Genomic DNA, 57,671 nt, shown 5'->3' on the forward strand with positions numbered 1-57,671 from the left:
ACGAGCGGACCGGGGCCCGCGATCGCCGCGAAATGATGGCCAAACACCACCCAGCGATTCGTGCGCACGTAGTCGTGTCCGTCGGCATGCACCTGCGCCGGCGTCGCGCGCAGCTCATCGATCGTAAGCACCTTCGCCATCAGCCACGCCGAGTGGAAGCGGTAGCTGAGCGCGAACACGCACGCCGCCGCCACGACCATCCAAAGCGCGTTCACCGGCTCGCCGCGCGACCAGGCCAGCACCGCCACCGCGGCTGCGCCCGAAAGCGCCACCACCGCCCAACCCAGGCAGCGCCAGGGCGCGCGCGAGGACGAAGATCGATCAACCGAGGACATAAGAAAGGGGTGTGCGGGCGGGCGACACCGGCTCAGCCGGGCTCACCGCGGGCCGCGGTTGTGGGGTTGGACACTCGATCACAGCTTCCGCCCGGCGCAAGGCCCCTGCGTGTCACCACGCCCCCGGAGACTCGCTCTCACTGTCACGCAATACGTGACACTTGTCCGGGCCATCGCGCGACATGTTTCTGTCGTAAGCTTTTCGCCAGTATATTTTTGCAGAGCGATCTGGTCCGCGGAGCGCCGCGGCGAGTGTCACGTATTGCGTGACACTTTTGGCGGGCGGACTCAGCGCGCCTCGATCACCAGCGGCGACACGCGGGTGCCCTCCTTGACCTTGTCGCCGGGGTAGACGATGAGCCGGTCGCCGGGGTTCAGGCCCGAGAGAATTTCGGTTTCGACGCCATTGGTGCGGCCGATCTGGACCGTGCGCTGGCGCGCCCGCCCGCCGTCGATCACGAACGTCTGCCAGGTGCCGCCGCGCTGGAACAGGGCGCCGGCGGGGGCGTGCAGCGCGTCGGGTTTCTCCCAGGTGACGATCCGGGCCTCGACGCGGTAGCTGTCGCCGAGCGTGGGGCGCTGCGCCACGGGATCAGTGAAGTCGGCGATCACGTACACGCGCTGCTCCTCGACGCCGAGGGCGGAGATCTTGGTGAACGCGGAGGGCTCAACCAGCCGCACACGGGCGTTGAGCGGGGTGTCGCCGCCCCAGCGTTCGAGCAGGACGCGCGCGCCGGGCCGGATGGCGACGCCATCGCGGGAGAGGACCTCGATCCTGACTTCGAGATCGGTCGGATCGCCGATCTCAAGGAGAGGAAAACCGGCGGGCACGACACGCGCGCTCTCCTGAAACACGCGCAGAATGCGGCCATCGACGGGGGACGTGAGCTGCAGCGGCGGCAGCGAGCCGCCGTCAGTCGGCCGGCCGCGCGTGAGCAGCGCGCGCGCCTGCTCCAACTCGTAGGCGGCGACCTTCACAGCGAACTCGCCGGCGCGCGCGTCCTGCGCCGCGGTGTCCGCGCGCATCTGCGCCAGATCAAATTCCTGGGCGGAGGCCACGCGCTGTTCGCGCAGCACCCGGGCGCGCTCAAATTCCGCGGCGGCGAGCTTCGCCGCCGCGGCGGCACGGTCGCGCTGGGCGACGGCGGCATCGCGGGCGGCCTCCGCGCCGCGAATCCGCGCCTCCGCCTGCGCGAGCAGCCGGGCATCGAGAAAATCTGCGCCGCTGGACTCGAGCACCGCGAGCAACGTTTGGCCGGCCACGACGGGCGCGCCTGCTTTCCAGTCGATGCGCTGCAACTGTCCACCCACCGGCGCGGAAACGACGTAGCGGTTGCGCACGCGGGTCATGCCTTCCTCGTCCACGGTTACGATCATGGCGCCGCGCTGGACCACGCCGGACTCGACTGGAATCGCGCGCGGCCAGAGCCCGATCACGATCAGCAGCACGAGGAGAACACCGCCGACCAGCGGCAGCCGTCGACGCCACAGGGGCGCAGATGAGGGAGGCATGGAAAAAGTGAAAGTGAGAGTGAGAGTGAGAGTGACGGCGAGAGGGAGGGTGAACGTGAGGGGCGGAGATGAGGGTGAAGCCTGCGTTAGTCGTTCATGCCTGTCTGGGCACTTTCACTTTCACTCTCACTTTTACTTTTCAATCCACCCCCTTCAAGGCGGTGGCGAGATCGATGTCGGCGAGTTTGCGGGCGGCGAAGAGGGCGGAGGCGGCGGACGCGAGGGCGACGACGAGGACGGCGAAGGCGTAGTTGGCGGCGGTGAGCACGAGCGGGAGCCGGACCGTCTCGGTGTTGACGGTGGCGATGATGACGCGCGCCATGCCGGAGCCAAGGACCAGCCCGAGGGGCAACGCGATGAGGGTGAGAATCACCAGCTCGCCGACGAGCACCGCGCCGACTTCGGCCCGGGTGAAGCCGAGCACGCGCAACGTGGCGAGCTCCCGCGCCCGCTCGGAGAGCGAGATGCGCGCGCTGTTGTAGATGATCCCGAACGCCACGATTGTTGCGAAAACCAGGTAGAGCTTTTGCAGCAAGCCGATGCTTTGCGCGGTGGTCTGGCGGAAGCCCTCGCGTAATGAGTCTTTGATGACGCAGCCGCCGATCCGGGGCGTCTCCTTGACGGCGGCGGTGAAGTCGCGCCAGCGGCCGGCGGCGATGATGAGATGCGCGCCGGTGATCTGGTCGCCCTCGAGCAGGAGCCGGTTGAGCGCGTGGATCTCCATGTAAGCGGCGGTGCCCGCAAAGTCGTCGGCGAGGCCGACCACCGGCACCACGATCTCGCGTTCGCGGCCCTCGAGCACATGGGCCACGACCTCGTCGCCGGGCTTCACGCCGAGGACGTCGGCGAGCTTGGCCGACATCACGATTCCACGCGGCGGCAGCGTGAGCTGTTCCGGCGTGGCGTTGATCACGCGGCTGAGGGTGCCGCGTTCCGGCAGGCCCTGGATGAGGATGCGGCGCTTGATCGGACCGGCGCGGAGCTCGACGGGCACGTAGCGAAACGGTTCGGCGAGCACGACGCCCGGCAGGTGGGCAAAGTCGGCGAGGGCGCGTGCGGGGCCCGGCTCCACCAGCGACAACGTGACGGTCTGCCGCTGGATGACGTCCCACTGGAAATCGATCACGTAGGAGATCCCGTCCCGAAAGGCGTTCGGCACGATCAGAATCCCGGTGGCGAGCGCGAGGGCCACGCAGGTCAATGCGCTCCGGAACGGCCGGCGCTCGATGTTGCGCAGCGCCATGCGGAAGGAGGCGCTGAACCAGCGTGCGGCGCCCAGGCGCTCGAGCAACGCGGGGCGAAAGTGCGCCGGCGCCTCGGGCCGCATCGCTTCCGCCGGCGGCAGCCGGACCGCGCGCCGGACCGCCCCGGCGACGCCGACAAAGGCCGCGAGCGAGCTCACGCCCGCCGCCGCCACGAGCACGCGTGAATCCAGGAGGAACTCGAGCTGTGGAAACCGAAAGAACAGATGGTACATCTCGACGAGCCGGTGCCCCATGAGAATGCCCGTGATCGTCCCGAGGGCGACGCCGACCACGACGATCGCGAGGGAGAACTTGAAGTAGTGCAGGCCGACCTGCGCGTTGCTGAAGCCGCACGCCTTGAGCATGGCGATCTGCTCGCGCTGCAGCGCGATCTGCCGGCTCATGACGGAATTCGTCATGAACGCGGCAACGCTGAGAAACACGACCGGGAAGGCGATCGAGAGCCCCTGCAGAACGCGCAGTTCGTCGTTCACGCGCCGGTTCGACGGATGGTCGCCCCGGCCGTAGGCGCCGCGTGCGCCGTAGGGCATGAGCACGCGGTCCACCGCGGCGATGACCCGGGGTTCCGAGGCGCCGGGCGCGAGCGTGAGCGCCACCGAATCGAACGCGCCGTAGAGTTGAAAGGCCGTGGCGAGCTCCTTGTACGGCATCCAGAACACGCCGTACGTCTTGTTGTCGGGCAACGCCGCGCCGGGCGGCGCCTCGAAGACAAACTCCGGCGACAACACCACGCCCGAGACCGTGAACGTCTGCTTGGCGCCGTTGAGGACCGCCGAAATCTTGTCGCCCGGCCGCAGGCCATGCGCGTCTGCGAACGCCTCGCTCACCGCGATCTCGCGGCGCGTCTCGCCGCCGAGCGGCAGTCGTCCCGTGCGCAGGTACGGCCGGTTCAGCGTGCGCTCGCCGTACTCGGGCAGCGAGTTGATGAGCCCGACCGCGGGTTCGACCAACCCCGGCACGTCCAGCGTGACCTGCCGCGCGATTCCGGTCTCCACGGCGGCGACGCCGGGGATGGCGGCGAGTTCGTCGCGCACGGCGTTCGGGGCGCGCTTCAACTGGGCAAAGACCTGCGCGAAGCGGTGCTCCTCGTAGTAGGCATGGCGCGTCGTCTCCAGCGACAGCATGAGCGACCGCGTCATGATCATCATCGCGAGGCCGCTCGCCATCACGAGCGCCACGGCGAGTGCCTGGGACTTGAGGGCCCGCAGATCGCGCAGGAGTTTGCGGTCGAGCAGGCTCATCGCGCCATCCGTGGCCCCGGCGGGAGGTCAACAGCCCGCCCAACGCCCGGCTTTGACGCGGGCAAGAATGCGGGTTGGGCCGAGCTGGTCACGGGCGGCAAAAGCTGGCCCGGCCCGGGCAAATCGCAAGGTCGCGGCCGTCCGCGCCGCCCGCCCCCGGTCATCGCCGCTGACCGCCAAACCGAGATAACACGCCAAATCTGGCGTGTTATCTCGGACGGCAAACCGCTCACCGGCCGAGGGCGGCAGGCTGAGGGCGGACCCGTGGCGCCCGCCGCGGACGGCGGGCGGTGGTGCTACTCGCCGACGACGAATTTCCGCAGCGTCAGGAGCATCCGGGCGCTGACGGGTTTTCCGTCTTTCAAGGCGGGGCGGAATTTCCAGCCGGTCACCGTCGGGATGCTGTAGCGGGCGAGGTCCTTTTCGGTGGCAGAACGCACCGAGAAGCTGCGCGCCACGCCGTCGCGGCCGACCACGAACTCGAGCTCAATCTGCGGCTTGTTGAGCGTGAGATAGTACGGGACCTTGATCGGCTTGTCGTTGAGCGCCTCGGGCTGGCGGTCGACTTCGCCGGCGGCAAACACCCGGCTGCTGGCGGCGAACTGCGCCTGGAGAGCCAAGGTCCTGCCGGCTTCCACGACGCCGCTCACGGCTGCGGGTTGGTCGAAGTTCGCGTGAGCGATTTCGAACTCGGCGGCACCCGGCGCGACATCGGTCAGCGTCAGCGGAGTGGTGCCGACGGGGACGCCCTTGCGTTTCACGGTCGCGCCCTGCGGCTGGCTGTTGATCGTGACCCGACCGGTCGAGACGACCCAGCTCGTGCGGGAGTTTTCGTTGCGCGTGACCGAGACGCGCTCGGTGTGGGCACTCCAGCCCGGAGACGAGAAGGTGACGGTGTAGTCCCCGGGAGCGACGTCCGGCAGCGCCGCCGGCGTCGTGCCGGTGCGCACCTGCTTCGGGTCGACCATGAGCATCGCGGCCGGCCGCAGCTCGTAGTTCATGCCGGCGGGGGTGGAGGCGATCTCGAGCGTGCCGGTGGAGCGCTGGAGCGGCACGTTCACCGAGGTGGTCTCGTTTTCCTTCACCGCGCCTTCGGTCGTGGCGGTCTCGTGCGTGGGCGACGTCACGACGATCCGGTGGCTGCCGGTCTTGAGGTCGGCGAATGTCGCAGGTGAAGGCCGGGGCGGCAGGTCGCCGACCGCCACCATGGCGCCGGCGGGCTCCGTGGTGACCACGAGGGCGCCCCGGGCGTTGGCGCGGCGGGCTGCAGCCTGGACCTGGGCCTCCTTCTCCGCGGCGGCGCGCGCGGATTCTGCCTGGGCGAGCTTTTGGGCGGCGTCCAACTCGATCTTCTGCCGGGCAAGGGCCTCGCGCTTGGCCCGCTCTTCGGCTTCGCGGGCCCGGGCCTGTTCGGCCTTGAGCTGCGCTTCGGCCTGTTGCTTGGCGGTGGCGGCACGGGTGGCCTGGGCTTGCTGGGAATAGAGGATGAAGCCGCCGGCCACGACGATCACCGCGGCGGCGATGCCGATGAGCAGGGCTTTCGATTGGGATTTGCCCGCGCGGGCGGGGGGGCGCGGTTCGCTGCCGTAGGCGACCGACGTCGCGGCGCGCGCGGGTTCGGCGGGCGCCGGAGCCGGCTTCTTCTCGGCCGGGCGCGGAGCAGGCGTGGGCGCGGGTGTCGGCGGTGGCGTGGCTTTGCGGGAGGGCGCGGCGGCGACGCTGGGAGTGGCTGGAGCTGCGGGAGCCGGCGGAGTGGGAGCCGGCGCTGCGGTGGGGGTGCGGCCGATCGGGTCGACGATCGCGTTGCCCAGCGCAAGGGTGCGCCACGAAGGCAGCCACATGACGGGCGCTGAGGTGGCGGTCGCCTGGGCGTGAATCGCGTGGAGCAACCCAAACCAGGCGGGAGAGATCTTCGATTCAACCACCGAGCTGCCGAACGTGACGTTGGCCTTGGCGCGCCACGCGGGCAGGTCGGGCACGTGTACCTCGAGGCCGAAAATCCTGGCAATCGCGGCGATGAGCCACTGCTGCGGCACGGGCAGGGTGCCGCAGTACAGCGAGAAGGGCTTGGGCTGGTCGCTGACGAGGCGCGCCAAGTCGGCATCGACCGTGTCCGCGAGCCGGTCGGCGATCCTGGCGCCGACGTCGGCGAGGTTGAGATCGGTGTTGAAGAATGTCTGGGCGGCAGCCTCCGTGGATTTGAGCCCGAGTTCCGCCTGGACCGAGGAGAGAATCGTGTCTCGGGTCAGGCCGATGGGGCAGGTGCGCAGGATTCCGGCGGGGGTCACGAGGATGGCGTGCGAGGCGCGGGCGCCGATCTCGAGCATGACGGTGGGACCGGAGACCGAGGCCACGAGGGCGCCGGCGGTCGCGGTGGTGGCGGAGGTGCACCGGGTCGGCTTGCAGTCGAAACCGCTGACGGCTTCGCGCGCGGCCTCAAACGCGGTGGTGGGCGCGCTCACGGTGAGCCACCGGGCGGTTTTGTTCGGGCCGCCGTTGACCGTGTCAACCGCCATGGCGGCGACCGCCGGAGGAAGTTCTCCGCCGGCAACGCGGTAGGCGGCCTCGAGCGACGGTGCGGTGGCGTTGGCGTCCCCGACTTCGATCCGGAGGCCGGCTGGCCGCAGGGCGCAAATCAGCGGGGTGGTGGTGACCGGAAAGACCCGTCGGGCGGCCTCGACGACTGCGGCCGGATTGATGGTGGAAACCTCTTCCACCCGATTGATGCGGAGCGGCAGGTCTCTCGGGTCGCAGCGCGCAAAACGAAGGGCGAAATCGGTCTGTTCGAGGAAGTACAGGGATTCGGAGTTCATTGGGGAGGGGGCCCGATTGCAGGGCGTGCTCCTCACCAACGACCGGGCGCGGCGGTAATGAAAGGCTAAGCGTTACCACTCATGGTTTTGACTATGAGTTAGTTAACACATTGTTAAAACCGGCCCTGCCGCGGCATGCGGACGGCTCCGGAAACCGCCCGGGACTGGTTACCAGGCGAGATCGCTGACGCGCCCGCGTTGCGGGTTCTCGTGGACGCTGACCAGCCGTCCGTCCTGGAGGGTGAACACGCGGTCGGCCATGCCGGCGATGATGGCGTTGTGTGTGATGATCACGACGAGCGTGCCCAGCTCCCGGTTGATGTGCTCGATGGCCTCGAGCACGGTGATGCCGGTGTGGACGTCGAGAGCGCCGGTGGGCTCGTCGCAGAGCAGCACTTCGGGGCGCTTGGCGATGGCGCGGGCGATGGCGACGCGCTGCTGCTCGCCGCCGGAAAGCTGTGCCGGAAAATGATCCATGCGGTCGGAGAGGCCCACCAACGCGAGCGCCTCTTCGGGCGCCATCGGGTCGCGCGCGATCTCGGCGATCAGGGCGACGTTTTCGCGCGCCGTCAGGCTGGGGATGAGGTTGTAGGCCTGGAAGACGAAGCCAACCGCGTGCCGTCGGAAGTCGGTGAGGCCAGCTTCGTCGGCCGCGCCGAGGTTCCAGTCGCGGTACTGCAGTGTGCCGCGGGTGGGGGAGTCGAGTCCGCCGAGTTGGTTGAGCAGGGTGGATTTCCCGCTGCCGGAGGGGCCGAGCAGGACGACGAGTTCGCCGCGGTAGAGATCGAAATCCACGCCGGCGAGCGCGGTCACGGTCGCGGCGTCCTCACCGTAGATGCGCGCCAAGTCCCGCACGTGAAACATGCGCGGACGGGCGGAGCCGGGCGGGGCGGGCGGGACGGTGGACGACACGGGTCGGCATAGAAACGCCGGGAAGGGGGATTCGCAACCCGCCGGTCCTTCGGAGTGAGGGTGAAAGTGGGAGTGGGGGGGGCCGACTGATCGCGGCGTGGGGGAGCCGCGGGCCATCCTACACTTTCTCGTACTCTTTCTCTCGATCCGGGGGCGTGAGATGGCAGCTGCAGCAGTCCTTACTTCAGTTTTCGCGCAGCGAAAACTGCTCAATCCCTCGAGAGAACGAGTAAGAGGAAGAGTAAGAGAAAGAGAGGGGGCCCCCACACCCCTTCTCGGGCCGCCGGCAGGCGGCACGAGGGGTATCGAGTTTATCGATTCACGCTCAGGGTGGGACTCGGGTAGCATGCCGGGCGTGAAATCAAACCTGCCCCGGCGGAATTACCCGCTGCTTCTCGTTGGCCAGTTTCTCGGAGCGTTCGGCGACAACTTCGTGCTCGCGGCCATCCTCGGTCCGCTGACGTTCCAGCTGCTCGCGGGGAAGATCACGGAGCAGCAGGTCAACGCGCAGAACACGCTCTTCAGCGCGGTGTTCTTCGTTCCCTTCATCCTGCTGGCGCCCCTCGCCGGCTTCCTCAACGACCGGCTGCCGAAGACGACCTGGCTGCTCGGTGGCAATGCGCTGAAGCTCGCGGGCACACTGGTTGGCCTCACGGGCGTATGGCTGCACCAGGGCGACTTCCACGCGAGCCGCGTCTGGCAGGTCATCGGGTACACGATCATCGGGCTCGGCGCCTGCGTTTACTCACCGGCCAAGTACGGCGTCCTGCCGGAAATCCTGCCGGCGGACCGGCTGGTGAAGGCGAACGGCACGGTCGAGATGCTCACGTTGATCGCGATTCTTGGCGGACTCTGGGGCGGCGCGTCACTTTACGACCACGGTCGTTCGTTGCCGCTCTGCTACGGCGTGACCGCGGCGCTCTACGCGGTGGCGCTCATCGTCAACGGGCTCATGTCCGCGACGCCCTGCGATCGCGCGACGCAGCTTGGTCACAGCGTCGGCGAGTTTGGACGGCACCTGGCGTCGCTCGCACGGCATCCGCGGCTTGGCCGCGTGCTGCTCGGCTGCGGCCTGTTCTGGTTCACGGGTGCGGTGCTGCGGACGAACCTCCAGGGCTGGGGGCTCGACGCGTTGCGCGCCGCCGGCGTGGCGGAGATCACGAACCAGCGCCTGGCGCTGCTGAAGATCGGCCTGATCATCGGGGTGGTCGCGGGTAGTCTCCTCGCCGGCCAATGGCACCGCACGGGAGACCTGAGCTGGGCGCGACGCTATGGCCTCCTGCTGGCGGGCGCGGTGGCGCTGCTCGGCTGGCTCGGCGGCCACGCCGGTCTCGCGATTGCCGTCGCGGGCCTCGTGGCCGCGGGCCTGGCGGCGGGGCTCCTGCTGATCCCGCTCAACGCCGCGCTCCAGCACGAGTCGGACCCGACGCGTCTCGGCAAGACCATCGCGGTGCAGAACTTCACCGACTACTGGTCGATGCTGCTGGGCGCGGGCTTCATGCAGCTGCTGACGCACTTCGGGCTGCTCGCGAATCCGATCTTCCTCGGCCTGGCGGCCACGGTTGCGGTGCTCGCGTTCTTTCTGCGGATTCCCGCTGCCCCGGCGCCCGGACAGGAGGCCGCCTCCACCTCAAGCGGGCGTTCGTGAAACGCCGCCCCTGAGTCCATCTTTTCCTTCGGTCCCTTCGATCCCATGAAAACGGTTCTCCGTTGGCTGGTGCGGCTTTGGTTTCGGTTCCGGGTGCACGGAGCCGACGTGCTGGGCACGCCGGGCCCGGTGCTGCTGGTCCCGAACCACGTGTCGTGGCTCGACTGGCTCTTCCTGTACGTGGTGCTCGACGACGACTGGAAGTTCGTGGCGGCGACCGTGACGGCGAAGCACAGCTGGGTGCACCGGAAGCTGGTGTTGGGTCGCCGGACCTTTCCGATCGATCCGAGCTCGCCGTACGCGGTGAAGGCGATGGCGGAGTTTCTCGAGCAGGGTGGCCGGCTGGTGCTGTTCGCCGAAGGGCGGATCTCGGCGACGGGCGGGCTGATGAAGCTGTTCGAAGGCACCGGCTTTCTGATCCGGCGTACGCATGCGAAAGTGATTACGTGCTACCTGCGCGGCGCGAACCGCGTGCGGTGGGTCCGGCACGGCGGCTGGCGACGCTGGTTCCCGCGCGTGAGCATGCACTTCAGCCCGGTGCTCACGCCACCGGTCGAGGAGGGCGTGAGCGCGAGCGTGGCGCGGCAGCGGCTCACGCGCTGGCTGCGGGATCGGATGGTGGCGCAGCAGTTCGAGGTCGAGCAGGCGTTTGGGCCGCGGAACGTCCTCGCGGCCATCGCCGAGACGGCCGGCAACTTGCCGGGGCGGGTGGCGCTCGAAGATGCTACGTTTACCACGCTCACGTACCGTCGACTGATGGTCGGGGTGCGGGTGCTGGCGGCCGCGTGGCGGAGGCAACTCCGGCCGGAGTCGGAATCGCCGTGCGTGGGCGTGCTGCTGCCGAATGTGAACGCGACGCCGGTGACCGTGCTGAGCCTGTGGGCGGCCGGGCGCGTGCCGACGATCCTCAACTTCTCGAGCGGCGTCGCGACGATGCTCGGGTGTGCGCGGCTGGCGGGCTTGCGCGAGATCATCACGTCGCGCGCGTTCGTGGAGCGGGCGCGGCTCGACCTGCCGCCCTTCACGCAGGCCGGGCTGAAGGTGATCTATCTTGAGGACGTGCGCGCGACGCTGTCCCGCGGCCGGCAGTTGCTGACGCTGGCGCACGAGTGGCTCGCGCCGGGGGCGAAGCTGCGGCGCGGCAGCCTGGCGGCGGACGCGACGGCGGTGGTGCTGTTCACGAGCGGCTCGGAGAACGTGCCGAAGGGCGTGGAGCTGACGCATGGCAACCTGCTCGCGAACATGCGGCAGGGGCTCGCGGTGATGGACCTCACCGACCAGGACCGCTTCTTCAACGCGCTGCCGCTCTTCCACAGCTTCGGGCTGACGGCCGGCACGCTGCTGCCGCTGGTGCGCGGGTGCTACACGTTCCTGTATCCGACGCCGCTGCACTACCGCATCGTGCCGGCGATGGTGTACGAGCGGAACTGCACCGTGCTGCTCGCGACGAACACCTTCCTCAACGGGTATGCGCGCAAGGCGAATCCCTACGACTTCCGCACGGTGCGGTACCTCATGGCCGGCGCGGAGAAGGTGCAGGCTACGACGCTGGAAACGTGGTCGCGCGTGTTTGGGTTGCGTGTGCTCGAGGGCTATGGCGCCACCGAGTGCAGCCCGATCCTGAGCGTGAACACCTGGCTGGAGCCGCGGGTCGGCTCGGCCGGGCGCCTGCTCCCTGGCATCGAGTACAAGCTGCAGCCCGTCGAGGGCGTGGCGCGCGGCGGCCGGCTCTTCGTCCGCGGGCCGAACGTGATGAAGCGTTATCTCAACCCCGAGGCCGACGCGGCGTTCCAGGCGCTCGGCGGGTGGTACGACACCGGCGACATCGCGGAGGTCGATGCCGAGGGTTACGTGCACCTGCTCGGGCGGCTGAAGCGCTTCGCGAAGGTCAGCGGCGAGATGGTGAGCCTGACCGCGCTGGAGGACGCGCTGGCGGGGGCGTTCCCGCAGTTTGGCGCGCGGTGCGAAGTGGCGATCCTGGCGCGGCCCGATGCGAACAAAGGCGAGCTGCTGATCGCCGTGACGAACGACTCACGGCTCACGCTGGCGGAGGTGCGGGCGACGCTGAGGGCGAAGGGATTTTCAAACCTCGCTGCGCCGAAAGAGCTGCAGGTGGTGCACGCGATCCCAAAGCTCGGCACCGGCAAGGTGAATCACCGCCAGCTGGCGGAGGCGATAGGCGGTAAGCCATGAGCGATAGGCGATAGGCGAGCGGCTCGAGACGGAGGAACGTGGCCGCAAAGATGCGCAAAATGCAGAACCGTATATAACCACGAATGGACCTTAATGGACACGAATGGAATGGGTTTGATATTCGTTCAAATTCGGTGGTTAACCCATATCCGGCTTGGATCAGCGCAATCTGTGGTTAAAAACAAAGTCTGTTGTTTGACCTCAGAATATTCGGATAAATGCAGGGTATTACAAAGATCCGGAGTGCAGTCGTCTTCTCCGGTTCGATCTCGGCGCACTCTGCTACCTCCCGTTCACCCTGCCTTGGTCAGACTCCGTCCTATCCTGCCTTCATTCGAGTCATCTGTGGTTAAATACAGAGTTTGTTGTTTTGACCTCGGATTGCTCATATTCAATGAGTATAGCAGATTGACAGCGGGCCTTTGTGAATTAATTATTATATAATAATCATTTTATGTAATTGTTTTATACGTGACCTGAGTTACCGCGCTTCGCGGCGGCGGGACTCGATCTCCTGCGTGAGCTCGGCGGCGCGGTGCTCGGCGATGGGAATCTGGTCGGGGGTGTTGCGCTGGAGGTAGCTGCGGATCTTGGTGGTGGCGCCGAAATCGGAGCCGTAGTTCTCGGCCACGATGAGCCAGGCCAGCGCCTCGGTGTAATTCTGTGGGGTGCCGCGTCCGTTGGCGTAGAGCGCGCCGACATTGCGGATGGCCGAGCGGGCGCCACCCCGGGCGGCCATCAGCATGTAGGAGAAGGCGCGTTGGTCATCGAGCGCGACGACGCGGCCATGCGTGTAGAGACCGGCGAGCCGAAACGCGGCGTCCACGCTGCCGGCGGCCGCTCCGCGTTCGAGGACGGCGAGGGCGCGATCCGGGTCGGCGGGCACGAGGTCGCCGTTGAGCAAGACCTGGCCCCAGGCGTAGAGCGCGGAGGCGTTCCCGCGGTCGGCCGCACGGCGCAGCGTGTCCACGTCGGGCCATTCGAGATGTTCGCCGTTGATGGTGGCGACGGAGACCGGGGGGCCGACCGGGTTGAGCCGGGAGGAAACCGGCGGAGCCGGCAGGTCGAGGTTCGCCTTGGGCGCGTGCACTGGCGGCAGGTTGGGGCGCCGAGGCAAGCGTTGGGCGGCTCCGCCCATCGGGCGCAGCGGTTGCGCGGGCAGGATCTGGGCGGCGGATTGCGTGGCCAGCTCGGCGGCGAGGCCCTTGGCGCGGGCTTCGCCCCGGGCGATCCAGAGCGGTTGCCGCATGGCGTTGATCTGCTGGCGCACAAGGGCGTCGCCGTCCACGGGCGCATGATTTTCGCGGGCGAGGATCATCCACGCGAGGGCTTCGACGACGTCCCCCTTCACGCCGCGGCCGCTAGCGTAGGCGGCGCCGAGGTTGTAGAACGCCTCGGGCGCGCCGCCGGCGGCGGCCGCGCGGTAGTAGGTGAGCGCCAGGGTCGGGTTGGCCGGCACGCCCTGGCCGGTTTCGAGGAGCTTGCCGAGACGGAAGGCGGCGGAGGATTCACCGGCCCGGGCGGCGCGCTCCAGATAGTCGATGCCGCGATCGATGTTCGTCGGCATGCCCTCACCGGCCACGAGCATCTCGCCGAACGCGGCGCACGCGAGGGCGTCGCCCAGGTTGGCCGCCTTCTCCAGCTCCGCGACGCTGGACCACATCCCCGGGTTGCCGCCGCGGCCGCCGGTGCGGGAGAGCAACTGGGCGGCAGAGTCCTGCGCCGGCAGCGGAGCGGTCATGGCCAGGGCAACGAGAGCGGCGAGGAGGGGAACGGGACCGGACATCGCGGGTGGAAAGCGCTGGCAACCAAGGGCGAGTCGGCGGCGAAGGCAACCGCGGCGGGGAGCGATGGGGCGCGAGCGAGCGGGGGGGCGGGGGCACTCGAACATTCCGGGCGGGACACGGAGGCCACGGAGGTCGGAGGAGGGCACGGAGCGAAGATCTGCCGGTTTTCCTCGGTGTCCTCCTCCGTCCTCTGTGCGCTCTGTGACGAGAACGAGAACGCCTTCGGAGTGAGAGTGAGAGTGAATCCCGTGGGAGCCCGGAGGGCGCGACAACTCGCACCTTGAGCAGGGAGGCGGGGGGACCTAATGCTCGCTGGCTCCGCGCTGCTTCTCCCCACGCATGATCAACATTCATCATCTCGAGCTCTTCTATTACGTCGCCCGCCATGGTGGGATCAGCGCGGCGGCGCGGCACATGCCCTATGGGATTCAGCAGCCGGCGGTGAGCGGCCAGATCCTGCAGTTGGAGGAAAATCTCGGCGTGGCGCTGTTCAAGCGACAGCCGTTCCAGCTCACGCGCGAGGGCGAGGAGCTGCTGGCCTTCATCAAGCCGTTCTTCGACAACGTGGAGAGCGTGGGCGAGCGGCTGCGGCAGAATTTCGCCCCGCAACTGCGCATCGGCGCGGCCGAGGCCGTGCTGCGACACCACCTCCCCAAGGTGGTGCAGCGCGTGAAGGAGACGCACCCGGGATTCCGTCTGGTCCTGCGTTCCGGTTTTCAGAACGAGCTCGAAGGATGGCTGCAGCAGCACGAGCTCGACCTCGCCGTCATCCCGCTGCACCGGAAGCCGCCGCCGCATGCGCGCGTGCTGCCGCTGGTCCGGTTGCCGCTGGTCCTGCTTGCGCCGCGCAAAGCCAAACTGAAGTCCGCCGAGGAACTGCTCACGCGCGGCAAGCTGACGGAGCCGCTGATCGGGCTGCCACCGGCGGAGGCGATCAGCGAGGTGTTCCAGGCTGAGCTTGGCCGCCGGAAGATCACCTGGCCGATATCCATCGAGGCGAGCTCACTCGAACTCATCACGCAGTACGTGGCCGACGGCGCGGGCTACGGGGTCAGCATTTCGATCCCGCAGACGATCACGCACCGCGACGTGCGCGTGCTGCCGCTGGACGGCTTCAAACCCGTGGAGCTCGGCGTGCTGTGGCTCGGTGAGCCAGCGCCGCTGATGCGGCTCACGCTGCAGCACATGCAGGCTTACGCGCAGGAAACCTGGCCGGAGTCCGCGGTCGCGGCGGACGCCGCGACCGGCAAGGCTGAAGGAACGAAGGCGGAAGGCTGAGTTCGGAAGCCAGAAGCCAGAGGCCAGAAGACGGAAGCCAGAGGCCGGAGGACGGAAGACGGATCCGACCGATCCGACCGATCCGTCCGATCCGACTGATCCGACTGATCAGGCCTCAGGCTTCAGGCCTCCGGCCCGCCTCACGGCGCCTCGGTGATCCGGTCCTTGGCGAAGAACTTCAGGCGGGCGACGACGACGGCGATGGCGCCGAGGGCGTAGAAGGCGCCGAACCAGGCGAAGCCGTAACCTAGACCGTGGCCCGCCGGGTAGATCTCGCGGAAACGGCCGAGCAGCCAGGGCGAGAGCGAGCCGACGAGAAACGCGGCCATCACCATCACGGCGACGGCGGACGCGCGGTAGCGCGGCACGATCACGTCGAAGAGCGAGGCGTGGGTGTTGCACTCGTAGAAGCCGCGGCAAAGGCCGAACAGCGCCATGGCGGCGCAGACGGACACGACGCTCGGGGCGAGCCCCATCCAGAGCAGGGCCGGGGCGCCGAGCGCCATCGCCGTGATTTGCAGCTCGAGCCGCGCGGTGGGCCGGCGTTGCGCCCAGCGGTCGGAGAGCCAGCCGCCCACCAGTACGCCGACAAGTGCGGCCAGGTGGTGGAAGAACATCGCGTAACCGGCGGCGAGCGTGAGGGAGAGCCCGCCCTTCTCGCGGAGAAACTCGGGCGCCCAGACGACATAGGCGTTGTTCACGAAGACAATCGCGGTGAAGGCGATCGTGAGCATGACGGCGGTCGGGACGCGGAACAGGACGCCGAGCGCGCGGCCGAGGTCCTGCAGGGGTGAGGTAGCGGCGGTTTCGCCGGCGACGCGGCTTTCCTCAGGGCCGACCCGGGCGGCGCGCAGGCGCAGGATGAAAACGAAGCCCAGGAGAATGCCGCCGCTGCCGAAGGCGAAGAAGGCCGAGCGCCAGCCCCAGTGCTGGGCGATCCAGCCGCCGAGGAAGCCGCTCGTCATCACGCCGGTGTAGAGCGCGGCCTGGTGCACGGACATCGCGATGCTGCGCGTCTCGCGGTGATGCCGCGCCAGGAGGGCGTAAGCGGCGGGCGAGTAGAACGACTCGCCGCCGGCGGTCGCGATGCTGCGCAGCATGATCAGGCTGAAGAGCCCGGTCGCCAGGCCGGTGAACAGCGTGGCGGCGCTCCAGAAGATCAAGCAGGCGGTAATCACGCGGTGCTTGGGCCACTTGTCGCCGGCATAACCGGCGAACGGCATCAGCAGCGCCAGCGCGAGGAACAGCACCGAACCGACCAGGCCGATCTGCGAATCACTCAGGCCGAGGTCGACGCGAACCTGGCTGACGACCACGCCGAAGATGGCGCGGTCGCCCTGATGAAAGAAGAAAGCCAGCGAGAGCAGCAGCAGGAGCTCCCACTTGAACGGGAATTTTGGGGCGGGGGAGGTCATCAGGTTTCGAGGTCGGCGGGGACGAGCTGGCAGGAGCAGCCGCCGTCAACGACCAGGCTGGCGCCAGTAATGCGGGTGGCCTGGTTGGAGGCGAGGAAGAGCACGGCGTCCGCGATGTCGTCCGCCGTCGCCTCGCGGCCGATCGGCAGGTTGGCGCGGCGGCGCGCGGCGAGCTTGGGGTCGAGGACGTCCCAGCGGCCGGTGTAAATGTAGCCGGGCACGACGGTGTTCACGCGGATCCCGAGCGGCCCGAGCTCCACGGCGAGCGCGCGGGCGAGCGCCTCGACGCCGCCCTTGGAGGAGACATAGGCGCAACGCTTGCGAATCGGCCGCGTGGCGGAGTTGGAGCCCATTTGCACGATGACGCCGCGCTTCTGCGGCGCCATGAGCTTCACGGCGTGCTGGGCGCAAAGAAACGCGCCGATCAGGTTCACGCGCACGGTGTATTCGAAAACCGACAACGGCGTGTCGAGGAACGCGTGGCCGATGGCCTGTTGCGCCGCGTTGTTGACGAGAACGTCGAGCCGGCCGGCGTCGGCGCGAATCCGGTCAAAGAGCCGGGCGATGGCCGCGGCATCGGAGAGATCGGCGGGCGCGGCAATGACGCGGCCGGCGGTTTCCTGGGCCGTCTTTTGCGCGGCCGCGGCGGTGGCGGCGGCATCCAGGTCGTGCAGCCAGACAGTGGCGCCTTCCTGGGCAAAACGACGGGCGATGCCGAGGCCGGTGTTGGTGGCGGCGCCGGTAACGAGAACGTGTTGATCCTTGAACCTCATGATTTGTTGGGCTTCGCAGCGGTGAAATAGGAGCGGGCGTCGGCGGGGCGGATCTGGGTCAGCGCGCCGGTGTAGTGCCGCAGGTCACGCGGGTCGTACGGGTGGCTCGGGATCGCGTCCTCGTTGAGCTCGAGGCCGAGGCCGGGGCCGGTCGGGATGAACATCTGGCCCTGCTCGAAGCGTACCTTCTCGGTGGTGATCTCGGAGCGGTACGGCACGTCGCTCGACATGGTCTCGAGCAGGAAGAAGTTGGGGGTGCAGGCCGCGATCTGGAGCGTGGCGGCGTTGGCCACCGGGCCCGATGGGTTGTGCGGGCAGACCGGCAGCTGGTACGCCTCGGCCATGGCGGCGATCTTCCGCAGCTCGCCGATGCCGCCAACGTGGCTGACGTCGGGCTGGATGAAGTCGGAGCAGCGCAGATTGAGGAAGTTGCGGTAGTCGTAGCGGCTGTACATGCGCTCGCCGGCGGCGATGGGCACGCGGACGCGGCGCTTCAACTCGGCGAGGCCCTCGGGATTGTCCGGCGGCAACGGCTCCTCGAACCACGTGATGTCAAACTCCTCCAGCGCGTGACCGATGCGCATCGCGGTCGGCACGTCGAAACGGCCGTGCCCCTCGATGAGGATGTCGACCTCGGGCCCGACCGCGGCGGAGACGGCCTCGACGCAGGCGAGCGCCTGCCGGAGGACGGGCTTCTCGATCTGGCGGTAAGCCTTGCCGAACGGGTCCCACTTCAGGCCGCGGAAGCCCTGGGCGACGGCGGCGCGGGCCTTCTCGGCAAATTCATCGGGCGTGACGGCCGGTGCGAACCAGCCGTTGGCATAGCAGGGGACGCTCTCGCGCACCTTGCCGCCGAGGAGTTGCCAAACGGGGACGCCGAGGGCCTTGCCCTTGATGTCCCACAGCGCCATCTCGACGCCGGCGAGCGCGCTCATGAGGACGGGGCCGCCGCGCCAGTAGGCGTCGCGGTAGGCGTCATGCCAGAAGGCCTCGATGTCGAATGGGTCGCGCCCCACGAGGGTGCGCTCCAACTCGCGGCAGGCCTGGGCGACGGTGAGCTCGCGCATTTCCAGCGTGGCTTCACCGATGCCATCGATGCCGTCGGACGTGCGGACCTTCACGAACACCCAGTTCGTGCGGTACGCGTGGCAGATGAAGGTTTCGATCGCAGTGACTTTCATGGAGAGGGTTGGTGACGGAAAGGGGCTCAGGGCTCCGCGAGCGACGGGGCGGGCGCGGGGGCGGCCGGGCGGCTGGCGCCGTTGCGCAGCTCGTACAGCCGGGAGGCAATCTGCCGCACGGCGCCGACCGTCTCGCGGTACGGGGTGTCGCAGATGTCGACGAGGCCGGTCTGGTAGTTCTCGCCGTCGAAGCGGCCGGTTGTCGGCTGGTCGAAGTACTGGAACCAGTGCGTGCCGATCACGTGGGGGTTGCGCAGCGCGCTCTCGACATAGACGGCGTAGGCGGTGGCGCGGGCGGCCTGGTCGGGCACCGGCACGAGGGCGGGGGCGAGCGGACCGCGGTCGAGCGCACCGAAGTGGAACTCGCCGATCAGGATCGGACGGTCGAGGCCGTCGGGTAGGGCGACGTCGGATACGAGGGTCGCGTAACGGTTGATGCTGATGACGTCGCAGTGGCGCACGGCGATGCCCATGACGAGCGGGTTGGCGCCCTGAGCGAAACGGCAGCCGAGGTAAAGGTGGTGGGGGGACTCGGCTTTCACGGCGGCGCGGCAGCCGCTGAAGTAGGCCTCGAGATACTGGGCCGTGAAGGCCTCGAGGTCGGAACGCACGGCGGCCCGCTTGAGGTCCGGGATATCGGTCGCCGCGAGCCAGCCATCCCAAGTGGCGTGGCGGGTTCCCCAGGCGGTGTTGAGCGCGGCGATGTCGGCGTAGCGGGCCTGCAGGGAAGTGAGGAAGGCGCGCTTGGCGTGCTGCGTGGCGGGGGAGGCGAGCGTGCACTCGGCGACGTAGGTGGAGGTCGACCAGTTCAGCTCGTTGTCGACGAAGAAGCCGAGGCACCACGGATCGTTGAGGGCGGACTTGAGGTCGGCGCGCAGCGTGTCGCGCATGCGCTTGGCCCAGCCGGGATCGAAGGGGTCGGGCAGCTTGCCCCAGTTGCCCTTGGAGCCGGCGAGCCGGAATTGCGCATCGCCCATGGGCGCCGAGTACACGATCGCGGTGTACGGCGTCTGGCGGCGTTCGTACACCGCGGGGTCGGAGGAGTTGGCGATCGTGTTGAGGCCCCAGCTGGCGAGGCGGCGCTGGGCCTCGGTGGCGTAGGCGTTGACCCAGCCGGCGCCGAACTTGCGGGAGAGATTGGCCTCGAGGTGATCGTAAACGGCGTGGTTGGGCCGGCCGACGTAGTACCCGCGGGTGGACTCGGGCTCCGTGCCGAAGAACGCGGCGTAGGGTGAACCGGCCGGCGGCAGCTCGAAGTAGTGTTCGCGGTCGGGCAGCGGGGTGCCGTGGTAAATGCCGCCGACGCGGACGCGCGTGCCAACGCGGACCACGCCGTGTGACCAGAAGAGCCGGCCCTCGGGGTCGATCAGCCACCAGCGGCCGTCGATCTTCTCGGTGCGGAAGAACCCCGTCGCCTCGCGCTGCGGGCCCTTGGCCCAGCCGCCGAAACGGTCCCAGTCGGCGGGGCGGGCATGAGCGGCGAGATCCTGGTTCTCCGCGTCGCGGCGGGCGGTGAAGTCAGCCTCGCGCGTGATCTTCTCGGGCCAGTCGCGATGGCGGTACTGGCCGTAGAGATCGACGAGCGGGAAAATCTTGTCGGGCGTCCAGTTGGCCAGCGGCGCCGGCGTGCCGCGCCCCTCGAGCGGCCCGACGGAAATGGCGGCGCCGGCGGCAACGTCGGGGAGGACCAGCCGCACCTGGCGGACGCGCGCGGCCTCGACGACGCCCCGGCGGACGAATTCGTGCGGCATGACCACGAGGGAGCGGTAGCGATCCGCGGGCGGTGCCTCGTCGGCGGGGCCGGCGAGCGGGACGATGAGCCAGTGCACCTGGTTGCCCGCCGGCAACGCGAGCTCGGCGCGGACGCCGCGGCGCAGCGGGTTGGGCTCGCGGGCGCGGGACTTGTGGTCGTCGACATGCAGGACGACGCGCACAGGGAAGGGACTGAGATTGCGGACCGGGACGGCGAGCTCGGCACAGGCGTCGAGTTTCCAACCGCCGGCGGGAGGAGTGAGCTGCAGCCGCGCTTCCGTCGCGTCCGGGGCGGCGCGCAGCGTGAGCCAGCCCTGGGCCTGGAGCCGGGCCTCGGCGCCGCTGGCCGCGTTCACGGGCAGCGAGGCGCGATCATCCGGCAGCGGACGCGCGAACGGGGCCGACGGAGTCAGCACCAGCGCCGCGGGCACGAGGAGCGGGAGCAGGCGGCGCAGGGCGGGGTGCGAAGTCTTCATGGGGCGGCGGAGGGAGCGTGCGGGCGAACGCGCCACGCGGCGAGTAACCAACTGCGCCACTTCCTTTCGATTTTACGCCAGCGGGCGAACGTGGCCGCGGGCGCGAAGGAAACACTGCCCGCCCGAGCGAAGAACGCCCTGTTCCGGCGCGAGGAAAGACGCGGGCGGCGCCCGAGCGGAGCGCAGCGGGTTGGCAAAAAAAAGTAATCCAGTGTCGCATTTAGCCGCTGGGCTTCGGTGGGCGCGCATGAAAAATCCGCCGGCAACCGGTTACCGGATTCCTTCGGCGACCGGGGACCTTTCTGCCCAGCAAACCTATGCCGCCCCTCCGGAGCCCCGCTCCGGCCGGCGAGTTCTCCGCCATGAAGCTTCCCCAACGCCTTGTCCTCTGCCTCGGCCTTCTTTGCGCCGTCCCTGCGGCCCTGCCCGCGGCGTCGGCTCCGGCCGCCGCTGCCGTCGAGCCCGGTGTGATCACCGGGTACGTCTACAACCCGATCACAAAGGAATACGTCCGCAACGCGGAGGTGGTCGTGGAGGGCACCAGCCTCGCGGCGATCACCGAAGGCGATGGTTCCTACCGCCTCGTCGGTGTGCCGACGGGTCCCGCGGTCTTGCGTGTGCGCTATACCGGCTACGAGGCCGTTACCGCGGCGCTGGTGATGGAGGCCGATGCGGGGCGCACCCAGAATTTTGAGCTCAGCAAGCCGACCGCGGTACGCGCCGGCAAGGATGAGACCATCGTGCTCGAGGGCTTCGTCGTCTCCGCCGAGCGCGAGGGCAACGCCAAGGCCATCATGAGCCAGCGCCGCTCGATGGATATCACCAACAGCGTCGCGTCCGACGTCTTCGGCGACGTCGCCGAGGGCAACATCGCCGAGTTTCTGAAGCACCTCGCGGGCGTCGATCTCGACTCCGTCGAAGGTGACGTGCGCACGGTCCGCCTCCGCGGCCTGAGCGCGGAGTACACGGCGGTGACGCTGGACGGCGTGTCGTTGGCCAGCGCCGACGCCAACACCTCGGGCAGCGGCAACTCCCGCGCATTCAGCTTCGAGCAGGTCTCGCTGAACAGCATGGATTCGATCGAGATCTCGAAAACCGTCAGCGCCGACGTCGACGCGAACGCGCCGGCCGGCACGATCAATCTGAAGTCCAAGCGTGCGTTTGACCGCAAAGGCCGGCGGATCGCCTGGCAGGCGAACGTGGGCATGAATTCGTCGGACTTCACGCTGTCGCGGACGAACGGGCCCGACAACGCGCAGCGCCGGAAGATCGAACCAGGTGGCATGCTCGAGTACTCGGATGTCTTTCTGAATCGGAAGCTCGGCATCGTGCTGAACATCAGCGAATCGAACACCTATGCCATCAGCGCGCGGTCCACGCTCGCGTACAATCGCGAAGCCTCGGATGTCGATCCGCGCGTCGTGGTGCCGACCTCGATGGCGCTGACAATCGGTCCGCGCATCACCGAGCGTTTCACCACGACGCTGACGGCGGACTACAAGGTTTCGCCGAAACTGAACTTCGGGCTGACGGTGATCTCGAACTATAACGACTACTGGTTCGACATGCGCACGGCGACGTTCACCACGCACAACGCGGACAAGAAGGTACCGGCTGCGCGCGCTACGGTTAAGGGCGACGACCTGCTGATGGCCCTTCAAGCGACCTCCACCTCGTCGGCAAAGCTGGCCGTCACCGCGCAAGGCATCGCGAAAGCGGGCGAGACCTGGACATACATTCCGAGATTTGAGTACCGGATCGGTCGGTTGAAGTTGGAGGGCAAGTTCGCCTACTCGGACTCCCGGAGTTGGTATGATCCGATGGGTCGCCGCGGCTCAGTGGTTTCGTCCGGCGCGATGACGAATGTCAGCACGTTCACGGCCGCGCGCTCGGCGCTGAAGCGCTCGGACTGGCAGTTTGCCCAGACCGGCGGCAAGTCATGGAGCGACGGCGCGAATTTCACGACCCCGACGCTGCAGGTGGACGACGGTCGCACGTCCCGGTCCAAGATCGGCAGCGGCCAGATCGACGGCAGCTTCACCGTGGGCTCGAAGCCGGCGATCCAGATCAAGACCGGCTTGAAGACCAAGGAGGAGCAGCGGACGTATGCGAACCGCCGTGCTAACACGTACTACACCTACGAGGGTCCGAACGCCGCGACGTGGAAGACGGCTTACAACATGCCGTACGACCTCGATCTCAGCATGCTCGACGGCGGCAGCGCCGTCTCGAACACCGGCGGGACGATTTTCATGCCGGACGTGCAGAAGCTGGCCAACCTGTTCCGCGAGCATCCGGAGTATTTCAAGCGCGCGGCCACGGCGGCGAACTACTACTCGGCAAACATTCTGAATATGAAGGACTATACGGAGAACGTGAGTGCGGCCTACCTGATGGGGACGACGAACCTCCGCAAGGCCACGTTCCGCGTCGGCATGCGTTGGGAGGGCACGCGCACCGATTCACTCGAATTCGATCAACGCACGAAGGGCGAAATGGCGGCTGCCGGCTACGCGCTCGTGAAAAACGATGATGCCGGCATGCTCGCAACCACGGTCGATGGCGTGAAGTACCAGTTCGAATCGAAGCCGCTCGTACACCGGAAGGGATACTACGATAATTTCTTCCCGAGCGCGTCGTTCAAATATCGTTTCCTGCCGAACCTCGATCTGCACGTCGGCTACGCGAAGACGATCCGCCGACCGGACTTCTCGGACATCTCAGGCATTTGGTCGGTGAACGAGGAGGCCCACACGGTGGAGATGCCGAACGCCGGCCTGAAGCCCGAGCTTTCGAACAACTACTCGGCGCGGCTGGCCTACTATTTCGAGCCGGTTGGTGTCATCGCGGTGAACTACTTCGTAAATACGGTGAGAAACCTGCACCAGAAGATGTATAAGCTGAGCGCCGCTGATGTTGGCTACACCGGTACAGACTATGCGGGCTATGAATTTACGACGACTCTGATGAGTCCGGAGAAAGTCGAGATCCGTGGCTTCGAGTTTGAATACAACCAGAGCCTCTCGTTCCTGCCGAAGCCGTTCTCCGGCCTGAACGTCCGCGCGACCTACACGCGCAATGATTCGAGCGTGAAGGTCGTCGACATGTCGCCGCACGCGGCGACGGCGGGCCTCAACTACACGTTCCGCCGGCTGAACATCTACTCGAGCGTCAATTGGACCGACGACCGCCCGCTCGGCACCTACGGCAACTATCGCCGGCATCGGACGACCACGGATGTGGGCGGCAGCTTTGCGCTGGGCCGCGGCATGAGCCTGTTCTTCGCCGCCCGCAATGTGTTCAACGTGCCGAACATCAACCTGCAGGAGTACCCGGGTGAGGCCGCCTTCGCCGTGAACTACGGCTACTACGGCACCGCCTGGACGTTCGGCGTGAAGGGTACTTTCTGAGGCGCCCCCCGGCGTCGCGATCGTTCTCGTACTCGTTCTCTTTCTCGTTCTCAGGGCCGGGCCACGCAGTGGTCCCGGCCCTTTGCCTTTCCGGCGCCTGCCTGGCGCCGGATTCTTCCTCTTACTCCTACTCTTTCTCTTTCTACCATCATCAAGCGGGCGGCCAACGGGCCGCCCGCGTCTGAGAGTAAGAGAAAGAGGAAGAGTAAGAGAAAGACCTTGGGGGTGGCCCCCGCGCTAAAGGGAGTGCGACCGACGACGGTACTCGTCGGGGTGGCAGCCGACGCGCTCGGTGAAGATGCGCGTGAAGGCGGAGAGCGCGGTGTATCCGCACTGGCGGGATACGTCGCTCACGGTCCCATGCGTGCGGCGCAGGAGGCGCTTGGCCAGCCCGAGCCGGAACTCGATGACGAAGTCGTGGATCGTCCGGCCCGTGGCCGTGAGAAACCGCCGTTCAAGCGTGCGGCGCGGGATGCCGATGACGTCGACGATCTGGTCGGTGCCGAAGGGAGAGTGGGCGAGCGAGCGGATCAGCTCGATCACCGCCACCACCTTCGCGTCGGCCACGAGGAGGCGCTGGCTGGAGGCGCGGACGGCGACCTCGCTGGGCGGAAGCTTGCGGTAACGCGGCACGGCTTCACCGCGGCTGTGCGCGGCGATCGCGTCGGCCGCCAGCCGGCCAATTTCACGCGTCGGCAGGCACACGCTCGAGATGCCGGGCTGCACCAGGTCGCATAGCAGCTCGTCGTTGCCAACGCCCACGAGGGCGATGTCCTCCGGCACGCGCAGGCCGGCCCACTGGCAGGCCACCAGAACGCGCTCGGCGAGCTTGTCATCGAACGCCATCACGCCGGCGGGCTTGGGCAGCCGCTTCAGCCACTGGCCAAGCTTGGGAATGTCGGACTCGCCGTGCGGCGAGACGTTGGCGAAGGTGTCCACGGTACAGCCGCGATCGCGGAAGTAGGTGGAGAAGGTGGCCGCGCGATGGACGGAGGGCGGGTGCGTGGCATCGGGGCCACAGTAGCCGAAGTGCTCAAGGCCCAGGGCCTCGAGGTGCTGTGCCGCGGCCGTCGCGATCGCCGCGTCGTCGACGAAGATGGCGGCCTGGTCGAACTCGAGGTTTCGCGCGCTGGTTTCGACGCAGTACACGCCGAGCCGGCGGAGTTGCCGGTGAAACGCGGTGGCGCGGTCGTACAGGATCGCGCCGTCGACCTTCATCTGGGCCACGCGGTCCACGGCGGTGGCGTCCTCCTGGCGCACGAGGAAGAGTGTCCAGTTCTGCTGTACCGCCCGCTCATACACGCCGAGCAGACGTTCGCGGCCCGGGCCGTCACGGGTGTCGATGCACACGGCGATGCGCAGCCGCCGGGGCGGGCGGATCTTGGCCGGGCGAGGACGGGAGGAGGACATCGGGGCGAAAGGGCTGAAGGCGGAAAGGACTGAAGGGCTGAAAGACTGAAGGCGGAAGCCGGAGGACGGAAGACGGAAGACGGAGGCCAGAGGCCGGATGCCGGAGGACGGAAGCCGGAAGCCGGAGGACGGAAGACGGAAGCTGTAGGGCGGAATACGGAGGGTGGAACAAAGCATGGATCACGGTGCGGCGGGAGTGGGCAGATGAGCCGGAGGTGAGACATTGGGGACTCGTTCTCAGGTGTCTGTCGTCGGGCCTCCGGCTTCTGGCCTCTGGCTTCTGGCTCCCAGGGGCGTGGCGCAAATTAGGAAGTTAATGGCGCACTTTGCCGCTCGGAAACCCATCGGCCGACTGGATCATCCGGCCATTGACCCGCGGTGCGTCGACCCAAACGGCGCGCCGAACCTGCCAAGCTCACACCCCCGGATGGTCGCAGTCCGATCCAGCCATGAAGTTCACCCGATACCTTGCCCTCAGCGCCAGCCTCCTCGTCGCCACCCCGCTGCTCTGTGCCGCGGATGAGACCACGTCCGCCGCGCCGGCCACTCCGGCCGTGATCACGACCGGTGTCATCACCGGTGCGGTCCTAAACCCGATCTCCAAGGAATATGTCCGCAATGCCGAGGTGCAGGTCGAGGGCGCGGGGCTCTCGGCGATCACCGAGGCGGATGGCACCTACCGCCTGATGGGGGTGCCCGCCGGGACGGTGACGCTCGTGGTCACCTACACGGGCTACACGCCCGCGCGGGCGACGGTGAATGTGACCGCCGAATCGATCGTCACGCAGAATTTTGACCTGGGCGAACCGCTGGGCGGTCGCAGCGCCAAGAGCGAGACCATCGTGCTGGGCGAGTTCGTCGTGTCGGGCGAGCGTGAGGGCAACTCGAAGGCCATCATGAGCCAGCGCCGCGCGATGGATATCACCAACAGCATCGCGTCCGACGTGTTCGGCGACGTCGCCGAAGGCAACGTGGGCGAGTTCCTCAAGAACCTCGCCGGCGTCGATCTCGAGACCGTCGAAGGCGATGTGCGCACCGTGCGCCTCCGCGGCCTCGCGGCGGACTACACCGGCGTGACGGTCGACGGCGTGACCCTGGCCAGCGCCGATGCGAATGGCGCCTCCACGGGCGGCTCCCGCGCGTTCACTTTCGAGCAGGTTTCGTTGAACAGCATGGATTCGATCGAGGTGTTCAAGACCACCAGCGCCGACATGGATGCCAACGCGCCGGCCGGCACGATCAACCTGAAGTCCAAGCGCGCCTTTGACCGGCAGGGCCGGCGGATCACCTGGCAGACGCAGGTGAACATGAACTCGACCGACATGACGCTCTCTCGGACCGACGGCCCGGACAACGGCAAGCACCGGAAAGTGCGGCCGGGTGGCATCCTCGAGTACTCGGACGTGTTCCTGAACAAGCGTCTCGGCATCGTCCTCAACATCAGCGAGTCGAATACGTACAACGTGAGCGCGCGCTCGACGATGGCCTACAACTACGCCGCCACCGCGACCGATCCCCGCCCCGTGGTGCCGTACTCGATGGCCCAGACGATCGGACCGAAGTTCAAGGAGAACTTCAGCACGACTCTGACCGTCGATTACAAGCTGTCCCCGACCCTGAACTTCGGGGTGACGATGATGTACAACTACACCGACCAGTGGTTCAACCTGCGGACGGCTACGCTGTACACCGCCACGAGCTCGGCGGCCACCCGCACCACCGCGAACGTGGTCAAGGGCGACGATTCGCTCTACGGGTTTACCACGACCACGACCGGCTCGCGGCTGAACATGGCCGCCAACGGCATTTCGAAACCGGGCGAGGTTTGGACCTACATCCCGCGTTTTCAGTACAAGATCGGAAAACTGACCATCGAGGGCCGCTTTGCCTATTCCGATGCGCGCAGCTGGTACGACCCGCTGGGCCGCGAGGGGGCGATCTTCGGCACCGGATCGATGGCGGTCTCCGGGATGTTCGCCGCAACGCGCAGCAGCTACAGCAAAACGGACTGGAAATTCCGGCAGCTGAGCGGCAACGGCTGGGACACGGGTGCGAGCTACTCGACGCCCACGCTCTCCATCAATGACGGTCGCTCCTCGCGGTCCAAGGTGGGCAGCGGCGAGATCACGGGCTCGTTCTCTGTGGGCAGCAAGCCGGTGATCGCGATCAAGACCGGCATCAAGGCCAAGCGGGAGACCCGCGACTTCAAGTACGAGCGCGCGGCGTACTCCTACACCTACGAAGGGCCGGGCAGCGGTGTCGGCGCCTGGAAGGATTACCGGCTGCCCTACGCGATGGATTTCAGTCTCCTCGAGTCAGCGGTGATTTCGACCTCAGGGGCGGAGGCGTACGTGCCCGACATCCAGAAGATCGGGGCGCTGTTCCTGGAACACCCTGAGTACTTTTCTCGGGCGAAGACGGACACGGGTGCGAACTACTATTCGGCGTTCGTCGAGAACCGGCGCCATTACGAGGAGGCCATCGATTCGGCGTACGCGATGGCGACGACGACGCTGTGGCGAAAGCTGACGCTCCGCGCCGGATTGCGCTGGGAGGGGACCGAAGGCGATTCGCGCGAGTTCGACGCCCGGACTCCGGACGAGGTTAAGGCGGCTGGCTACAAGCTGGATAGCTCGGGTATCGCGACGACGGTCGACGGCGTGAAGTACCAGTACATGTCCAAGCCGCAGACCCATCGTAAGCGCGAATACGACAACTTCTTCCCGAGTGCGTCGGCGAAGTACAAGTTTCTGCCGAACCTCGACCTGCAACTGGCGTACAGCAAAACCATCCGCCGTCCGAGTTACGCCGATATGGCTGGCGTGCTGGTGATCGATGAAGACTCCACGCTCGTTACGGCGCCCAATCCTTACCTGAAGCCGGAGACGTCGGACAATTTGTCCGCTCGCCTCGCGTACTATTTCGAGCCGGTTGGCCAATTCGCGGTGAACCTCTACCAGAACCGGGTGAAGAACCTGCTGGTGAATGCGGACGACGTCACCGCGGAGGAATACGGGTACACCGGTCCACTGGATCTCAGCGGCTATCGATTCAGCAGCACCGTAAACCGGGGCGGCACGACCAAGCTGAACGGCATGGAGCTCGAATACAGCCAGAGTCTCTCGTTTTTGCCTGGTCCCCTCTCGGGGCTGAACGTGCGCGGGACGTACACCCGCAGTGAATCCAGTATCACCAATCCCAACATGGCGCCGCATGCGGCGAGTGGGGGCCTGAACTACACCTTCCGTCGCGTGAACCTCTACGTGAACACCGTGTGGACCGACGACACGCCGACCAGCAGCACCGGTCTCCGTTACCGCAAGCACCGCGCCAGTGTGGATGCGGGCGGCAGCGTGCGGCTCACGCAGAAGACCAAGCTGTTCTTCTCCGCGCGTAACATCTTCAACGAGCCGTTCATCACGCTGGAGGAGTATCCGAACTGCCCGGCAGTCGCGGTCAACTACGCGAAGTTCGGCACGTTCTGGACGTTTGGCGTCAAAGGCACGTTCTAATCCCGGCAATCCCTTAACCGGCGCGCTGGCGTCGGCGCGAATCCTCGCGCCGCCGACGGATCGTGGCGATTTTCCAGCCGCCGACCCTTTCTCCCATGGCATCTCTCCGCTGGTCCGGCCTCGCGGCCCTCTTCTCCGTCGGTTGTTCGCTCGCCTTCAGCGCGCCGGCGAACCCCGTCCAGGTCGACTTCACGGTCAAGAATGGTTGTGCCGAGCTGGCGTGGCGGTCGGACGGCCTGGCGTTGGCGGCGCAAAGCGCCGGTCTTCCCCGCGCGGAAGGCGGGGCGGGCGCGGTGTGGACGCTGCGATTGCAGTCGGTGCAGGACGCGAAGGCGACGCTCGATCTCAGCAGCCGCGACCAGCAGGCGAAGGTGGAGCCGATTGCCGGTGGTTATCGCGTGAGCTACGGTCCGCTGGTGGATGCGAGCGGCGGCCGGCACGCGCTCGAGCTGATGCTCGAGGTGCGGTCTGAGTACGCGGCGTTCGCGGTGACCGGCAGCTTGCGCAACGGCACGACGGCGTGGCGCGTGGTGGAATTCGCCGGCCCGGTGGTGGGCGGGTTGCCGGCGCAGCTCGAGCAGCACCCGCTGCTGGTGCCCTACGGATACGGCATGCAGGTGCGGGCGGTGCCGAAGGAGCCGACGAAGCCCGCCAAGCGGGCGCCGGCGTGGCTGGCGGCGGGCGAGGGTGTGCTGGAGCTGAAGGCGGACTATCCCTCCTACGAGGCGAGCATGCCCTGGCTGGCGCTGACCGGCGAGGCGGGCGGGCTTTACTTGGGCGTGCATGACGCGCAGCAGGCGCCGACGAATCTCGTGGTGCGGCATGACGCCGCCACAAATCGGCTGTCGCTTCGTCTCGCTCATCCCCTGACTGTGGCGCCGGGCGACAGCTGGGCGCTGCCGAAGACCGCGGTGTACCTCTACCGCGGTGGCTGGCAGACCGCGGCGAAGTTTTACCGGGCCTGGTACGACCGCGCGTGCCCGGCGCCCGCGACGATTCCCTGGGTGAAGCAGAGCTCCGGCTGGCTGCTGGCGATTCTACGACAGCAGAACACCGAGCTCATCTGGGACTATCCCTCGATTGCAAAGCTCTGCGATGTCGCGGACGAACGTGGGCTGAATATCGTGGGACTCTTCGGCTGGACCGAGGGCGGTCACGATCGCTGGTACCCCGATTACCAGCCGGACGAACGGATGGGCGGCGAGCAGGGGCTCAAGGCCGCGATCACGGCGGCGCACCAGCGCCAGAAACGGATCGTGATCTACTACAACGGGCAGCTCATCGACCAGGGCTACAGCTACTGGGAGCCGCGCGGCCGCGCGATGACGGTGCAGGAGGCGGATGGCAGCTATGCGTTCCAGTCCTGGCAGAAGTATCTGGATACGCCGGCGCGCATTCACGGGCTGGCGTGCCTCGCTTCGGTGGACTGGTATCAGGTCCTGCTGAATCTCGCGCTGAAGGCGCACCGGTTGGGGGCGGACGGCGTGATTTACGACCAACTGGGAATGACCGCGCCGATGACGTGCTACGCGAAAGGGCACGGGCACCCGGTCCCGGCGGTGGTTTACGGTGCGGATCGGACGCGGCTGTTGCAGCGCGTCCGCGATCACATGCGCACGGTGCAGCCGGACTTTCTGGTGATGACGGAAGGGCTGCATGATGCGGTGCTGGGCTCGGTGTCGCTGTTCCACGGCTGCGTGCTCGGGGTGTTTGCGCCGACGACGGCCGAGGTGCGGCACCTGCAGGGAGCAAAGACGGTGTTCGCGCAGTTTCCCGATCTATTTCGGTACACGTTTCCCGAGGTGCTGACGACGATCCGGAATCCACGACCGATGCAGGAGCGGCGGACGACGAATTACGCCTGCCTGTTTGGCATGCGGCACGAAATCGAGACTCGCTACGCGGCCGACAAGGCATACCTGCTGGAAGGGAAAATGCCGGCCGCGGACGCGTACGCCAACATGGTGTCGAAGGTCACGGTGAGCGCGGTGCAGTCGATGTCCCCGGCTGAAGCGACGAAGTACCTCCGCACAATGGTCGATTTTCAGCGGACACATGCGGCCTTCCTCTGGGAAGGGCGGTTTGCCTCGAACCTGGGCTACACCATCGACGGGCCGGCGACGCTGCTGGCGCGGGCCTATGAGTCGGGCGACCGACTGGCGGTGGTGGTGTGGAATCCGGAGAAGACGCCGGCGAGCTTCCAGGTGGCCGTGCCCGGCTACCGGCTGACCGAGGCCTTTGAACCGGAGCGCGGCGCGGTCGATCCGGCGGCGTCGCTCGGCGCGGACAGCATTCGGCTGCTGATCGCCGTGAAAGCGCAGTGATCAGTTTTCGCTGCCGCGAAAACTGACAAAATGGCGCAGCCATTTTGCTGAGCAGACGGTCGGACGCAGTCCGGCCGTCTGCTACCTGAAGTACATGCCGCCGTTCACGTCGATGACGGTACCTGAAATGCGGGCGGCGGCGGGACTGGCGAGATAGACGGCGGCGGCGCCGATGTCATCGGCGGGGGAGACGCCGAGCGGGACAGACTGGGTAAAGCCTTCGCGCGTCTTCGCGCTGTGCGTCTGCCGCAGCATCTCGCTGTCCACGATACCCGGGGCGATGGCGTTGACGGTGATGCCGAACGGCGCGCCGGTGCGCGCGAGCGTGCGGGTGAAACCCAGCATGCCGCTCTTGGCGGTGGCGTAGTGGACAAAACCGTACAGCGCGCCCTGGTGGGCGACGACGGAGCTGATCTGGATGATCCGGCCGGAGCGCTGTTCGCGCATGATTCGCATGGCTTCGCGGGAGCAGAGAAAGGTGCCGGTGAGATGGGTGCGCAGCACGGCGTTCCAGCTCTCGAGCGTCGTGGCGAAGATGTCCTCGTGCCGGACGATGCCGGCGTTGTTGACGAGGATGTCGAGCCGGCCGAACTCCGCCGCGGCGGCGGCGAACATGCGCTGGACCCCGGGCTCGTCGCCGACATCGCACGCGATGAACAGCGCGCGGCGGCCGGTGGCGCGGATCGCAGCGCAGGTGGCTTCAGCCTCCGGGCTGGCGGCGAGGTCGTTGACGACCACGTCGGCGCCAGCGCCCGCGAGGGCGCGGGCGATCGCGGCACCGATGCCGCGGGCGGCGCCGGTCACGAGGGCGGTCTGCCCGAAGAGCGGAAGGGGTTGGGGGGAAGTCATGGGTCGGCGCCAAGCACGGCGCGGGCGGCAGACTACCGCCGCGGCGCGGAGCGGTCCCAGTGGCAATTCACGCCAGCACTTACCGTTTTTGCGCCAGCAGAGTGCGGCGGGCGCGCGACTGCTTCACAGCGCGTGCGAGCGCTTGCGGTAGGCGTCGGGATGGCAGCCGACGCGTTCCACGAACATGCGGGTGAAGGCGGACAGGGCGGCGTAGCCGGACTGGCGCGCGACCTCGCTGATGGTGTTGTGGGTGCGGCGGAGGAGCTGCTTGGCGAGGGCGAGGCGGAACTCGATGATGAAGTCGTGGATGGTGCGTCCGGTGCTCGCGAGGAAGCGGCGCTCGAGCGTGCGGCGCGGGATGCCGATGGTGTCGACGATCTGGTCGGTGCCAAAGGGGCAGTGGGCGCGGGCGCGGATGAGCTCGATGGCGGCGACGACCTTGGGGTCGGCGACGAGGAGGCGTTCGCTGGAGGCGCGGATGACGACCTCGGTGGGTGGCAGGGAGCGCTGGGCGGGCACGGCGCGGCCCTGGTAATGGGCATCGATGGCCTCGGCGGCGAGCCGGCCGATCTCGCGGGTGGGAATGCAGACGCTGGAGAGGCCCGGCTCGACGAGTTCGCAGATCAGCTCGTCGTTGCCGGCGCCGACGAGGGCGATCTCCTCGGGCACGGCGAGGCCGGCCCAGCGGCAGGCGGCGAGGATGCGCTCGGCGATCTTGTCGTCGAACGCGAGGATGCCGGTGGGTTTGGGCAGGCCGCGGAGCCAGGCGCTGAGCTCGGAGAGCTGGGAATCACCGGTGGCGGAGACGCCGGCGAAGGTGTCGACGGTGAACCGCTTCTCGCGCAGGCGGGCGGCGAAGCTGGCGGCGCGCCGGACGGAGGGCGGGTGGGTGGCGTCGGGGCCGCAGTAGGCAAAGTGTTCGAGGCCGAGGCTCTCGAGGTGCTGGGCGGCGACCGTGCCGACGGCCGCGTCATCGACGAAAACGGCGGCGTCATCGAGCTCCAGGTTGCGGGCGCTGGTTTCGACGCAGAAGACGCCGTGCTTGCGGAGCTGCCGGTGAAAATGCCGGGAGCGGTCAAACAGGATCGCCCCGTCGACCTTCATCTCGATGACGCGCTCGATGCCGGCGGCGTCGTCCTGGCGGACGAGGAGCAGGTTCCAGTTGCGCTGGACGGCGTATTCGTAGACCCCGAGCAGGCGTTCACGCCCGGGGCCGTCGCGCGTATCAATGCAGACGGCGACCCGCAGGCGTCCGGGGCGTGGTTTCTGGACCCGTTTGCGGCTGGCGGCCACGTCGCCTGCGGGACCGGAGGTTATTCGGCGGGGGCGCCGGTGATGACTTCGCCGCCCTTGACGCTGACCTTCTCAAGGATGGCGGCCTTCACCTTGGCGGCGAGTTCCGGCTTTTCCTTGATGGCCTGCTTGGCGGCGTCGCGGCCCTGGCCGACGAGGTTGCCCTCGTAGGCGATCCAGGCGCCCTTCTTTTCGAGAATCTTGTGTTCGAGGCCGAGGTCGAGGAGCGAGCCGTTGGCGGAGATGCCCTCGTCGTACATGATGTCGAACTCGCACTCGGTGAACGGCGGGGCGACCTTGTTCTTGACCACCTTGATCTTGGTGCGGTTGCCGATGACCTTGCCCTCGGGCGTCTTGATCTGGTCCTTGCGGCGAATGTCGATGCGGACCGAGGAGAAGAACTTCAGGGCGCGACCGCCGGGCGTGGTCTCAGGGTTGCCGAACATGACGCCGATCTTTTCGCGGATCTGGTTGGTGAAGATGCAGACGCACTTCGTCTTGCTGACGACGGCGGTGAGGCGGCGCATGGCCTGGGACATCAGGCGGGCCTGGGAGCCGACGGTGGCGTCACCCATCTGGCCGTCGAGTTCCTGCTTGGAAATGAGGGCGGCGACCGAGTCGATGACGATGACGTCGATCGAGTTGGAGCGGATGAGCGTCTCGGCGATGTTGAGCGCGTCCTCGCCGGAGTCGGGCTGGGAGACGAGCAGGTCGTCGAGGTTGACGCCGACGACGCGGGCGTACTTGGGGTCGAGGGCGTGTTCGACGTCGATGAAGGCGGCGAGGCCGCCCTTGCGCTGGGCCTCGGCGATGACGCTCAAGCAGAACGTGGTCTTGCCGGAGGACTCGGGGCCGTAGATCTCGATGATACGGCCGAGCGGCAGGCCGCCGACGCCGAGGGCAAGGTCGATGGCGAGGGAGCCGGTGGAAAGGGTCTCCACCTTCATCTTGGTGGCGTCACCCAGCCGCATGATGGAGCCCTCGCCGAACTGCTTGGTGATGGCGGAGAGGGCGAGCTCGATGTTCTTGTCGCGGGCCGGAGCGGCGACGGCGACTTCCGCCTTCTTGGCGGCGGGACTGGCGGACTTGGTTTCGGGAGCGGCTTTGGACATGGGAGCGGAAAAGTGAAAGTGACGGTGAGAGTGAAAGTGGGGTCGAGTGGCGCGCGAGGCGCGTTCGGACGTGGTAGCGTGGGAGGTGGCGGGGCCGAGGCAAGGATGGAGGCGACGCGGCGGCCCCGGACGTGTACACGTGTACACGTGGCGGCGTCAAGGGGGATTCCGGCACACACCTGGCAGGCGGTGGAGGGGCGCTGGCTACCGGGGCCCCGTTTGGGGCCGCCGGGCGTCGGGAAGGGGAAGTCAGCGCCAGCCTGCCGGGTGGCAGGTGTCTCTGCGGCGCATCACTCGATCTGGACCCACTGGCCGCGGACGAGGCTGCGGACGGTGGGGGTGCCGGGGGGGAGCCGGTTGGGATCGAGGAAGTTCTCGTCGAAGTACCAGTTGCGGGTGGGCACTTCGTAGTAGCGATTGCCGCTCGAGCCGGGTTCGCGCCACGAGGCGGTGGACTGCTTGCTGGCGTAGAGATTCACGATCGAGCCGTAATAGGTGAGTCGCTTGCCGCTCCACGTTTCCATCAGCCGGAGGTAGTTCTCCGCGCCGCCACTGTAGGCCGTGCCGTCGGAAGCGATGACGCCGGAGACCAGCGCGCAATTGACGGTGGTGTTGGCGGCCACGCGGCTGCCGGTGCCGGTGGAGGACGTGTAGGAGCTGGACCAATTCTTCGAGAGGATCGTGACGGCGTCAGCGATAACCGAGGCGGGCTCGTAGTAGCCGGAGACCATGTTGGCGGCTTCGAGATCGGTGCCGGAGTTCACGGCGGGTTCGCCGCCGGTGTTGTAGTTGCCGACGATGTACGCGGCGTTGTCACTGGCGACGGTGAGGCCAGCGGTCGGACTCGAGGAAAGGGTGCCGGCGGGCAGAGATGAGCCGTTGATGAGCCGGATGCCGGTGCGCCGGGTCGAGGTGTTGCTCACGTCGGTCACGTAGAGGATCCCATTCCAGAAGGTCTTGCCCTTGATGTCGGTGGCGATCGTGTCGCCCTTCAGGTCGGCCGGCACGGTGCCGGTCCAGGTGGTATCGGACGGGATCGTGGCGGGGAGTCCGCCGGCAGCCTGGGCGGCGGTGAGCTTCGCGACATCGACGTTGGTCGTGTAGATCGTCTTCGCCTCGCGGTAATCGTAGATCTGGTAGTCGGTGCTGCTCCCGGTGGAGTCGGTGAGGATCAGGGTGGAGAGATAGTCGGCGAGCGTGCCGGTGATGACAGTGCCGTCCTTGGTTTTGAAAATCTTGCTGCGGGCGGCGATCTTCTCGCCGGTCGGCGCGGTGACCTCGGCGGACGAGGTGTTCACCAGGACCTTGAGGCCGGCGAGGGTGTAGAGCCGGTCGGCGGCGTTGACATCGGTCTGGCCGACAACGGGGATCTCGATCAACTCGCGGGCGCCGTCGTTGTTGGCGTTGGTGTCGCTGGTGTTGGAGGCGAAGTCACCGGGGACGCTCTGCGTCGAACTCAGCACCGGCGTGCCCTTCTGGTAATCCGGGGTGGTGGCGGAGGTCATCTTGCCGCGCGGGTCTTCCGGGAGCTTACGTTGGGCGACGTAATTGTTCACCGTGGTGATGTAGTCGGTGAAGGTCAGCTTGCCGCTGGCGGCGATGTACATCTTGCCGTTGGTGTGCACGCGGCCGCCGATCTTCATCGCGCCGCCGGCGCCCATCTCGAGGTCGCCGTTGTAGAAGATGGCATACTGGAAGAGCGGGGTGAGCGTGTAGTCCCACTCGCGCTGGTACTGCACGTGCACGGGCGCCTTCATCAGCGGGACCTTGCGGGTGAATTCGACGACCGTGATGTATTTGTAGACGCCCTTGGTGGCCGTGAAATCGGAGTGCGAGCCGACCGGCACGCCGCCCTGCACGGGGACGGTGATGAAGGCCTGCCATTCGTAACCGTCGTCCGCGGTGAAGACCGTGGTCGGGGCCTTCGAGAGATTGGTGATGCTGGAGATGGAGGCGGCGTCGGGCAGCAGGTCGCTGGTGCTTTCGCTGATGCGGGTCTTGAGCTGCTGGTAGGCGAGTTCGAACGCGTATTCGGCGGCGTAGGTGGATTCGAGCCGGATGTTGCTCCGCTTCTCCGCCTTCGCGCTCGTGTTGATGTAGCTGTAAACGCCGCCGAGGATCGTCGCCATGACGACGGCGAGGATGAGCAAAAGGAAGAGCGCGCTGCCGCGATTGCGATTTCGCCACCCGGTGCGGCGCGGGAAACGTGAGGCCGTCTTCATTGGTTCGTCGGATCAGTCCGGGTATAAACGGTGGTTTGCACGCCCTGGAGCGTGCGCCCGGAGCCGCTGCCGCCCGGTACCTTCTGCAGATTGATGATCACGTAATTCTTGGCGTCGGTCGGGATCACGAACGGCACCGTGGCCGTGCTCGAGACGTTGGCCGGCTCGGAGAGCGGGCTGAAATCGATGTCCCGGGCGAGCACGGTGTACTGGGCGGTGTTCTTGCTGTCCGGATAGTAGCGCAGTTCGCCCTGGTTCTTTCCTTCGGCCGAGACGACCTCGAACATCATGCGGCGGCCGGAGGTGGCGTTGATGCGGGTGCCGCTGGGCACGCTCACGCCGAGTTTCGCCGTGAGGGTGAGGGTCTTGTTGCCCTTGCTGTTGCTGATCGAGTTGATGACGCGCTGGGTCGCGATGCCGAACGCGGTGGCGGGGATCGTGATGGTGTCGCCGACGGCGAATATCGAATTCAGATCGGTCGTTGGCATTTCGCTGGCTGCCTTGAAGTAGGTCGCGACATCGGTGTTGGTGATCGCGCCGGCCGGGCGGGCCGCACTCTTCCAAGCGGAGACAACCACGGCGGGGAGCGTCAGGTCGGAGAGCTTCAGGACCTTCTGGTCGCTCTTGGTGCCCTTGATCGTCTTCGCGTCGTCGATCCAGGTGATGTCCTCCACGGTCGCGTACCCGATGTCTTTGGGCGGAACGAGCAGCTTGAGTCCGCCGGACTCAACCGTCGGGAGCTGCGAGGCGCTCCGTACGGCTTGGGAGATGACGTCGGTCGCGTAGCGCAACTCCGCCGTGCCCTTCAGGCCAAACTCGGTGTGATGCGCGCGCTTCATTGCGGCGACGTACACCACCATCGTCATGCTGATGGCCAGGCCGAGAATCGAGGTGGCGACCAACACCTCGGTCAGGGTGAAGCCCGCTTGGCGCCGGCATGAGGACGAAAGAACGGGAGAAGGAGCGAGGTCCGAAATCATGGCAGGCGATGGGCGGGTTCGGAAGGTCACTCCAGGTTCCGATACAGGAGGGTGGAAATGATCTGGGTGCGCTTATCCCACTTCCACTCCACTTCGACGCGCAGGGTGCGGGAGGCGCCGGTGGACTCGACCTGCACGACCCGGCGGGTGAACCGAATGCGCCCCACCGCGTTGTCGCCGGTGATCGTGAGCGGGGCCACCTTGCTGGGGGCGTATGACGTTTTCACCGAGCTGGTGATCGTCTGGTCGGCGGAGGCTACGAACGTGTCGAAATCGGAGGCGAGCAGCCGTTCGGACTCAGCCTGCAGGAGATGATAGCCCTCGCTGCGGACGGCCACGGACAGCATCGACTTGGTGATCTGCTGCAGCCCGGCGAAGACCGAGAGGCACATCAGCGAGATCAAAAACATCGCCACGATCACCTCGGCTAAGGTGAAACCGGCGTTCGAGCTGGGCTGGCGTGATCTGCGTGGCATGGCCAATGGAAAAAACGGGAGCGGGCTGGCCGTCCTGCTTACTCCGAATGCCCGCCGTGCCCAGTAAATCCGTAGTACCCCGTGGGAAATTACCCCGTATTTACCTCTGAACCAGGGCTACGCTGCCGGGCGGAAGGCAGTTGCGAAATAGACGGCCAGCAGGATCAGGGCGAAGCTCACGGCGTAGTTCCACGTAAGCTTTTCGCCGAGCACCAGCCACGCAAAGCCCACGAAGACCATCAGCGTGATCACCTCCTGCATGATCTTCAGCTGATAGCCACTCATCCCTGAGGCGTAGCCGTGCCGGTTGGCCGGCACCATGAGGCAGTACTCAAAGAAGGCGATGCCCCAGGACATGAGGATCACGAGCCATAACGACTTGCCCTCGAATATCTTGAGCTTCAGTTGGCCATACCAGGCCAAGGTCATGAATATGTTGGAGCAGAGGAGCAGGGCGAAGGTTTTCACGTTAGAGGCGGTAGTAAGCCCGGAACCAGGTGACAAAGTGCCGGAGGCCCTCCTCGAGCGGAACCTTCGGCGTGAAGCCGAAGGTGGCCTGGACCTTGGTGAGGTCGGCGCAGGTGGCGTACATGTCGCCCGGTTGCGGGGGAAGAAGTTCGGTCACGGCGGGCCGCCCGAGCAATTGCTCAAGCATTTGCACAAACAGCAGCGTTTCGACGGGGCGGTGATGGCCGAGGTTGAAGATACGCAGGGCGCCGGCGGGGCGGGTCGCAGCGGGCGAGTCGCCCGCGGCGGGGGCGGTTGTGGCCGGGGCCGCGGGGTAGAGGAGGATCTTCAGCACGGCGCCAACGACGTCATCGATATATGTGAAGTCGCGCAGGTTACGGCCGGAGTTGAACAGCCGCACGGGTTTGCCCTCGCAGATGGCGCGCGCGAAGAGCGTGGGGGCCATGTCGGGGCGGCCCCAGGGGCCGTAGACAGTGAAGAAGCGCAGGCCGGTGATCGCGAGGCCGTGATTGAAGGCGTAGGCGGCAGCCATCAGCTCGTTGGCCTTCTTGGTGGCGCCATAGTACGAGACGGGCTGGTCGGTATTGTCGTCCTCGCGGAACGGCGGCGTCGCCCCGCCGCCATAGACGCTGCTGCTCGAGGCAAACACGAGGTGCCGCGGGCGGTGCAGCCGGCACGCCTCGAGCACGCTGGCAAAGCCATCGAGGTTGGCGCGGGTGTAGGCCGCCGGGTTCTCCATGCTGAAGCGCACGCCGGGCTGCGCGCCCAAGTGCACGACGTAGTCAGGTTTGAACGCTCCCACCAGTGGCTCGAATTTGCCGGCGTCGGCAAAATCGGTCTGAGCGAAGCGGAAGTCCTCATAAGCAGCGAGTTCCGCGAGTCGCGCCCGCTTCAGGCCGACGTCGTAGTAGTCGCTCAGGCTGTCGACGCCCAGCACCTCGCACTGTTTGGTTTCCGCGAGACGACGGGCGACATGGTAGCCGATGAAGCCGGCGGCGCCGGTCACGAGGACTTTCATCGGCGGGGTGATAGCCAGTCGCGCTGCGAAAAGCTAGCTGGGTTTTTTAATTGATCGTGCAAAATGCACCGCCGGCACAGCACCTGCTTCATCTATGACAGAATTGAGTACCCTCTTCCTAAAACCACGCTTGATTGGCGAAATCACCGGCCTATTGCTTGCGCGACTTTCGGCACCACGTACCGTCCACGCATGAAGATCAAAGCCTATCTCAAGCCGCACTGTGGCTGGTCGAACGGCGTGCGTGCTATTCTCCGGAAGTACGGGCTGCCCTTTGAGGACATCGATGTCGTGGGCAATCGGGAGAACTTCGCTGAGATGGTGCAGAAGTCCGGCCAGGCGCTTTCTCCGTGCGTTGAGATCGACGGCGTGATGCTCGCGGATGTGTCCGGCGAGGAAGTCGAAAACTATCTTCTCAGCAACGACTTGGTTAAACGAAATGACTCGCCGGCCGACGTGCCGACGAACGCGGGTTGCTCGGACGACGAGCACGCCAAAATGGCCACTAAAACGATCCGCTTTTTCTAATCCCGCGCTGAGAGCACACCGCACAATCCTTTCTTCGGGCCGCTCTCGCACCAGCCGAGACCGGCTCTTTTTTTGCCCTCACGCCCACCTCCTTCCTCCCCTTTCCAGTGAACACCACGTCCGCCTCGAACTGCCGCGACAACCATAACGCCACGCCCGTCCGGTCCCCGGGTCTACCGCCCAAGCAGGGACTGTACGATCCGTGGTTTGAGCACGAAGCCTGCGGCGTCGGCTTCGTCGTCGATATGAAGGGCCGCAAGTCGCACAAGATCCTGGCCGATGCGCTGCAGGTGCTGCGCAACCTCGATCACCGCGGCGCCAGCGGCAGCGAAGTGAACACGGGTGACGGCGCCGGCGTACTGATGCAGATGCCGCACGAGTTCCTCACCGAGGTGACGAAGCAGGCGCGCATCACGCTGCCGGAAGCCGGCCAGTACGGGTGCGGTCTCGTTTACCTGCCGCGCAATCCCTCCGTGCGCCGTAAGATCGAGGAGCGCTTCGAGCAGATTGTCCAATCCGAGGGGCAGGTCTTCCTCGGCTGGCGCACGGTGCCGACCAACGGCGCCTCCCTCGGCGACATGGCGCGCTCCTGCGAACCGTTCATGCGCCAGGTGTTCATCGGCCGCGGCGCGACGACCACCGACGATCTCGCCTTCGAGCGGAAGCTCTACGTCATCCGCAAGCGCGCCTACACCGACATCCGCACCTCCACGCTGGCGGGCGCCGAGTACTGGTACATCGCCAGCCTCTCGCAAAAGACGCTCGTCTATAAGGGCATGCTCACGACCGAGCAGGTCGACCAGTATTTCCCCGACCTGCAGTCGCCGCAGATGGTGACCGCGCTCGCCCTGGTGCATTCGCGCTTTTCCACGAACACCTTCCCAAGCTGGGAACGCGCGCACCCGTACCGCTATCTGGCGCACAACGGCGAAATCAACACGCTCCGCGGCAACATCAATTGGATGCACGCCCGCGAGCCGTGGTTCCGCAGCGACGCGTTCGGCGACGACATCAAGAAGATCCTCCCGATCATCAACCCCAACGGCTCCGACTCCTCGATGTTCGACAACACGCTCGAACTCCTGGTCCTCGCCGGCCGTCCGCTCGCGCACGCGATGATGATGATGATCCCGGAGCCGTGGTCGCATCATGAGTCGATGAGCGACGAGCGCCGCGCGTTCTACCAGTACCACTCCTGCCTGATGGAGCCGTGGGATGGCCCCGCCTCCATCGCGTTCACCGACGGCAAGCAGATCGGCGCCATTCTCGACCGCAACGGCCTCCGCCCGTCGCGCTACTACGTCACCAAGGAAGGTCTCGTCGTCATGGCCTCCGAGGCCGGCGTGCTCGATTTCCCGCCCGATCAGGTGATCCAGAAGGGGCGGCTCCAGCCGGGCCGTATGTTCCTCGTTGATACCGAGGAGGGCCGCATCATCGAGGACGAGGAGATCAAGCGCCAGATCTGCGGCTCGCTCCCGTACCGCCAGTGGCTCGACGAGCACCTCGTCCATCTCAAGGACCTGCCCGAGGCCCCCAAGGTCGAGGGCCCCGACCACGCCACGCTCCTGCAGCGGCAGATCGCGTTCGGCTACACGCACGAGGACGAGCGCATCATCCTCACCCCGATGGCGCGCGACGGCGTCGAGGCGATCGGTTCGATGGGCAACGACTCCGCCCTCGCCGTCCTCTCCAACAAGCCGCGCCTGCTGTACGACTATTTCAAGCAGCTCTTCGCGCAGGTCACCAACCCGCCGATCGACTGTATCCGCGAGGAAATTATCACCTCCGCCGAAACGCGCCTCGGCTCCGAGGGCAACCTGCTCGACCCGCAGCCCTCCGCCTGCCGCCGCGTCGAGCTGAAGTGGCCCATCATCACCAACGACGAGTTCGCCAAGATCCGCCGCACCAACCTCCCGGGCCTCAAGGTCGGCGTGCTCCCCATCCTGTTCCGCGTCAGCCGCGGCGAGCGCGGCCTCGCCAAGTCCATGGAGGAGCTCTCCGTCATGTCCCGCCGCATGATCGAGGAGGAGGAGGTCAATGTGATCATCCTCAGCGACCGCGGCGTCACCCATGACTTCGCGCCGATCCCGGCCCTCCTCGCGATCGCCGGCCTGCACCACTATCTCATCCGTGAGGGCCTGCGCACCAAGGTGTCGCTCGTCCTCGAGACCGGCGAAGCCCGCGAGGTGCACCACTTCGCGCTGCTCATCGGCTACGGCGCCAGCGTCGTGAATCCGTATGTCGCGTTCGAGACGATCGACGACATGATCAAGGAGCAGCTCCTCACCGGCATCGACCACAAGAAGGCCTGCGAGAACTACGTGAAGGCCGCCGCCAAGGGCGTGATCAAGGTCATGTCCAAGATGGGCATCTCCGCCATCCAGAGCTACCGCGGCGCCCAGGTCTTCGAGGCGCTCGGCCTCCGCCAGGACGTCATCGACCAGTATTTCACCTGGACGCCCTCGCGCGTCGGCGGCGTCGGGCTCGACGTCATCGCGCAGGAGGTCCTCCTCCGCCATCGCGCCGCGTATCCGGAACGGCCCGTCAACGGCGCCGTGCTGCCCGTCGGTGGCCTCTACAAGTGGCGCAACGAGGGCGAGGCCCACCTGTTCACGCCCGAGTCGATCCACTTCCTCCAGAAGGCGGTCCGCACCGAGAGCTTCGCGGTGTTCAAACAGTACACGCAGCAGATCAACGACCAGGCCCGCCGCCACTGCACGCTCCGCAGCCTGCTCGACTTCAAGGCCGGCACCCCGATCCCGCTCGACGAGGTCGAGCCCGTCGACTCCATCGTCAAGCGGTTCAAGACCGGCGCGATGTCCTACGGCTCCATCTCCAAGGAGGCGCACGAGACGCTCGCGATCGCGATGAACCGCCTCGGCGGCAAGTCCAACACCGGCGAGGGCGGTGAGGATCCCGAGCGTTACCGCTGGACCAACGAGCTGGGCGACTCGAAGAACTCCGCCATCAAGCAGGTTGCCTCCGGCCGCTTCGGCGTCACGAGCGAGTACCTCGTCAACGCCCGCGAGCTGCAGATCAAGATGGCCCAGGGCGCCAAGCCCGGTGAGGGCGGCCAGCTGCCCGGCACCAAGGTCTACCCGTGGGTCGCCAAGACCCGCCACACCACCGCGGGCGTCGGGCTCATCTCGCCGCCGCCGCACCACGACATCTACTCGATCGAGGACCTCGCGGAGCTGATCCACGACCTCAAGAACGGCAACCGCCACGCCCGCATCAGCGTGAAGCTCGTAGCCGAGGTGGGCGTCGGCACCGTCGCGGCCGGCGTCGCCAAGGCCCACGCCGACGTCGTCCTGATCTCGGGCTACGACGGCGGCACCGGCGCCTCACCCCAGACTTCGATCCAGCACGCAGGCCTGCCGTGGGAACTCGGCCTCGCCGAGGCCCACCAGACGCTCGTGCTGAACAACCTCCGCTCCCGCATCGCGGTCGAGACCGACGGCCAGCTCAAGACCGGCCGCGACGTCGTCATCGCCGCCCTGCTCGGCGCCGAGGAATTCGGCTTCGCCACGGCGCCGCTCGTCTCGACGGGCTGCATCATGATGCGAGTCTGCCACCTGAACACGTGCCCCACGGGCATCGCCACGCAGGATCCGCAGTTGCGCGCCAAGTACACCGGCAAGCCGGAGGACGTGGTGAACTTCATGCGCTTCATCGCGCAGGACATGCGCGAGATCATGGCCCAGCTCGGCTTCCGCACCATCGAGGAGATGATCGGCCGTACCGACCGCCTCGAGCCCAAGCGCGCCGTCGAGCACTGGAAGGCCAAGGGCCTCGACTTCTCGAACATCCTCTACCAGCCCGACGTACCCGCCGACGTGGGTCGGTTCTGCCAGATGAAGCAGGACCACGGCATCGAGCGCTCGCTCGACGTGACCACGCTGCTGCCGATCTGCCAGCCCGCCATCGAACGCGGCGAGAAGGTCGTCGCCGAGCTGCCCATCCGCAACGTGCATCGCGTCGTCGGCACCGTCACCAGCGGCGAGGTCACCAAGCGCCACGGCGCGGCGGGCCTCCCGGAGGACACCATCAAGATCAAGTTCAACGGCTCCGCCGGCCAGAGCTTCGGCGCCTTCGTCACGCGGGGCATGACGCTCAGCATCGAGGGCGACGCCAACGACTACTTCGGCAAGGGCCTCTCCGGCGGCAAGCTCATCGTTTACCCGCCGGCGACCGCGCCCTTCCGCGCCGAGGAGAACATGATCATCGGCAACGTCGCGCTCTACGGCGCCACCGCCGGCGAGGTGTTCGTCCGCGGCATGGCGGGCGAGCGCTTCGCGGTCCGCAACTCGGGGGTGGACGCCGTCGTTGAAGCCATCGGCGACAACGGTTGCGAGTACATGACCGGCGGCCGCGTCGTCGTGCTCGGCCGTGCCGGCCGCAACTTCGGCGCCGGCATGTCCGGCGGCATCGGCTACGTGCTCGATGAGAGCGGCGACTTCGCGCAGCGCGTGAACCCGCAGATGGTCGCGGTGGAGAAGCTCGATGACGCCCGCGAAATCACGGCGCTCCGCGCGCTGATCCAGAAGCACCTCGACTACACCAAGAGCGCGCGCGCCAAGCTCGTGCTCGACGCGTGGGACAGCTACGTGCCGCGCTTCGTCAAGGTGATGCCCAAGGACTACAAGCGCATGCTCGCCTGCATCGAGCGCGCGCAGGCCCAGGGTCTCACCGGCGACGAGGCCATCATGGCCGCCTTTGAGGAGAACGCCCGCGACCTCTCCCGCGTCGGAGGAAACTGACGAAAAAAGGCTGAAAGAACGAAGGCTGAAGGCTGAAAACAGTCCCAGCCTTTGCCCGAAGCCCCTCAAACCTCACTCCGACTTCAACTTCAGTCCTTCAGCTTTCAGCCCTTCAGCCTTTTCATCTCCATGGGTAAACCAACCGGCTTCATCGAGTATCTGCGCGAGCTTCCCGTCGACCGCACGCCCACCGACCGCGTGCGCGACTGGAAGGAGTTTCACCACCACATGGAGGAGAAGAAACTCCGCCAGCAAGGTGCGCGCTGCATGGATTGCGGCGTGCCGTTCTGCCACACCGGCAAGCTGATCAGCGGCATGGCGAGCGGCTGCCCGGTCAACAACCTGATCCCGGAGTGGAATGATCTCATCTACCGCGGGCTCTGGCGCGAGGCGCTCCAGCGGCTGCACAAGACGAACAACTTCCCGGAGTTCACCGGCCGCGTGTGCCCGGCGCCCTGCGAAGGCTCGTGCGTGCTCGGGATGAACAACCCGCCGGTCACGATCAAAAACATCGAGTACTCGATCATCGAGCGTGGCTGGGATGAGGGCTGGGTCATCGCCGAGGCGCCGAAGGTCCGCACCGGCAAGAAGGTCGCGATCATCGGCTCCGGTCCCGCCGGCCTCGCCGCCGCCGCGCAGCTCAACAAGGCGGGCCACACCGTCACCGTTTTCGAACGCGCCGATCGTCCGGGCGGCCTGCTGATGTACGGCATCCCGAACATGAAGCTCGACAAGAAGGAGGTCCTGCTGCGCCGCATCAAGCTGCTCGAGCAGGAGGGCGTCCGCTTCATCTGCAACGCCAACGTTGGCGAGAACGTGGAGCCGCAGATCTTCCTGAAGGAGTTCGACGCCACCGTCATCTGCACCGGCGCCACGCAGCCGCGCGATCTTCCCATCGAGGGCCGCGCGCTCAACGGCGTGCACTTCGCGATGGAGTTCCTGGGCGGCAACACCAAGTCGCTCCTCGACGGCAGCACCGACCGCGCGCCGCTTCACGCGAAGGGCAAGGATGTCATCATCATCGGCGGTGGCGACACCGGCACCGATTGCGTCGGCACTTCGATTCGTCACGGCTGCAAGAGCGTCACGCAGATTGAAATCCTGCCAAAGCCGCCGATGGAGCGCGCCGCGAACAATCCGTGGCCCGAGTGGCCCAAGGTCTACAAGATGGACTACGGCCAGGAAGAGGCGGCCGCGAAGTACGGCGCCGACCCGCGCGTTTATCTCACGACGGTGAAGAAGTTCGTCGGCGACGAGAAGGGGCAGGTGAAGGAAATCATCACCGTCGAGATCAAATGGGAGAAGAACGACAAGGGGGCGTTCGTCCCGAAGGAAGTGCCCGGCACCGAGAAGACGCGGCCCGCGCAGCTCGTGCTGCTCGCGATGGGTTTCCTCGGGCCTGAGCAGGCCCTCCTGAAGGAGCTCAACCTCGAGACCGATGCGCGCTCGAACGTGAAAGCCGAACACGAGAAGTACACGACCAACATCAAGGGCGTGTTCGCCGCGGGCGATTGCCGTCGCGGTCAGAGCCTTGTCGTGTGGGCGATCAACGAAGGCCGCGGCGCCGCGCGCGAGTGCGACCGCTACCTGATGGGTTACACGGACCTTCCGTAAAAAAGCTGATCTGGAAAGGGCTGAAGGACTGAACGCTGAAGAGCTGAAGATGCGTGTTCGACTGAGGGGGTGCGCTCCTTTTGGAGCGGCCCCGGACACGCGTTTTTTAGGCGCGTCATTGGTTCTCGGAAACGGATGAGTTTTTGAGCGGGCTGCATGCGTGACTCGCGTGTGGATGGTTCGCACTGCCGCAAAAAAACGCTTCGAGGGCGCTGCAATGGCTCACCGCGTTTCGTTACGGCCCACGCAAGGGAGCCCAAGAATCTCTGCGGAAAACTTTGCGCGTCCCGTCAAAGACGGCGGCGAATCCGCGCGGTGCCGTGTGCCTACGGCGCTGAAAGCCCGCGCGGATTTCGCGCGGACTCCTTTCACGTTCATCGCAGCGGACGACAAAAAACCCGCTCGATCGTCCTCAAAGTTTCATTTTTCCCGGCGGGAAAAATGAAAGAAGTATCCGGACATTATGCGGGAGTATCCGGACATTATTCCTGAGTATCTGGACATTATCCAGTAAGTGATTGGTGGTCAGTTCGTAATAATTGCAGCTATCGAACCCTCCTGATCGTGCGTTTCGGCGCGCGCGGTTCGCATGGCCCGAACGCAAGTGGACGATCTCAAGCCACGCCGTGCCCACGGCTGTTCGATCCGACCATCAAATGCCGCGCCCCGATTGTGCCAAAAGCCGCGCCCAAAAGGGGCGGAAAAGGGGCGGCGATGGGGCGGAAGGGAACGGGCTCGGGCCTCTTTCTCTTACTCTTGCTCGTACTCATTCTCTCGATCCGGGTGCGTGAGATAGCGGCGGCAGTAACGCTCACTTCAGTTTTCGCGGAGCGAAAACTGGCGAGAAGGAGACCCGTGGGCCGCGCCAGACTTTGCGGGAGAAAGAGTAAGAGGAAGAGAAAGAGCAAGACCAGGGGCGGGCCCTCAATCCCTCAATCCCTCAATCCCTCAATCCCTCAATCCCTCAATCCCTCAATCCCTCTGAGAGAAAGAGAAAGAGTAGGAGTAAGAGAAAGATTCCTGGGGCGGCGCTGGGCGCGCCGCCGGAGGAAAAGCCCGCGCCACCCGACCCAGGTGGCGCGGGCAACCGCTAACACCCCCAGCCTTTGGAGGGCCGGGGGAAAGGGGTTACTTCGCGGGTGCTTTTGCCAAGACGACGGCCGCGTGTCGCAAGATGCGGGGAGTTTGCAGCCGAAGCGAGCCGCCTTTGTGCTCAAGGGCCGCCGCGGGGGCGGGTGTGCCCTTCTCGGTGTCCCACCACGTCACGGACCACGCGCCGGCGGGAACCTCGTCGAGCACGATCGTGCCGCTGGCGTCCGTCTTGGCGCCGGGCTGCAGCACGTTGGTGCGATGGCGCACCCACAGGGCGATGAAGTGATCGTTGCGTTGGCCAAGGGCGGCGAGCACGGGCGCCGTGACGCCGAGGTCGATCTGCGACACCTTCACCCAGTCGGACGCGCCGGTGTTTTCCACGCGCACGGTGTGCTTGCCGGCGGTCACGGGCACGGCGAGTTCGGCGGGCATGGCTGCGGGGGCTTTCCAGAACGATTCGGCCGCGGGCTTGCCGTCGACCAGTACGCGCAGGCCGCCGCCGGATGTCGCCACTTCGGCGACGGTCACGCGCAACGTCACGGCCGCCGGAAAATCGGCGTGGAAGGTGCCGCTATTGGGGAAGCCATCGCGTCTTTCCGACTCGGGCACGACCAGCACGGCCGGCCAGTCGCCCATCTCGAGCGGCTCCCGGCCGTCGAGGGGCAGCGTAAACTCGCGCGCGGGCCGGCGCTGCCAGGCTTGGCAGCCGGCGAGCACGAGCGGGGTGCGGGCGTCGGTTTCCACGCGGGCGGAGAAGGGCGTGAGGTTCTGCTGGCGGGCGAAACCCGACATCACAAGGAAGCGCGGCACGACGCCGAGTTCCTGCACGCGACCGTGTTCGAGCACCTTGCCGCCCTCCCACGGCTGCGCCGGCAGGCCGTCGGGGGCCATGAGGGAGGCCCAGACCGGGATCACTTCGGCGAGCCCGGACTGACGTGCTTCGGCGGAGATGGGGAGGTGGTCGACGCCGAATTCGCCGTAGAAGATCGGCCGTTTCTCGCCCTCGAGCCGCGGCGCGAAGGTCCGCACGGCCGCGATCAGGTCGGCCGCGTAGAGGTGCGGCTGCAGAAAATCCATCTTCGCGTAGATCGGGCTGCGCAGGTCCTCGGTGCTCGTGGTGATCGGGTGGGCGTAGGCGTCGATCGAGCGGACGAGTGTGGCCATGTCGTCATGCCAGCGCGCGACGGCGGCCTCGTTGTGGTCGATCCGCAGGGCGTCGACCCAGTGCACCTCGTTGAAGAGTTCCCAGGCAAACACTGCCGGTGACCAGCCCCAGCGCGCGACGATGTAGCGGTATTTCAGCGCGGTGAAGAGGCGGGCGTTCGGGTCGGTGAAGAAATCGGACGGCGACTTGAGGAAGCCGCCCGGGTTGGCGGCGTTCCACGGGTTCTCCGCCCAGGACGGGTTCACGGCGGAGCTGTACTGGCCGTGATGTTGAAAAACGACCTGCAGGTAGACGCCCTGCTCCTCGGCGGCGGCGAGCAGTTCGTCCCAGCGCGCGGCCACGGTCGGATCGATCCCGCCCGGGGCGGGCGCGGGGCCGGCGCCTTCGCGCGGCCAGTCGAGATTCGTGCCGCCCCAGTGCACCATCCACACGCGGGCCCAGTTCAGATTCGCGGCGGCAAAGGCGCGGAAGGCCTCGCGGTACCACGGCACGACCTCGCCATGGGTCCAGGCGAGGTTGGCGCCGAAAGGAATGAAGGCGCGGCCATCCGCGCGCGCAAAACGGTCGGGATGCCGCGTGCTCACGCCGACCGGCGGCAGCCGCAGCACCTGCTTGTTCTCCAGCGTGGTGGCCGACCTCGGCTCGACCGTGACCGGGCGGGCCGTAGCGCCGCGCGTATCCTCGAGCACGGCTTCAAGCCGGTACGCGCCGATCTCGTCCGGGCGGGCGCGGACCGCGAACACGCCGTCGCCCGCGTAATAGGCGGGCAGCAGGAGTACGCGACCGGACGGCGAGACCACGCGTCCCCAGAGTTCGCGCGCGAACGGATTTCGAATCTCAGGCGCGGCCGGAGGGGTGAACGCGAACGTCAGCGGCCCGGCCGGAAGCGCCGCCGGCAGCGTGGCGAGGGCGAGGAGCGCGATGGAAAAACGGAGACGGAACATGGGCAGGGGAGGCGCCGGCTTCGCGGGGCGCCGACGGAAAGAGGGAGGGAACGGCAGGCCGTTCGAGGCCAGGGAGCCACGGCGGCTACGGCCGGACGCTGGCACCGCGGTCACCTCGGCGCAATCCGCACCTGGGTGACCCGGAGGCAGGGCGCGGGCCCTGCGGGCAGACAAAGTGCCGGAACGGATTCCGGCACTGCCAGCAAACGCCGCCGGGGAGGGAAGTCGTCCCCGGCGGCAGGTAACACCCTTAGAACGAGAACGTGTTCGAGAGCTGCCAGGTCAGGCCTTCCTGGATACGGGACAGCGCCACGGAGCCATCGGGCTGAATATTGACCGGGACGAGGTGAGCCTTCTCGCCGACGTTGCGGAGGTTCAGCTGCACGCGCCAGTTGATGCGATCGGAGAGCTGGCGGTGATAGCCGACCCACAGGTCGACATGATCGTCGGTCGGGCCGTGATAGGGCTGGTTGATGTCGAGTGTGCCCTTCACCGCGTCGTACTTGTAGCCGAGGACGCGCTTGTCCTCCCAGCGGTAGGCGACGCCGACATTCACGTTCTTCAGCACGCCGGTCTTGAAGTTGTAGTTCGTGACGGCGTTGAAGCGCCACGGAGCGACTTCGGGAACCTGGCTGCCGATCTGGGCCTGGAGCACCGCGTAGGGGGCGAGGATGGTGTCGGACCATACCTTGCGGAGCGGGTCGCCGCCCCACAGGCGGATCAGGCCCGCGTCGCCGGCGAGGAACTTCGTCATCTGGTCGATCCAAAGGCCGATCGTCGGGCTGATGGCGTCGCGCATCGCTTCGGTCTTCGAGAAGTTGACCGAGACGTTCCAGTTATCGAGCGGCTGGGCCGCGATTTCGACTTCGACGCCCTTCGAGGTGGTGTCGACCGAGGCGACCGGGCCGGAGCCGAAGCTCTTGAGGCGGCCGGCATAGGCGGGCTGGAGGCCGAGGCCACCGTTGGCGCCGAAGCCGCTCGCACCGTAGGTCGGCACGGAGGCATAGCGTTGGGCGTTGGTCGTGGCGGCGTGCATCGCCGCAACATTCATGCCGAGGCCGTACTCATCGACGAACTTCTGCGTGAGCGGGAAGCTCTTGAAGTAGTCGTTCACGATGGCCTGGATGCGCGGCTTGTCGGGCGAGCCGTCCGGGAGGGTGGCAATGCCGTTCCAGGGCCAGCCCCAGTTGCCTTCGCGGAGCTGCGGGTCGGAGATGCCGTCGAGCGCGGCGAGCGCGTGGGTGGCGCCCCAGTAGGGAATCGCCCAGGAATAGTAGAGATTGCTGGAGAAGCCCGCGCTGTCGGCCTGCAGCGTGGCATTCTTCATCTTGGTCTCGTACTTCGTGACCTTCAGGGAGAGGCGGTCATTCAGCGTGCTGATGACGACGCCGTAGTCCTTTGTCTCGGCCTTCGGGTTGTCGATGCCGTTGCCGAAGATGTCGCCGCGCGGAGCGTCGGCCTTGAAGTTCTCGGAACGGTTCACGAACACGCTGAGGCCCGTGCCCAGCGGCATCTTGGAGCGGAGGCGACGCGGCATGTGGAGGACCACGCCCCAGCTCTTGGTTTCGCCGGCGACATTGCGCGGCGTCACCGCGACTTTGCCGTAGTCGAGGGTCGAGACGTTGTTGGTGCCCTTCGGGCCGGCCCGGTTCTCGGTCGTGATCTCGTCACGGCGCCAGCCGAACGTCGGGACGATCGTGTTGTCCAACATGTAGCCCTGCCAGATGAAGGCCTGGGACTTGATCTCGAACTTCTGGAGCTGGGTGTCGGAGTAGAGCTTCGGCCGGTCGTCCGGATTGTCGTAGTTCAGCACGCGGAAGGAGTCCGAGCGCCAGCCACGATAGTTCGAGGCGATGTCGCCCTGGGTGCCGGTGGTGACGACCGGGACGCCGTTGGCATCGTAATCGATGTACGTGCCGGGGGCGGACGGGTCGACCGAGGCGTTCCAGTGCGAGTCGAAGTAGCGGAGGGCGACGTTGCCGTTCGGATTGATGGTCTGCGTGACCGCGCTGAGGTTGGCACCCGAAGCGCTCGAGCGGCCCGACAGGGAGGGCCCGAGATAGGAAATCCAGTCGTACTGGCGCTCGCCCGTGGTGATGTCGGTGTTGAGGGCATTCGCTGTGTTGTAGGCCGGATCGGAAGCCCAGCGCGTGAAGCTGCGCTGGTCGGTTTCCTTGGATTCCTCGGAGTAGAGACCGGTGAACACATGGCGGCCGAGGATCTTCGTCATCCAGTTCTTGCCGAGGTAGTCCTCGGAGTTGAGGTCGGCGAAGGCGGTCAGGCGCTTGTTGTCACGGTCGATGTAGTTCTCCGTGTTGCCGTACTGGCCGGAGTTGCCGACGTACGGACGCCCCAGATTCGGGTTCGGGGTGCCGTCCATGCGGTGCGTATTGATGTCGACGCCGAGGATGTACTGGTCGCCATTGAGGAACGCGAGCTGGCCGTCCTCGTAGCGCTGCATGTCGTACACGAACTCGAAGCCGAAGCGGTCCTTGAAGAAGGTCTGCGAGATCGCGATGTTCGCGGCGTCCCAGTTCTGCCACTCGCGTTTGTTGTTCCCGTCGATCAGCTGGTTATAGAAATCAAATATCGTCGGGTCGGAGAGCGAGACGTTGGAATAGTACTTGCCGCCGGGCACCGCCACGCGGGCGTAGTTGTTGAAGGTCGTCACGGCCCAGAGCTTCGCAAACTCGATGCCGGCGATCGGCGTCGTCTTGCTGCCGGCGCCGATGGGCGTGCCGTTGGCCTTCGGGGTCATGCTGTAGAGCAGGCCGGTGGAGTCGAAGAACGAGGCAATGTTCGGATTGCCCATGCGGCCGAACGAGCTTTCACGGAACCACGGATACGCCGCGGAGGTGCCGAGGTAGTTGTTGCCCCACTGGTCCCACGTCGTGAGCGGGTTCAGCGTCAGCTTGTTCATGTTGGCGACACCGTTCGAGGTGCCGGTCCTGAACCACGGCGTGATGCCGTCGATCGGCGGCAGCGAGCGGGGCCGATTGGCGTTCACGTTGCCGTTCTCGTAGTTGACGCGAATTGAGGTGCGCGACTCGGGGCCGAAGAGCTTGGGCTCGTAACGCACCGCGCCGAAGAGGCGGCGGTCGCGGTTGAACGCCGGCTTCTGCTGGTACTTCGTGCTGTCGTCCAACGCCGCGAAGCGGAGGGCGAGGACGTCCTTGATCGCGACGTAGTTGAAATCAGCGGACCAGCGCACGGAGCCGAAGCGGCCCATCCGGTTCTCGACCTTGTTCGAGTTCTTGAAGGTCGCGGTGTTGATGCTGGTGTTGATGATACCGGCAGGGCTGCCGACGCCGAAGAGGATCGAGTTCGGGCCGCGCTGCAGGTCGACGCGGTCGACGATGTAGGCGTCCCACGGGATCTCCGTCAGGAAGTAGTCCCGGGTGTTGTCCGCCGCATCCAGGCCGCGCACGCGGGTGTTGTTGCTCGGGCGGAGCAGATTCGAGATTTCATTGTAGGTCGAAGCGCCACCCGCGGCGGAGAAGTTGCCGCGCACGCCGGCGATTTCCGTGTTGGTCGTGTAGACCAGCAGGTCCTGCTGGTTCTTGGAACCCGTGTCCTGGAGAAACTGTGACGTCACCACGCTGATCGCGGAGGCCACGTCCTTCAGTTCCGTGCGGACGCGCGTGCCAGCGAGCGTGCTCGTCGCCTGGTATCCGCGATCCTCGGACGCCTCCACGAGGAAGGGCGAGAGGACGAGGGGCTCCTCCTGGGCGGCGGAGTCGGCCGCAGGTCGGGCCGGAGGCGGAGCACTCTGCGCGTTAAGCGCAGGTGTAACCGCAAGCGAGAATACGGACGTGAGACAAAGCGCACGTAGCCGCAGGGAATGGCGGGTCATGATCATTCGGGGGCTTGGGGTGGTTGGTGTTGGGGCGATCTTCGCGAAGCGGAGACCGGCTGCGTGCGCCCGGAAGATCCGGGACCGCGCTCAGCATGCCGACTATAACGGGGGGCGACGGGCGAGTGAATGAGTTCACTTGCACCGCAATTAAGTCTTATTGCCGGTAAACCTTGCGGGTTTTCCTCGGAGCGCGCGACGGGGAACTAGTCGGACTGAATGCTCTTTGCTTCGGTTTTGCGCCTGAACTCGCCGGGAGACTCCCCGGTGAGCCGCTTGAAGACGACGCACATGTACTCGACATGCTCAAAGCCGGCCAATTCAGCGATGCGCTTCAAAGGGAAGTCAGTCTCCATCAACAACTGCCGAATCTTCTCCACCTGCACGCGGCGGATCTCCGCCTGGGGGGAGCGACCAAGGTGCCGGCGGAACTTCTTTTCGAGCTGGCTGCGCGACGCATGGGCGTGCGCCACCACCTGATCCACCGTGAGACCCTGGCAGGAGCGCTCGCGAATGATGCTGAGTGCCGCCGCCACGTTGCGGTCATCGATTGCGAGCACGTCGCTGGACGGCCGCGTGACCATCCCGACGGGCTCGATGCGTTCGTCCAACGCCGAATGATCCTCCCCCGCCAACATGGCGGCCAGCACCTCGGCTGCGCGATACCCTGATTGATACGCGTTGGGCGCCACACTGCTCAGCGGCGGATAGGCGAGTTCGCAGCGAATCGCGCCGTTGTTCGCTCCCACCACCGCCACTTCCTCGGGCACGAGCAGTCCGTGCGCGTGCGCCGCGGTCAGGATCTGCTGGGCCCGAATATCGAAGCACGCCATCACCCCGCACGGCTTCGGCAGTCGCTTCAGCCAGTCGGCCAGCGCCGTGATCTGGTCGATGTCCCACGAGGGGGTGACGTCTCCGGGGTAGTTGACGTCGAACACGTTGCACTCACGGCCGGCGAGCTGCAGCGCCTCGATGAAGCCGTCGCGGCGCTCGCAGGACCAGCCGTCGTTCGAGAAGCCGGTGAAGCCGAAATGCTGGAAGCCGCGTTCCAGGAAGTGTTCAGCCGCCAAGTGCCCGATGGCCACGTTGTCCGGCCGGATCTTCGGCACCCCCGGAAAACGCGGCACGTCGTTCAGGTCGACGAGTGGGATCCGCAGCTTCCGGCAGGCCTGCACCAGGCCCGGGGTCGTGTGCCGGCTGATGATGCCGTCCCAGCGCTTGCTCTCGAGCCAGCGGGGATCGACCTCCGCGCGCGCCTCGTCGTCGTGAAACGCCGTCCAGATTTGGTGAGTGCGCTCGTAGTGCACGATGCCCCTCAGCATCGCCATGCATTCCTCGAAGCGGGTCAGGAAAACGAGGAGAACTTGCGGCCGCACAACCGCGAAGCTGCTGGCTGGCGCGGCTGACGCAAGTCCCGGATGACGGAGCGGCTTCAGGCGGGCGTCGCTCCTTCGCGCGCGCGCCGCGCCCGGAGCTCGGCTTCGATTTCGCCGACGCGCCGATCGGTGAGCGGGTAAAAGCAGGCCACGACCAGGGCCAGCGCGCCCAGCGCCGCCGGAATCAGGCTCATCAGCAAGACGAGGCTTCGCAGGACGGTCGGGCTCTGCGCGATGTTGGGCACGAACCCGGTCGCCGAGAGCATCGAGCCAGCCACCAGCCCGCAGACCGCCCAGCCAAACTTCTGCGACATCGTCGAGGCGGAGAACACCAGCCCTGTCGCCCGCCGGCCGTTCTTCCACTCCGAATAGTCCGCCGTGTCCGCGTACATCGCCCAAAGCAGGACCGCCAGCGGTCCGCCGGCCACGTTGCCGAGGAACTGGAATGCGAAGATCAGTCCCACGGCGTGCGCCGGCAGCCAGAAGTACACCGCGTTGCATGCCGCCGAAGCTGCGATCAGGAGGAGGAAGGCGGTCTTCTTGCCGACCCGCGCTGCAAACCAGCCCACGCCCAGCACGCCCACGATCGAGCCGGCGTCACCGGCCACGCCGAACGCGGCCCACAGGTCCTTGAACTCGCACAGGCGCGGCGCGTCCTGCCACGGCAACTGCACCATCTGCGGTCCGACGAAATACTTCAGGTAGTGCGCCGTGATCGTGAGCCGCGTGGAGATGAAGAGGATGAAGGTCAGCGTCGTCCCGAGCAGGATGAGCCACGGGCCGTTCCGGAACAGGTCCTTCAGGTCGCGCCCAATCGACGTTTTCTGCTCCGGCGGCGGCGCCACCCGCTCTCGGGTGCCGAAGAACGTGACCAGGAAGAAGCCGACCGCCACCGCTGCGACGACTATGAACGAGAGGCTCCAGCCCCGCTGCGGGTTGGCCGCCCCGCCGAAGCCGTCGATCATGTACGGCAGCGTCATCTTGATCACCAGTCCCGCTCCAAAGGCGAAGACGAACTTGATCGACGACACGCGGGTGCGCTCCACCGGGTCGGGCGTGATGACGCCGAGCAGCGCGGTGTACGGGATGTTCACCGCGGTATAGAGCATCATCATCAGGTTGTACGTCAGGTATGCCCACACGAGCCGGCCCGTCATGCCCAGGCTCGGCGTGGTGAACAGCAGCACGCCCATCAGGCCAAAGGGCACGCAGCCCCACAGGATCCAAGGGCGAAACTTGCCCCACCGGGTCTGCGTGCGGTCGGCGATGATCCCCATGATCGGGTCGTTCACGCCGTCCCAGATGCGGGTGAGCATGAACATCAGCCCGGCCGCCGCCGCCGTGATGCCGAAGACGTCCGTGTAGAAGAGCAGCAGGAAGTTGCTGAACGAGGCCCAGAACAGGCAGGAGGCAAAATCGCCGCAGCCATAGGCCAGCTTCTCGCGCAGCGGAAGTTTCGTGACGGGGTTGGTCATTAAAAGATTGGAGCGCCCGCGCTTTCCCTGCCTGCCCCGGGCCGGCGCGTGGCGGGCAAACGCGCGCGGGGCCAGGGCGCTCAGCAGGTGTCCGCCAGCGAGTGCCAGCGCAGTGCCCGACGCAGCCGGAGGAGCGTGATCGGGCGCGTGAACTCGAGTTCCACCGTCCGGGCCTCATCGGGGTAGAGCTCGAAGTAGTTGTCGCTTGCGCGATGTGGCAGGCCCGGCACGTCGAACGCCAAGCGGTGCTGGAAAACCGGTGCGGTGAAGGTCAGTCGCGCCCGCCGGGCATCGATCAGTTCCGCCTGCACCCGCACGCGCGCCTTGGGCAGGTTCAGGAACCGCGGCGCCGCCAGGAACACGGTGTCCTCGCTCACGCGCTCCCCGCCAATCTCGAGCGCGATGCGCAGGTAGAGCGTGTCGCGGTCGTGGCGCGCCAGCGCCGCGTCGAGCGCGACCGTCCGCTGGAGCACGCTTTCTCCCGGGCGGAGCGCCACGCGGTGGCGGCCGTGCTGCACCACGCGGCCATCGAGATGGAAGAGATCCCACCGCAGCACGCCGGACGCCGGCTGCGGCGCGTCGTAAACGGTGTACAGGTGCACTTCGCGCGGGGGCGGCGGGCGGTAGTTGCCGATGCCCGGCGTGTCGTCGGCGGGCACGTGTGCCGTGACCAGCGCCGGCGCGAAGAACCGGCGTGCCACAAAGTGCAGCGCGCGCCACCGGCCGGTGTATTCGATCGAACTCCATGAGGCCACCGGCCAGCAGTCGTTGAGCTGCCAGTAAAGCGCGCCCATGCAGTGCGGCATCAGCCGCCGGTAGTGCTCGACCCCCGTCTGGATGCAGTACGCCTGGTTCAGTTGCGAAAGATAGATGAGGTCGGCCTGCGTCCGCGGCAGTCGGTAGCGGCGGAACACGTAATCCAGGATCACCTGGTTGCCGCCGCGGTTCTTCTGGTGGTTCTCCATCGCCGGGCCGAACAGGTTGCCGGCTTCCGGCGCGCAGAACGTGGCCTGCGTCTCCGGCGAGCTGTAGCTCTGCATCCCGAACTCCGAGACGAAGCGGAACCGCCACTTCTCGTAGTCCTTCACTGGATGCCGGGCATGCCAGACGTCCCAGAAATGCGTGTCGCCGAGTTTCTCACCCGCGGCGTGGCCGTTGCCCGCTCCGTGGCCATTGCCGGTCCCCGGGCGGTGCGGCGACGATGGCCAG

General features: G+C 66.6%; 33 protein-coding genes (2 of these 33 cut by a window edge). 9 read left to right on the forward strand and 24 right to left on the reverse strand.

The window, feature by feature from the left end; translation table 11 throughout:
* From DB354_RS15845 to DB354_RS15865, 5 genes are all read right to left on the reverse strand, one after another.
* A protein-coding gene (locus DB354_RS15845; RefSeq protein ID WP_107836627.1) for a carbon starvation CstA family protein crosses the window boundary here: on the reverse strand, positions 1 to 335 show its 5' end (the start). Its footprint begins 1,762 nt before the window's first position; the window shows 335 of its 2,097 coding nt (coding positions 1-335); it begins with the start codon at positions 333 to 335; its stop codon lies beyond the left edge, outside the window.
* Between the two features lie 288 nt (positions 336 to 623).
* Entirely contained in the window at positions 624 to 1,847 is a 1,224-nt protein-coding gene (locus DB354_RS15850) for an HlyD family efflux transporter periplasmic adaptor subunit (RefSeq protein WP_107836628.1), read from the reverse strand.
* Between the two features lie 139 nt (positions 1,848 to 1,986).
* On the reverse strand, positions 1,987 to 4,353 hold the full coding sequence (locus DB354_RS15855) for an FtsX family ABC transporter permease (RefSeq protein ID WP_107836629.1): 2,367 nt from the start codon (positions 4,351 to 4,353) through the stop codon (positions 1,987 to 1,989).
* Between the two features lie 296 nt (positions 4,354 to 4,649).
* Positions 4,650 to 7,166 carry a PEGA domain-containing protein gene (locus DB354_RS15860; RefSeq protein WP_107836630.1) on the reverse strand — a complete coding sequence of 839 codons (2,517 nt, stop codon included), beginning with the start codon at positions 7,164 to 7,166 and terminating at the stop codon, positions 4,650 to 4,652.
* Between the two features lie 168 nt (positions 7,167 to 7,334).
* Positions 7,335 to 8,030 carry an ABC transporter ATP-binding protein gene (locus DB354_RS15865; RefSeq protein ID WP_107837069.1) on the reverse strand — a complete coding sequence of 232 codons (696 nt, stop codon included), beginning with the start codon at positions 8,028 to 8,030 and terminating at the stop codon, positions 7,335 to 7,337.
* A gap of 403 nt (positions 8,031 to 8,433) precedes the next feature.
* Between DB354_RS15865 and DB354_RS15870 the strand changes: the two genes are divergently transcribed.
* A complete protein-coding gene (locus DB354_RS15870) occupies positions 8,434 to 9,726 on the forward strand; it encodes an MFS transporter (protein WP_233256663.1) in 1,293 nt (430 codons plus the stop codon).
* A gap of 45 nt (positions 9,727 to 9,771) precedes the next feature.
* Positions 9,772 to 11,919: an AMP-binding protein gene (locus tag DB354_RS15875; RefSeq protein WP_107836632.1), complete on the forward strand. Its 2,148-nt coding sequence runs from the start codon at positions 9,772 to 9,774 to the stop codon at positions 11,917 to 11,919.
* A gap of 481 nt (positions 11,920 to 12,400) precedes the next feature.
* Here DB354_RS15875 and DB354_RS15880 read toward each other — a convergent pair whose 3' ends face one another.
* Entirely contained in the window at positions 12,401 to 13,705 is a 1,305-nt protein-coding gene (locus tag DB354_RS15880) for a tetratricopeptide repeat protein (RefSeq protein ID WP_158277565.1), read from the reverse strand.
* 340 nt (positions 13,706 to 14,045) lie between these two features.
* On the opposite strand from DB354_RS15880, the gene DB354_RS15885 reads away from it, so the two are divergent.
* On the forward strand, positions 14,046 to 14,984 hold the full coding sequence (locus tag DB354_RS15885; protein ID WP_199226866.1) for a LysR family transcriptional regulator: 939 nt from the start codon (positions 14,046 to 14,048) through the stop codon (positions 14,982 to 14,984).
* Between the two features lie 140 nt (positions 14,985 to 15,124).
* Here DB354_RS15885 and DB354_RS15890 read toward each other — a convergent pair whose 3' ends face one another.
* Genes DB354_RS15890 through DB354_RS15905 form a run of 4 tightly spaced genes read right to left on the reverse strand, consistent with a single transcriptional unit; the run spans position 15,125 to position 20,581 of the window.
* Positions 15,125 to 16,399 (reverse strand): MFS transporter, encoded by a 1,275-nt coding sequence (locus tag DB354_RS15890; protein WP_107836634.1) that lies wholly within the window; start codon positions 16,397 to 16,399, stop codon positions 15,125 to 15,127.
* On the reverse strand, positions 16,399 to 17,172 hold the full coding sequence (locus tag DB354_RS15895; RefSeq protein ID WP_107836635.1) for an SDR family oxidoreductase: 774 nt from the start codon (positions 17,170 to 17,172) through the stop codon (positions 16,399 to 16,401). The genes DB354_RS15890 and DB354_RS15895 overlap by 1 nt, the downstream gene beginning before the upstream one ends.
* Entirely contained in the window at positions 17,169 to 18,353 is a 1,185-nt protein-coding gene (dgoD, locus tag DB354_RS15900; RefSeq protein WP_107836636.1) for a galactonate dehydratase, read from the reverse strand. The genes DB354_RS15895 and dgoD overlap by 4 nt, the downstream gene beginning before the upstream one ends.
* 26 nt (positions 18,354 to 18,379) lie before the next feature.
* A complete protein-coding gene (locus DB354_RS15905) occupies positions 18,380 to 20,581 on the reverse strand; it encodes a beta-agarase (RefSeq protein WP_107836637.1) in 2,202 nt (733 codons plus the stop codon).
* A 362-nt stretch (positions 20,582 to 20,943) separates the two neighbouring features.
* On the opposite strand from DB354_RS15905, the gene DB354_RS15910 reads away from it, so the two are divergent.
* A complete protein-coding gene (locus DB354_RS15910; RefSeq protein ID WP_158277566.1) occupies positions 20,944 to 23,991 on the forward strand; it encodes a TonB-dependent receptor in 3,048 nt (1,015 codons plus the stop codon).
* 237 nt (positions 23,992 to 24,228) lie between these two features.
* Here DB354_RS15910 and DB354_RS15915 read toward each other — a convergent pair whose 3' ends face one another.
* Positions 24,229 to 25,401: a substrate-binding domain-containing protein gene (locus DB354_RS15915; RefSeq protein ID WP_107836639.1), complete on the reverse strand. Its 1,173-nt coding sequence runs from the start codon at positions 25,399 to 25,401 to the stop codon at positions 24,229 to 24,231.
* Positions 25,402 to 25,850: 449 nt separating this feature from the next.
* On the opposite strand from DB354_RS15915, the gene DB354_RS15920 reads away from it, so the two are divergent.
* Complete coding sequence (locus DB354_RS15920) at positions 25,851 to 28,913, forward strand: TonB-dependent receptor (protein ID WP_107836640.1); 3,063 nt, start codon at positions 25,851 to 25,853, stop codon at positions 28,911 to 28,913.
* 95 nt (positions 28,914 to 29,008) lie between these two features.
* Positions 29,009 to 31,237, forward strand: a complete 2,229-nt coding sequence (locus DB354_RS15925; protein WP_107836641.1) for a DUF6259 domain-containing protein — start codon at positions 29,009 to 29,011, stop codon at positions 31,235 to 31,237.
* A gap of 81 nt (positions 31,238 to 31,318) precedes the next feature.
* Here DB354_RS15925 and fabG read toward each other — a convergent pair whose 3' ends face one another.
* From fabG to DB354_RS15965, 8 genes are all read right to left on the reverse strand, one after another.
* The gene (fabG, locus tag DB354_RS15930; protein WP_107836642.1) at positions 31,319 to 32,086 is read right to left on the reverse strand and encodes a 3-oxoacyl-ACP reductase FabG; all 768 of its coding nucleotides are present in this window, start codon (positions 32,084 to 32,086) and stop codon (positions 31,319 to 31,321) included.
* 123 nt (positions 32,087 to 32,209) lie between these two features.
* On the reverse strand, positions 32,210 to 33,379 hold the full coding sequence (locus DB354_RS15935) for a substrate-binding domain-containing protein (RefSeq protein WP_107836643.1): 1,170 nt from the start codon (positions 33,377 to 33,379) through the stop codon (positions 32,210 to 32,212).
* A 20-nt stretch (positions 33,380 to 33,399) separates the two neighbouring features.
* Positions 33,400 to 34,491 (reverse strand): recombinase RecA, encoded by a 1,092-nt coding sequence (gene recA / locus DB354_RS15940; protein ID WP_107836644.1) that lies wholly within the window; start codon positions 34,489 to 34,491, stop codon positions 33,400 to 33,402.
* A 290-nt stretch (positions 34,492 to 34,781) separates the two neighbouring features.
* The gene (locus DB354_RS15945) at positions 34,782 to 36,713 is read right to left on the reverse strand and encodes a hypothetical protein (RefSeq protein ID WP_107836645.1); all 1,932 of its coding nucleotides are present in this window, start codon (positions 36,711 to 36,713) and stop codon (positions 34,782 to 34,784) included.
* Entirely contained in the window at positions 36,710 to 37,693 is a 984-nt protein-coding gene (locus DB354_RS15950; RefSeq protein ID WP_107836646.1) for a type II secretion system protein, read from the reverse strand. Before DB354_RS15950 ends, DB354_RS15945 begins: the two co-directional genes overlap by 4 nt.
* A gap of 26 nt (positions 37,694 to 37,719) precedes the next feature.
* Positions 37,720 to 38,169: a prepilin-type N-terminal cleavage/methylation domain-containing protein gene (locus tag DB354_RS15955; RefSeq protein ID WP_107836647.1), complete on the reverse strand. Its 450-nt coding sequence runs from the start codon at positions 38,167 to 38,169 to the stop codon at positions 37,720 to 37,722.
* A gap of 117 nt (positions 38,170 to 38,286) precedes the next feature.
* Positions 38,287 to 38,637, reverse strand: coding sequence for a DMT family protein (locus DB354_RS15960; protein WP_107836648.1), 351 nt, complete (start codon positions 38,635 to 38,637; stop codon positions 38,287 to 38,289).
* 1 nt (position 38,638) lies between these two features.
* The gene (locus DB354_RS15965) at positions 38,639 to 39,655 is read right to left on the reverse strand and encodes an NAD-dependent epimerase/dehydratase family protein (RefSeq protein ID WP_107836649.1); all 1,017 of its coding nucleotides are present in this window, start codon (positions 39,653 to 39,655) and stop codon (positions 38,639 to 38,641) included.
* A 192-nt stretch (positions 39,656 to 39,847) separates the two neighbouring features.
* On the opposite strand from DB354_RS15965, the gene DB354_RS15970 reads away from it, so the two are divergent.
* The 3 genes from DB354_RS15970 to DB354_RS15980 all read left to right on the forward strand — a co-directional run bounded on the left by DB354_RS15970 (position 39,848) and on the right by DB354_RS15980 (position 46,557).
* Entirely contained in the window at positions 39,848 to 40,183 is a 336-nt protein-coding gene (locus DB354_RS15970) for a glutaredoxin (RefSeq protein WP_107836650.1), read from the forward strand.
* Between the two features lie 191 nt (positions 40,184 to 40,374).
* Entirely contained in the window at positions 40,375 to 44,943 is a 4,569-nt protein-coding gene (gene gltB / locus DB354_RS15975; RefSeq protein WP_343205586.1) for a glutamate synthase large subunit, read from the forward strand.
* Between the two features lie 129 nt (positions 44,944 to 45,072).
* Positions 45,073 to 46,557, forward strand: coding sequence for a glutamate synthase subunit beta (locus tag DB354_RS15980; RefSeq protein ID WP_107836652.1), 1,485 nt, complete (start codon positions 45,073 to 45,075; stop codon positions 46,555 to 46,557).
* Positions 46,558 to 47,685: 1,128 nt separating this feature from the next.
* Here DB354_RS15980 and DB354_RS15985 read toward each other — a convergent pair.
* The 5 genes from DB354_RS15985 to DB354_RS16005 form a co-directional block, all read right to left on the reverse strand.
* Positions 47,686 to 49,758, reverse strand: coding sequence for a DUF5060 domain-containing protein (locus DB354_RS15985; protein WP_107836653.1), 2,073 nt, complete (start codon positions 49,756 to 49,758; stop codon positions 47,686 to 47,688).
* Positions 49,759 to 50,008: 250 nt separating this feature from the next.
* Positions 50,009 to 53,611 (reverse strand): TonB-dependent receptor, encoded by a 3,603-nt coding sequence (locus DB354_RS15990; protein WP_158277567.1) that lies wholly within the window; start codon positions 53,609 to 53,611, stop codon positions 50,009 to 50,011.
* A gap of 206 nt (positions 53,612 to 53,817) precedes the next feature.
* Positions 53,818 to 54,987, reverse strand: a complete 1,170-nt coding sequence (locus DB354_RS15995) for a XylR family transcriptional regulator (protein ID WP_107836655.1) — start codon at positions 54,985 to 54,987, stop codon at positions 53,818 to 53,820.
* Between the two features lie 56 nt (positions 54,988 to 55,043).
* The gene (locus DB354_RS16000) at positions 55,044 to 56,462 is read right to left on the reverse strand and encodes an MFS transporter (RefSeq protein ID WP_107836656.1); all 1,419 of its coding nucleotides are present in this window, start codon (positions 56,460 to 56,462) and stop codon (positions 55,044 to 55,046) included.
* An 80-nt stretch (positions 56,463 to 56,542) separates the two neighbouring features.
* Positions 56,543 to 57,671: the 3' end of a glycoside hydrolase family 2 protein gene (locus DB354_RS16005; RefSeq protein ID WP_107836657.1), read on the reverse strand. 1,364 nt of this gene lie beyond the right edge of the window; 1,129 of the gene's 2,493 nt are visible here — the last part of the coding sequence; its start codon lies off the right edge, out of view; its stop codon occupies positions 56,543 to 56,545.

This window comes from Opitutus sp. ER46 (assembly GCF_003054705.1).
In the GTDB taxonomy this organism is placed as follows: domain Bacteria; phylum Verrucomicrobiota; class Verrucomicrobiia; order Opitutales; family Opitutaceae; genus ER46.

Coding starts and splice junctions, on each gene's coding strand:
- DB354_RS15850 (WP_107836628.1), bottom strand. CDS start 1,847: ATGCCTCCCTCATCTGCGCCCCTGTGGCGTCGACGGCTGCCGCTGGTC.
- DB354_RS15855 (WP_107836629.1), bottom strand. CDS start 4,353: ATGAGCCTGCTCGACCGCAAACTCCTGCGCGATCTGCGGGCCCTCAAG.
- DB354_RS15860 (WP_107836630.1), bottom strand. CDS start 7,166: ATGAACTCCGAATCCCTGTACTTCCTCGAACAGACCGATTTCGCCCTT.
- DB354_RS15865 (WP_107837069.1), bottom strand. CDS start 8,030: ATGTTTCACGTGCGGGACTTGGCGCGCATCTACGGTGAGGACGCCGCG.
- DB354_RS15875 (WP_107836632.1), top strand. CDS start 9,772: ATGAAAACGGTTCTCCGTTGGCTGGTGCGGCTTTGGTTTCGGTTCCGG.
- DB354_RS15880 (WP_158277565.1), bottom strand. CDS start 13,705: ATGTCCGGTCCCGTTCCCCTCCTCGCCGCTCTCGTTGCCCTGGCCATG.
- DB354_RS15885 (WP_199226866.1), top strand. CDS start 14,046: ATGATCAACATTCATCATCTCGAGCTCTTCTATTACGTCGCCCGCCAT.
- DB354_RS15890 (WP_107836634.1), bottom strand. CDS start 16,399: ATGACCTCCCCCGCCCCAAAATTCCCGTTCAAGTGGGAGCTCCTGCTG.
- DB354_RS15895 (WP_107836635.1), bottom strand. CDS start 17,172: ATGAGGTTCAAGGATCAACACGTTCTCGTTACCGGCGCCGCCACCAAC.
- dgoD (WP_107836636.1), bottom strand. CDS start 18,353: ATGAAAGTCACTGCGATCGAAACCTTCATCTGCCACGCGTACCGCACG.
- DB354_RS15905 (WP_107836637.1), bottom strand. CDS start 20,581: ATGAAGACTTCGCACCCCGCCCTGCGCCGCCTGCTCCCGCTCCTCGTG.
- DB354_RS15910 (WP_158277566.1), top strand. CDS start 20,944: ATGAAGCTTCCCCAACGCCTTGTCCTCTGCCTCGGCCTTCTTTGCGCC.
- DB354_RS15915 (WP_107836639.1), bottom strand. CDS start 25,401: ATGTCCTCCTCCCGTCCTCGCCCGGCCAAGATCCGCCCGCCCCGGCGG.
- DB354_RS15920 (WP_107836640.1), top strand. CDS start 25,851: ATGAAGTTCACCCGATACCTTGCCCTCAGCGCCAGCCTCCTCGTCGCC.
- DB354_RS15925 (WP_107836641.1), top strand. CDS start 29,009: ATGGCATCTCTCCGCTGGTCCGGCCTCGCGGCCCTCTTCTCCGTCGGT.
- fabG (WP_107836642.1), bottom strand. CDS start 32,086: ATGACTTCCCCCCAACCCCTTCCGCTCTTCGGGCAGACCGCCCTCGTG.
- recA (WP_107836644.1), bottom strand. CDS start 34,491: ATGTCCAAAGCCGCTCCCGAAACCAAGTCCGCCAGTCCCGCCGCCAAG.
- DB354_RS15945 (WP_107836645.1), bottom strand. CDS start 36,713: ATGAAGACGGCCTCACGTTTCCCGCGCCGCACCGGGTGGCGAAATCGC.
- DB354_RS15950 (WP_107836646.1), bottom strand. CDS start 37,693: ATGATTTCGGACCTCGCTCCTTCTCCCGTTCTTTCGTCCTCATGCCGG.
- DB354_RS15955 (WP_107836647.1), bottom strand. CDS start 38,169: ATGCCACGCAGATCACGCCAGCCCAGCTCGAACGCCGGTTTCACCTTA.
- DB354_RS15965 (WP_107836649.1), bottom strand. CDS start 39,655: ATGAAAGTCCTCGTGACCGGCGCCGCCGGCTTCATCGGCTACCATGTC.
- DB354_RS15970 (WP_107836650.1), top strand. CDS start 39,848: ATGAAGATCAAAGCCTATCTCAAGCCGCACTGTGGCTGGTCGAACGGC.
- DB354_RS15980 (WP_107836652.1), top strand. CDS start 45,073: ATGGGTAAACCAACCGGCTTCATCGAGTATCTGCGCGAGCTTCCCGTC.
- DB354_RS15985 (WP_107836653.1), bottom strand. CDS start 49,758: ATGTTCCGTCTCCGTTTTTCCATCGCGCTCCTCGCCCTCGCCACGCTG.
- DB354_RS15990 (WP_158277567.1), bottom strand. CDS start 53,611: ATGACCCGCCATTCCCTGCGGCTACGTGCGCTTTGTCTCACGTCCGTA.
- DB354_RS16000 (WP_107836656.1), bottom strand. CDS start 56,462: ATGACCAACCCCGTCACGAAACTTCCGCTGCGCGAGAAGCTGGCCTAT.